This window comes from Pseudomonas taiwanensis DSM 21245, from assembly GCF_000425785.1.
Classification (GTDB): domain Bacteria; phylum Pseudomonadota; class Gammaproteobacteria; order Pseudomonadales; family Pseudomonadaceae; genus Aquipseudomonas; species Aquipseudomonas taiwanensis.
Window position 1 is genome coordinate 115,344 of sequence record NZ_AUEC01000012.1, and the last position, 56,191, is coordinate 171,534.

A 56,191-nucleotide genomic window follows, 5' to 3' on the forward strand; every position below is an offset into this window, starting at 1 on the left:
CTCACCCTCGTAGTTATCGAGGGTATCCCGGGCAATCTCACGCCCCAGTGCGATCAGCTCAGGCGCCTTGTAGAACTCAAAGAACCGGCATACACGTTTGGGCACGTTGATCAGCACATCCGGCGGGTACCCTGCGATCTTGTACTGCGCCAGCGAGGTTTGCATCACTTCGAAGCTCTGGTTGATCAGGTCCAGCAGTGACGCCGGACCGACGTTGTCGATGATGAACGAGCCGGTGGCTGACTTGGGGGCACCTTCGCGCTCCGGAGCTGCCGCAGGCTGCTGAGCTTCGGGGTCGGCGACGTCGGCGAGCCAGGGGTTGGGGGGCGCGAGCCCCTCGGCGACGATCTCCTGTTCGATACGTATCAACTCTTCTGCGGGCTTGCGCCGGAACGGCAAGCGCGACCCCAGCGAGGTCAGCAGCGCGTCGAAGCGCATCTTGAAGGCTGCCGGGCGCTCGATGACAGGCAACTGATACTGTTTCTGGTTGGTGGCGTTGAGATTGACCGCGATGATCAGATCGCAGTGGCTGGATACCACCGGCACGATTGGCAGCGGGTTGAGGATGCCGCCGTCGACCAGCATGCGATTGCCCTGCATCACGGGCGTGAACAGGCTCGGAATGGCCGCCGAAGCACGCATGGCCTGGTGCAGGCAGCCCTCCTGGAACCAGATTTCCTGCTGGTTGGTGAGGTCGGTGGCTACCGCCGTGTAGGGTATGCGCAACTGTTCGATGTTGATTTCGCCGACGATCTTGCGAATCTGGCCAAACACCTTGTCGCCGCGAATGGCGCCAAGGCGGAAGCTGACATCCACCAGGCGCAGCACATCCAGGTAATCGAGGCTTTCGATCCAGTTGCGGTAGTCGTCGAGCTTGCCGGCGGCGTAGATGCCACCAATCACCGCGCCCATGGAGCAACCGGCAATGCAGGCGATATCATAACCGCGCCGTTCGATTTCCTCGATCACGCCAATGTGGGCGTAGCCCCGAGCCCCACCCGATCCCAACACCAGCGCTACACGTTTGTTCATGATCGTTCCCCGGCTTGTGCAACCATTGTCCAACAATGCACGCTTTGATGCCTGTGCTTCAATGTAGACCGCGCTGGACTACTCTAAGCAAGGCATATCGAGCAGGGCACTTTTCAGCGGACCGTGCGTCGAACAGCCACACTTATTTTCTTTTGAGGTAACACTGATGAAAGCCTGGATCTGCCTTCCTCTGATTGCCCTGGCCCTTGCTGGCTGTGCGGGCAAGACGGCCTACCGTGACAGCTGTGCGACCCAGTTGGATGCCGCCTGGAAGGAGCTCGACCTGGCCAAGGCCGAAGGCTTTGCCGGTACCGTCAGTTACTCCAAGGCACTGTCGCTGTTGACCGGGGCCAAGACCCAGCAACAGTTCGAAGGCTTCGAAGGGTGTACCCGCAAAGCCGAGAAGGCACGCTTCTATATCCGTGAGTCCCGCGCCGGGCGCTGACCGGGGAGCGTCATATGTCCACCAGCATGCTCGATCATGTCGTTGCCCAGATCCTGAACCTGCAGGTGCGACTGTTGGCGAGTCGCGAGCGTCTGGCTGCCGATACCGACAGCGAGGCGCTGCATGATCTGCGCACCAGCCTACGGCGCTTGCGTAGCCTGTTGCGGCCGTTGCGCGGGTTGCCTGGGGTGGAGCAACTGGAAGATGCCGCCAGGGCGTTGGGTAGCCTGACCACGCCATTGCGAGACCGTGAGGTGCTGGGTGCAGAGCTGGTTCGCCGTGGCATCGTCCAGGCGGGGAAGCGGCGTCTGGAAGGGCGGGGCAATACCTTCGCCAGCGTGGCGAACAGCGCGCAACTAGGCCGGGTGCTGGCCATTCTCGATGCGTTTCCCTTGTTCCTGCGTGCGGCTGATCGTGAGGGGCTGACCAAGTCGCTCGACAGGCGCATCGACAAGCGTCTGGACAAGCAATGGCGCAAATTGCGCAAGGCGCTGGCCGACCCTGCCCATGACCGGCATCGCTTGCGTTTGCTGATCAAGCGAGCCCGTTATGGTGATGAAGCCTATCCGCAACTGGGGCATACGGGGAAGAAACTGCGGCGTCTGCTCAAGCGTGCGCAGGGTGACCTGGGCGACTGGCATGATCGGCTGCAATGGCTGATACAGGCTCGCGAGCAGGCGGACCTAGCCTCCTGCGGTGCGGACTGGGAGCAGGAGTTGCATGAGGCCGAGCGTCAGTCCGATGTCACCTTGGATGCCCTGCAGGCGGCGCTTGAGCACAGATAGCCCTGCAAATGACCGAAATGCGGGCTGATGGCTCGTGGCAGGGCCTTTAGTATGGCCTCATATGCCTGCCCGAGGAGCCTTGCCCCGTGAACTTCGATCAATTGCTCAATGCTGTAGGAGCGCAATCCGAACCCATCAGCATCCCACCTGAGTGGGCCCAGGGCCGCGCTGTGTTCGGTGGCCTCATGGCGGCCATGGTCTACAAGGCCATGAGCTTGAAACTGCCTGACGATCGGCCGGTGCGTTCGCTGGCCATCAGCTTCGTTGCCCCGGCTGCCCCCGATGTACCGATACGCTTCGAGGCCGAGGTGCTGCGCGAGGGCAAGGCGGTTAGCACGCTGCTGGGCCGAGCCGTGCAAGGTGGTCAGGTCGTCACCCTGATCCAAGGCAATTTTGGTGCGGGGCGGCCTTCGGTGGTCGACGTGCCAGCACAGCCTGCGATCCCCATGAAGGCGCTCGAAGCGTCTGCCCCGGAGCTTCCCTATATCAAAGGAGTCACCCCGGAGTTCATGCGCCATGTGGCCCTGCGCTGGGCGATCGGTGGTCTACCGTTCAGCGGCAATGCATCACGGCAGATGGGGGGCTGGGTGCGACTGCGCGATGTTGCACAGGCGCAGGTCAACGTAGCTCACCTGCTCGCCCTGGTCGATGCCTGGCCGCCCAGCCTGATGCCCTTCCTGAAACAGCCGGCGGCGGGCAGTACCCTGACCTGGACCATCGAGTTCATCCAGCCGACGCCGAAACTGTCGACCTTGGACTGGTGCCGCTATTGCGTCGAAACCGAACATGCCCGCGATGGCTACGGACACGCGGCGGCAGCCCTGTGGACGGCCGACGGTGAGTTGCTGGCGCTGAGCCGGCAAACGGTCACGGTATTCGCCTAGCGGGTGCGAAGCAGGACGCCCACAGGAGGGAGGAGCTTCAATGCCGATGTTTGTGTCGCTCTCGCCAGGCACGCCACCAGGCGCCGCTGAGCACGAACCGCGGAAAGGTGATGAACTGCTCGGTCAGCAGGCGTTTTACGGCATCCTTGCGGTTGGCGAAGGGTTCCGGTTGCTCGGCTTCCAGGCGATGGCCTTGGCGCTGCATGCCAAGGCCTGCGATCAGGGCGATGACACCGACTGCGATCTGGCCCAAGTCCAGCGCGACGATACCCGACAGCACCAGTAGCGCGCCCAGGATGAACAGCGGCACCGCGATCAGGTGGAGCACCAGGTTGGTGGGGTGGCGGTGGTTGTGATGGTAGCCGCGCCATTGCCAGGCGGGCAGATTGGGCAGACGTTTGCTCATGGGCATTTCCTCTCGGTCATGCCCAAAGCTTAGTGCCGCCGAGGATCGGCAGCCAATCGACGCTGGCTATGGTGACTATAGCTTGAGTTGGCCAATAGCCTTGTTCAGTTCCCCGGCCAAGGTCGCCAGTTCGCTGCTGGTGGTGGCCGAGCCGACGGTCTGCTGCACGGTTTCTTCGGTCACGTCGCGAATGCTCACCACCGCGCGATTCATCTCTTCGGCGACTTGGCTTTGCTGCTCCGCGGCCACGGCGATCTGGGTATTGCTCTCGCGCATCTGCGCCACGGCGTCAGTGATCTCTGCCAGGGCGATGCCGGCTTCCTGCGCTTGCTTGACGCAGTCGTCAGCCTTGTACGAGCTCTCTTGCATGAACTCGACGGCATCGCGGGTGCCGGACTGCAGCGCCGCGACCATGGTGGTGATTTCGTCGGTGGAGGTTTGTACGCGCTTGGCCAGGTTGCGCACCTCGTCGGCGACCACGGCGAAACCGCGGCCCAGGTCGCCGGCGCGGGCGGCCTCGATAGCGGCGTTGAGTGCCAGCAGGTTGGTCTGTTCGGCAATGCTGTGAATGACGCTGACCACACCGTTGATCTTCTGGCTGTCATCAGCGAGCTGGCGGATCATTTCGGCGGTTTGTTGCACGCCGCTGGACAGCCCGGAGATCGAATCCTGAACCCGGTTGACGACATCCTTGCCGCTCCCGGCCAAGGTATCAGCGGTCTGCGAAAGGTCGCGGGTGGCGCCGGCGTGCTGGGCGATGTGATGCACGGTGGCCGACATCTCGTTGATGGCCGTGGCGGCCTGGTCGGTTTCGCTCTGTTGGCCAAGCATGCCGTGGCGCACCTCGTTCATGCTCGCTGCCAGGCGCGCAGCGCCGGAGTCCAGTTGCGCGGCGGTACGTGCCACGGTGCTGACCACGCGGTGATAGGTCGACTGCATGGCATTGAAGGCACCGGCCATCTGGCCGACTTCATCGCCACAGGCCAAGGGGACCCGCGCCGACAAGTCGCCGGTTTTCTCCACGTGCAGCATGACGTCCTTGAGGGTGTTGAGTTGGCTCAGCAGGAAGCGAATCAACAGTTGCGACGCGCAGAGCATCGCCAGCATCAGGATCAGCACGCACACTGCATAGTTGGTGAAACGGTCAAGGAACACCTGGCGCAGGCTCGGCGAAGCGGCCAGCACCGCAACCTGCTGGTTGCCATGGCGCAGTACTTGGGCGCCACGTAGCGGGTTGTCGCCGAGGATCCAGGCGGCGGGTAACTCGACCCAGCCCTGGGCATCGCGCAGGCCTTCCACGGGTTCGCCGGCATAGGTTGGAGTTTGCCCGGACTGCCAGGTGATGACATTGGCCTGCACGGGCAGGGCTTGCCCGGTTGGCCAGGCAGCCAGTAGCGCTGCCTGGGCGGATGCCTGGCCCTGCGCGGCTTCCGCCCGGGCGCGTTGCTCCAGGTGCACGGCGTACAGCACCAGTAGCAGGGTCGTGACGAAGGCCACCGCGTTGACGGCCCAGAACTTGTACTTCAGGGAAACATTGCTAATCCAGGCACCCATGGGCAGGTCTTCTCTGAGTTGAGCGGGAACATTGTTGGCAAGGTGCCATCATTGTGCCCGGGCAAGCCAGCGCCTGTGTTGATATGCGTCAACGGAGCCCGAAGAAGGCCCGTGCCGTTGCCGTGGTGTGGGCGGCGGTGTGCTCCAGCGATTCGCCACGATGCAAGGCCACCTCGCGCAATACTTCGGGCAGGAACGCTGGCTCGTTGCGTCCATTCTTCGGTTTTGGCCGTAGGCTGCGCGGCAGCAGATAGGGCGCATCGCTCTCCAGCATCAGCCGGCCTTCGGGGATGTTCCCAACCAGAGGGTGCAGGTGGGTTCCCCGGCGTTCATCGCAGATCCAGCCGGTCATTCCGATATGCAGGTCGAGGTCCAGGTAGCTGAACAGCGCCGCGCGCTCGCCTGTGAAGCAGTGCACCACAGCGGCAGGCAGGTGGTCGCGGAAGTCCTTGAGCACCGCCAGCAGGCGTTCGCTGGCGTCGCGCTCGTGCAGGAACACCGGCAGGCGCAATTCGGCGGCGAGCGCCAGCTGGGCTTCCAGGGCTTTTTCCTGCAGCGGGCGAGGGGAGAAGTCGCGGTTGAAATCCAGCCCGCATTCGCCGACTGCACGCACCCTTGGTTCGTTCAGCAGTTGGCGCAACTGGCGTTCGCTGTCGGCATCCCAGGATGTGGCGTCATGGGGGTGCACACCGGCGGTGGCGAACAGGTGGCGGGCGTCTGCATCGAGCTGCTGACACAGGGCCAGGGCCTGTTCGCTGATTTCCAGGCTGGTGCCCGTCAGGACCATCTGAGCCACACCGGCCTCGATGGCGCGTTCGACAATGGCCGCCTGTTGATCATGAAAGCTGCTGTTGGTCAGGTTGACGCCGATATCGATCAGTTGCATGGTGCTACCTCGTGCCGCGGGGCGGCCAGCATAGCAAAAAGCGCGATATTCGGAAAAAAGCCAAGAACTTCAGGCTGTTGCCGTGGTCTTCTGCCGCCGTTTATTACGAGCTGCCTGTGCCACATGGATGCCGCCTCCCGACCTCGGACACGTTCTAGCATGCTGCGATACCTGCTCATCTTGCTGCTGACGCTTGGGCTGCTCACGACCGGCCAGGCCCAGCCGCGTCTGCCTGGCCCTCAGCAGAGCGTGCCGCCTGCCAATGTCCGTGATCTGGAACACGTCCGCGCCAGTAAAGTGTTGCGGGTCTTGGTCAACCAGAGTCGCAACAGCTCGGGCGAGGTCAAGGGCGAGCCGGTTGGCCTGGAGTATTATCGCCTGCGTGCGCTCGAGCATTACCTCAACGCCCGCGCGGGTGACGGCCAGCAGGTTCAGCTCAAGCTGATCCCCAGGGCCAAGGAGCAATTGCTGGGTGCACTGCAGCGTGGCGAAGGAGACCTGGCCGCGCCGGGCGAGTTGCTCGACCCCTCCATGGTGCGCGGCGTCGACACCAGCGCTCCGGTGCTGGACCTGGTGCCGCTGGTGCTGGTGGGGCGCAAGGGCGAACGCAGCTTCAGCCGGGTCGAGCAACTGTCGGGTCGCACCGTGGCATTGACCAGTGCCAGCGCCGCCGGCCCGGTGATCGAACAGCTCAACCAGCAGTTGGCGTTGCGCAAGCGGCCGCCGATCAAGGTGGAGTGGGTCGATGCGACCCTGGCGATCGAAGACGTGCTGGAGATGGTCCAGGCCGGCATCTACCACCTGACCCTGGTCGAGCGGCCCATTGCGCAGCGCTGGGCCAAGGTGATGCCGCGGCTTCGTCTCGACACCCGGGTGCAAGTGGGCAGGCCGCAGGCCATACGGTGGTATGTCCGGCGCGATGCACCGCAGCTGTTGGCCACCGTCGACCGTTTCCTGCAGGTCTACCGTGCACCGGACAACCAGGATGCGGCATTCGAACGCATCTATCGACGCCAGTACCGTGTGCACGACCCGTTGGCCAAGAAGGACCGCCAGCGGTTGGCCTCGCTGCGCCCGGTGTTGCAGAAGCACGGCCAGGCCCAGCAGATCGACTGGTTGAACCTGGCCGCGCTGGCGTTCAAGGAGTCCACTCTGAACCCAAGTGCCCGTGGCAGTGGAGGGGCCCACGGGCTGATGCAGATCACACCCTCGGCGGCGCAGCGGGTGGGGGTGAGCAATACCGCGACCGTCGATGGCAACGTCCAGGCCAGTGCCCGCTACCTGGCGATGATTCGCCGCAAGTTTTTCGCCAGTGCGCAGATCAACGAGCGTGAACGCATGGCCTTCGTACTGGCAGCCTACAACCTCGGGCCAGAGCGCGTCCAAGCCATGCGTGCCGAGGCTCGGCGCCGAGGCCTCAACGGTAACCAATGGTTCTTCCAAACCGAGCGCATCGCCATGGAGCAGGTGGGGATGGGGCCGGTCAACTTCGTCAACAGCGTCAATAAATACTTCCTGGCGTTCAATCGCGAGCGTGCGGTGTTGGAGCGAGTGGCCAAGCGTTAAAGTATCGAATATATCGATAGTGGTTAGCGTTATTTTGCGATTTTACTATCCGTTAATTTGATTAAGATGGCGCCCATCCCAACACACACCGCTTACTCAAGGAAGTCTCGAAATGAACACCACCACTCTCAACGCCCTGTTCTCCACCCGTGCCGGCGCAGGTCTTAGCGTCATTCGCATTCTGGTCGGCATCATCTTCATGGCCCACGGCGCGCAGAAACTGTTCGGCCTGTTTGGCGGCTACGGCCTGGAAGGCACTGGCCAATGGATGGAAAGCATCGGTCTGGCACCTGGCTACCTGATGGCCCTGCTCTCGGGGAGCGCAGAGTTCTTCGGCGGCCTGGCATTGGTGATCGGCTTGTTGGCCCGTCCTGCTGCACTGGCACTGACCGTGACCCTGATCGTGGCGATCTTCTCGGTGCACATCGGCAACGGCTTGTTCATGTCCAACAACGGCTACGAGTTCGCCCTGGCGCTGCTGGCCGGTACCGTGGCGGTGCTCATCGAGGGCGCGGGTCGCTTCTCGCTGGACCGTTTGATCGCCCGCTGAAATCGGTCTGCGGCAAGCTGCGATGAAGGTCTACTTGCAGCTTGCCGCTTCTCGCTCTAGGATACCGCCTGCGCCGATTTAAACAGCTACTTGCGGGGCGCGGGATAAGCCCCCTCCGGGTCATCCGAAATACCGCTAAAGCGCTGGTTCGGTGACGCCTCCCACCGCTGCCCAGCGGGATTCGCGAGGCGGAGAGATGCTCCATGAGTTGTCCACGTACCAGTGTCTGCTTGACCCCACTGCCTGCCAACCAGGCGTCCCGTACCCCGCGCATCCTGCTCGGCGGCCAGCATCAGCCCACGCTTTTGCGTCATCTCGAAGGCTTGTCGCGCCGTAAAGGCCAGGCCCGTGCGTTTCTCATCCAGTTCGCCGAATCCTGCTTCGACCTCGAACAGTACGGCAACGACCGCTTCGACCTTGCCGTGATCCAGGCACCCACAGCCCAGGATGCCGGCCAGGTCATCGGCCACCTCACCCGCATTGCGCGCCAGGGCCTGATCACCCGCCGCTGACAGCGGTTCAGGCACTGATGGATTGTTGTATGCTTGGCCCCGGACTGTTCGTTGATCAGACGTTGTCGGGGGTCAGAGTTGCCAACAAACATCATCACCCGCCATGGGTTCGAGTCCTTGAAAGGTGAACTCGACCATTTGTGGCGAGTGTATCGGCCGGAAATTACCCAGAAAGTGGCATGGGCAGCGTCGCTGGGTGACAGGAGCGAGAATGCCGATCTCGCTCAATCACCCCAGCGACACTACTATTTCTGCTGCAGCCCTTACCACGCCTGGCCCGCTTAGAGAGTAGGCCTACTATCTATGACCTACTATTTCGAGTAGGTCTAGACGCTGCAATCGCCTACCTTCAGACCGATAAGCCCTCGCAGGCGATAGGTCTTGATCCAATTTTTTTGATTATTACTGAGTGCCATTGGATTCGTAGTACCCTTGGCCAACCTGTCTTCGCCGACGTCCGGCGCACCAAGTTCGATACGATCCCAGAGCAGACCGCAGCCCGCGTACGCATGATGGGAACGTCACAAGACCTCTACAAGCCGTCCCAAATGGCTTGTCAAAATTCTGGCGACTCTACGGTTTATGTTCGCTTAATCGATCATTCCGAGCATTGACTTTCGGCCATCGGTTCGCCAGCACGGTACAATCCAAGCCACGTCAAACAGGTGTGAGAATCTCACCCAGCGCCTCAGCTAGCCCTTCACAGCAGACCCGCCGTCGGTAATTGTGCCCAGTGCGGACTGAACACTCCAGGCATTAAAAGGAAAAGCAGTTATGGATTTCATTACCAGCGCGATCATTTCCAGCGCCGCGTACGACGTCGTCAAGCATGGTTTCCTGTTCACCGCAGGCAAGATCAAGGAGCACCTTGGTCGTTGGATCACCGAGGATGCCGTAGCCGAGCAACTGGCAGAGCAACTGGCCAAGCTCGAAATCACGGACGAACACAGCCCAATCGCCATCGAACGCCGCATCGATAAGTCCCCCGAACTCTGCGCCCTAATCCGCCAGATCAACGCCCACGTGGCGACAGTTGCTCCGTCCACGATCACTACTGTCAACCAAACCCACAGTGGGAGCGGTGATAACGTAGCTGGCCACAAGATCTCGTACTGAAGAGTAGGGTGCGACGTTATGGTTCAGGGCGGCACCGTGAGCACAATCAATCAGCACCACAATGGGACGGGCGACAACGTCCAGCACAAGCTCGACATCGTCATCCAGGCGTTGGCGCCTTCCCATCTGCGCAAGGCCATCGATCTCCTTCTGGCCGATGTTCGAAAGAAGAACATCGTTTCTGCCAAGGTGCGGCTCGAAACAATGAAGGCGACCGAACACGGTAACTCGGAAGTGTCTGCGCTTCTGGATGTCATCGGGCTCTATGGAGACTTGGTCGAGCCGGAAGGTACGCAGGAAGCCCTGAACGCCGTTACACGGGTCACCGCTGCGACCCAGGACGAAATCGTCAAAGACCACTGCATCGCGGCGCTCCTGAAGTTTTCACGGAAGACAGACTCCGAAGAGTCAGCCAAGGCGCTTTATGACGAGACCGCAAACCCTGGCCCGCACGCCCGCGAAGCCTTCTACCGCTACTACGCAACAGTGGATGTCGTACTTGCGGCGAGCAAAAAACTCATCCTGAGCGAAGGCGAGCTCACTGGTATCGTTGATGGTGCCTGCCGTCTGGAAGCCCTGGATATCGCATCACCTGCAGCTATCCGTCTTCATGACCTTTACCCGTCGGACAACTCAAGGGTTCTGCTGCTGATCACGAAGGCGCTGCGCCTGAATCCCGCAGTCAAGGAATGCCCCTACTGGTTGACTGATCCACAGCTCAAACACTCGATCGACGAGTTGGTGGCGGATGTCGCGGAGCTGATCGAGCAGTCGAATGGCAATGATGCCAGGCTCTACGATATGGCTGGCCCGATCCTCGATTACTTTCAGACCTCACTGCCTACCAGGCTTTTGAATGTCTGTGCAAAGTACGTAGACCGGATGGAAGCGTCATACCCAGAGGTGGCTGCGCGCATTCGATCAACCCAGGGAGACCACTCAGGCCTTTTTGAGTCCATGCAGTCGGTGACTGCAGCCCAAGGTGGACAGGATACACGAATTGCTTGGTGCCAAGCGTTTCTGGCCAGCGACGCTGTCCAGCTCCTAGATGCCGTTTTCTTCACCCGATTCGCGAAGCCGGATGAACTCAGGCGCTGGCTTACTACTGAGGCGGCCATTACCGACGCGGGCGATATTGATACTGCGATGGTGATGCTTCTGGCTCATTCTCAGCTTGTCGTTCATACCAAGGACTTGGCTGAGCGTTATGAGTTGGAGGGAAAGGTCGATGAGTTTATCGGTCTGTTTGCTCAGCGAATCCGGAGCGAGCTGTCTGCCTGGATCGTTTTAGAAGTGGCCGAAAACCTGTATGAGGCGGAAATCCCTCAAAAGGCGCTAGCGCTGACGTCTGCGGTGCTACCAGACGGTGAGCTTTGGCCGTCGCCGTTCGTGCTGTTCCACCTGAGATGCCTGCTCGAAACTCAGCAGTATCAATCGTTCGATACCCTCATTGCTCGGATTCCCGAGGGTGAGCGATCGCTTTCATTGATGCATTTCCTTTCGTCGAAGGAAGAGGCGCTGGGAAATGTTGAGCGCGCTCTGACGCTGAGTGATCAGATGATCCAGGCAGCTCCGCACAACCTTAGCTGCTGGTTGCGCGGATGTGAGCTGCGTGAGCGCTATCACAGCTTCGATGAGCAGCGGCAATTCCATGATGGCATTCCTGATGAAATCCTGGAAGATTACTCATACGAATCCATGGTGGCGATGCGTTTCCTGACTTCTGCTGGGAATTTCAAACGTGCGGAGCCTCGCTTGGTGCGATGGTTCTTGGAAAACCCGTCTGGCAGGGCTGTCATGTTGGTGAATTTCCACTTCGGAAGTGCTTGGCGCGGGCAGGCAGGCTTCAACGTGTCGAGTGTCGTTTCGGGTTGCCTTGAGGGTGTCGAGTTCGAACAAGATGGAAAACCACAAATTCGGCTGATCGTCGAGGAGGGTGAGGCGAAGGGGCAGCATGTTCTAATCAGGGATTCTCAGCTCGCCAACCTTTTGGTTTCGCTGGAGGTCAACCAGGCGGCGCTGCTGGGCGTCGTGGAATATAAGCTTCTATCCCGCTTGCCCCCTTACGTGGCATGCATTCGGCTTGCTTCACAGCTGAGGCATTTACAAAACGATGGGAGCGACGTTTTCGCCATTCTCCATCTCCCTAAGGATCCGGCGGAGTTCGTTACGTTTCTGGAGCAAAAGCTGAGGAGTAACCGAGCTCATCGTAAGGTGGGCCTGAATGATGACATTCCGCTCTTCATTCGCTCACATGCAGAGCAGGGCGATAACCCGATAAAGGCTGCGCTGAATGCATGGTCTGACAGCACCATGCCGAAATCTTTGCTGGTAAGCGAGGGCAGTGCTGAGTCCGGCGAGATTGTGCTGGATGCCTATTCAATCGCTTACCTGACGATGACCAATGTGGTCGATAAGCTTCTGAACAAGGGCTACACATTCGTCCTTCCGGCTGAAACCAAGGTGATCTTGCAGCGGTGGGTTGATCATGTCTCGCATGAAAGCTTCATGATGATGGGCGTCAACGGTGCTGGCAGGTTGTTCACGACGACAGCATCGGATGTCCAGGCTCGTGATGGGCATACCCTGCGCGGGATGAGGCTCATCTTAGAAGAAGCAGTGGTCAAACACCCGGTTGTGCACGATACCGCATTGGAGCTTTACTCCATCAAAGACGGGATCGATGCCACCGTGTACTTAGCGATCCAGTTATCGGCAGCTAACGAGATTCCATGGTTCTGCATGGACTTCGCATTTGCTGGCCTGCATTACTCGAAAGGCTGGAAGGTAGCGAATGTGAACAGCATTCTGCTCAGTGTCACTGACACGCCAGATTTTGATTTTGAAGAGCGTCGCCATGGGTTGCTGCTCTTCGCTCTGAAAACGTTGCCGCGACCGTTGATGCTGACGGAGCTGAAGGCCTTGGCGGGAAACCCCAATCCATTGTCCAGCATGATCCTGAGCAAAGTCCTTGAGAATCACGGGCGCCAGATTTTCACGGACAGCGCCCGGTTATGGTTGCTGCTCGAACTGCTAATTTCGCACATCGTGTGTACTTACTACCGGCTCGCCATGCCTGCAACGCGTGCCCCTGCTTACACACCTTTGGGGCGTTATGAAGAGCATGTTTTCAACCATGGCCTGCGCCTGTTTGTATTCGAGCGTGGTGATCAATCTGCAGAGTTCTGGTTGGCAGTAGCACTCAGGGCTAGCCTCGACATCTTGGGGGTTGATCAGAAGCTCTCCAATTACGCGGCGGGCTTGTTTGCGGATTTTGTCAGCGGGCACTTTATGGATGTCGACGCGATCATTCAGTTCTACGGCGATCTTCCAGACGAATATCAGCTACCTCTGGGGAGGTAGCGATCCAGGTTGAGTGAAGAAACGCGAGAGCTTCATCGTCAAAGGGAGCTGTCGAAGGTCGGCCAGTACGAGGGGAGGCTTTGAACACTGGCCTGCCGCCGGGCCTGGGGCCAGTGAATATGTGAGTTCTCCCGCAGATCCGGCAATGGAAAACACTTGAGCTCAAGCGGTAGCCTACTCGCTTGAGAGATATACACTACAGGGCCTGGGATCACATTCTATGGCGGCAGAAATGAGTTTTGAGGATCTGATTCAACACCAGGCTGTGCAAGTCTTTGGCAGCAAAGCCAAGGCCGATGCGTGGTTGGCTCGTCCCCGGGTCGCGTTCGGTGGTCTAGCGGCGCTGGAGTGTGCGCGTGAGGAGACCGGGTATCTGCGAGTGAAGAGTGAGCTTGAGCGAATTGCCCACGGCCTCGCCTGCTGATCGATGCGCCTCCGTTGGCCTGGTCGACCTATGGGCTCTAGACTACAGACCACTCATCCGCGAAGCGGTGCTCGCATGCTGCAGACCTATGGATGAGACCATCTTGGGAGAGTCATGAAAGGTCAAAATTCTATGATTAGTAAATCGAGGTCTCCATCCCTATGCGATCTGCCATTGAAGATAACTTGCTCAGAGAAGCGCCATGAGCGCTAGGCATGCGGAATGGGCCCGATTTTGTCTGCGCCATCGACAAATGGAGGAAGTAGTCTTGGAGTTTGATGGTGCTCAGGTTGAGCTTCCGCAGATTGATGAGCTGACGGAAGTTCGCATCGCGGCTAAGTTCTCACGCGGCAAGCAGATGAGCTGTACGCTTTTCTTTGCGCCGCTGGATGAGATTGAACCCTGCTTTGATACTGCATATTACCGTCGTGCTTATGAGGGTTTCAGGGAAGGGCATTGCCTGTTAATCCCTCTATCGGAAGATGTGGTATGGACACCTAATATGTGGCCAGCGACGATCTCAGAGCTGAATTCTTTTGTTTCTGACTGTGCCCACTCTCCACGATATTTCGAGGCGTGGGTCATGGCGAGGAGCAGCGAATCAAACAAGTTATCGATGGTCATCATAACTCAAGGAAACATATGCCACGGATATTTGCTTGGATCTCCAAAAAATGCGGGGTTCGGTGGGGTTCGTGTTGTTCCAGTATTCTTTGAGCAAGTTGGCGAATTGACGTGCCAATCCCCCGTGCGAGTTGGAATAGAACTCGAAGCTAGATATCTAGATGCTCTACTTAGACATGCTCGCCAGTTTCAGTCGTTATCTAGCGACGCTTACGAGGATCGTCTTTTGCAAGAGGCGCTGCATGAGTTTGCTAATGCCTTGGAGAATTCTGAAACCTTTTGCGTATCCAAAAGCCCCTCCAACTGAAAGGAGAGGAGCAACCCGCACCTAACGTGGCGAGCTGAACGAAGAGAAAACGGCGGCGAGCTTTATGAGTAATTAATGAAATTTTCGGTGGCGGGTATTCCCTCTGGGTTCGGTGAAGTTTGTTCAAATTAGCACAACGTTCTTGCCTGATCCTGTCGCTCGAAAGAGGTTGTGATAGATCGCTCACCGCTTCCCATATATCATCTCTTCTCGTAATCCACTAGGATCATAGCCCTCCCCAGACCGGCCTAGAGGTTTATGTGTTTCCCACCAAGAAAGTCGCTCGATTGGGACGCGTACGCTGGGGGTGGCCAGGTTTCTCTCCCTACAAGGACGCTCGGGTCTACGGATTCGACTTCTTGATGCGTGCTAGCAGCGATCGTATTTATGCATGCCTGGCGGCTGCATCTGCCTATACCCCAGAGACGGTTTGCTGCATCTGGGATGCTGCTCGCGATTTCTATAGCGATTCAAACTTAGAGGCAGCACTTCGATCGATACTGGCTTCCAATAATTTCTGCTTCCTGGAGATGCGCCACGACCTGCGTCATTCGGACGGTGATGATGAAGAAGGTATACGGGAGAACTGTCCTGAAGAAGGGCACGCTGCCATGGAAATTCTCTCCCGGATTCTGCGGGGAATTCTTCGTCGCCGGCTCATGGATCCTGATTATGGATGGCCACTCGCTGAGGGTATGGGGTGGGCTGAACTGACTGAAGCGCTGAAGCTTAGGCTTTTTGAGGACGGGTGCGAGGTAATCCAGGAGCACGTTCTTGGTCTTGAGCTTGGATTATGAACTGTAGATGGCACGCGCCAGAGCTCTTCGTCGGTTCCATGAAATCGAGATCGAAGAGCAGGGTCGGGAGGCGTAAAAGGAATATCGTTGAACGGGAAGGGGAGCTTTACCCAACCCGTTCGACCTAGGGCTGGCAACTCAAGCCGGGAATTTCCGTCGCTCCAGCTTATCCATGAATTTCTGCAGCTTCTCAGGATTCGGCCTGACCTTGGTGTGCTCTTTGATTGCTGCCAAGGACTCTTGAATGATGTAGGAGGTTTCTTCCCACTCCTTGGAAGTCACGCCGGTGATTTTGCGTCGCAGCGTCCACTTGACCGCGAGCCACTCGAAGTTGACCCAGGCACGCGGCAGTTCACGTTGACGGGACTTCATCAAGCCGTAAGTGAGCTCGTAGAAGTCAATGAACTGGCTGCCGTAGACGTTGTAGATGAAATCTTCGTCATAGATACCATAGCGTATGGCGTTGGCACAGCCTTCAAAGGCGTTCAAGATTCTGAAGGCAGCCTTTGATACTTCGATGAAAGTTGGCTCAGCAGTTGGGGCTTTCTCGGTGGCTTTCCCCGAGGCAGCAGAGGATCCAGCACGCATTTCCGGTGCCGTAGCACAGAAGACAAAGCTATGGGAATTTTGTTCGTTTGTGCTTGAGCCGAACATCATGAAGGCGAAGTTTGCCGACGCACTGGACTCCGCTGTTGAATCACTTTCGGCTTCAGCGGCTTTAGCTTCTTCCCGCTCTTTTTTGACGGCTGCTTCCAAGCCTTGCATATAGTCGTAGGCTTTCCTGCGATCGATCGTCGAATCATGCGCGGCTAGTTTCTTACGAACAATGGCGATAATGCTGAAGGCGTCATTAAGATCACTTCTGATCTTGTCGAAGTCGAGCGCATTCTTTTCGCTTGCTGTTTTACGGGTAAAGCCAATTGTCAGGCCAACTAAGCCAATACTTGCATAGGCAAGGAGTGGCATCAAAAAGATGGACGGGTTAATAGTGGCGAGGGAGCATTTATCACAATTGAGCTGAGCGCAGAAAAACGCAATCAATACGCCGCAGAGCATAATGCCGACCACGATATAAATGATCGGGAGCAGATATTTGTATTTGTTGACCAGATTGAAAATCATTAATTCTGTCCATAAAAAAAGCGCCACCCTGTGGGTTGGCGCTTAGTTGCCTCTTGCAAGGTCTAGATCACATGAATCCTAAATCGATCTCTTTGGCAATCAATTCAAGTTTTGGCTTCATAATGTATTCCTCACGTAATAAAGGGGCAGCTAAGCACTTTTCTCGTGGCTTCCTGCACCCCGATTCTCACACCCTTTGGTATTGAAATGCAATCAAAACCTATGTTGGGATCTGAGCCGGAGGCCTAATTTGCCATCGAATCAGTGTCTTAGCGCAGGACGATTGCATGCTGCTTCACTCGTCCATCACAACGCGCTGACACCACAAGGATAGCATTTTGCCACCCTGCTAGCCAGTGCAGTCTCCCTCCACCAGGCCAACCGCCTCACCTTAGCCGTAACAGCGCTCATCCACCCGGCTGCACACCAGCGCCCAAGAGGTCAGCCATGGAGCCCTGCCATCTCAGCCTGCCGGCGCAGGTCTGCAATGTCACGTTTGGGTGGCGTACCGAACTGGCGGGCGTACTCACGGTTGAACTGGGACGGACTTTCGTACCCCACACGATAGGCCGAGACGGCGGCGTCCATGTGTTCGTTGTGCGGCGATCATTTTCGCCTAAATGAGTGTCCGGGGTTAGTAGACCACTACAGACGTTCTGTACGGTGTGTTAAGCCTGAGTCGGCTGCACACTGACATGGCCTGCTTATCTTTCAACCGGCTAGAGCCGGTGTCATGACGTTTTGTGCAGATGCCTGCTCACCGTTGCGCCTGATACGCCAAGTTGCCGGGCGATCTCCGCCTGTGACAGATCTTGGGCCTTCAGTTCCAGGATGCGCTTTCTCAGCGTTGCGGCTTGGGCTGAAATCGGATGAACCTGACTGGCCGGATTCAACGGAATGTCGGCATCGAGCAGGCCCGCTTTCTCCAGGTCGATCTTGATGCTTTTCAGGATTTGGCGGGGTGAAGTGCCGCGTTCGGCGGCATACACCACGGTGAGCAGCGTCATTGGGTCGAGCTCAAGCGCCTTCGCCAAATCTTCACTGACTTTCAAGGTGACGTTTCGCTGGGCCGCTTCGAGTCGGCTGACGTGAGACTGATCTCGCTGGCCGCCAAGGTCAGCTTGGGACAGATCACGGTGAGCCCTGAGAAATCTCAATGCAGCTGCAAAGGCGGTGCGTAGAGCCATGGGGAGCGAGTTCCGCAAACGGAACGATATGTCGAATTTGCGTCGATACACGCAAATGCTTATAGTCATGCATGTGTAACGGATGGGTTCATCGCCCTGTGAGCCGCTGCGAATGGGCTATTTCAATATACCGTTAAATCGCATGGCGCCGCCGCAGGTGGCCTCAGTGGGGGCTGTCTGCGTGCGGTTGGCGCAGTAGCGCTGATTCAATGTGGAGTCTAAGCGATCAATGAGAGTCCTGGTTTATTCTGACTTGCACCTTGAGTTCAAAGCGTTCCAGCCGCCGAGCGTTGATGTGGATCTGGTGGTTTTGGCCGGCGACATCAACCTGCTCGGCAGGGGGGTGACATGGGCCAATGAGCTGTTCACATCCCCGGTGCTCTACGTGTGCGGGAACCATGAATTCTATCGTGGGCACATCGATCGGACGCTTAGCAAGATGAAACAGGAGGCGGCTGCGCATGTGCACGTCCTGGAAAACCAGTCCCTGATCATCGGCGACACGCGCTTTTTGGTGGGCACGGCGTGGACAGACTTCACGTCAACTGGTGATTACCGCGTTGCAATGCAGTTGTGCGGGGAGTGGATGAATGACTTCAGGAGTATCCGAATCGGTGAGGACTACAGAAAGCTACGTCCTGCCGACCTCATCGCTCGAAACATCGCCACTCGCGAATTCCTGATCTCTGAACTCTCGAAGGATTTTGAAGGCCGCACGGTGGTGGTTACTCATCATTGTCCGATTCCCGAAGTGGCAGGAGAGAGTCATGAAGGTCACCTTACGGCTGCTTACGTAAACCAATGGCATGACCTGGTTGCGCAGGCAGATGTATGGATCTTTGGCCATACCCACCATCAGGTTGATGTGGAGGTGAGTGGCTGCCGGATCATCTCTAATCCCAGAGGTTACCCAGGCGAGCCGACCGGCTTTGTGCCTGACTTTGTCCTGGATATTGGAAGCGAGGGTGGTGCCAGGATGAACAGCGATGTTGGTTGATGGATGGCGGCGCTTGTACAGCTGGACGCGTAGCCGATTATCGAGGTGGCTCGGCGGTGAACCACTGAGCCTTGAGGAGCAGCAAGTTTCTGAGTCGCTCAAAGCTCTTCGGACATTGCGCTACGAAAGCGGACGTGTGTCTGTCGATCCCGAGGAAGTACTCGATCGACCTGGTTGCCTCTCGGCAAGTGCAGTAGCTGCTGACCTCGTGAACGGTGTTCGCGCAGACCAGCGTGTGATCGACAAAGCGGCACTGGATGAACTGGTTGACTTGATGGTTAGGCACTTGCTCAGGTCTTTGCAGCGGGCAAGACATTTGAGGAAGCAGAGGCTGTGTTGGATGAGGTGATGCGGCAAAGCATTCGAAAGGTCAATGGCGCCCAGGATGCTGAGCGCGGAAGCTGAGGTAGTGAGTAGTGAATGGGTTGTTGGAAGATGTGTTCTACGGGCCTGCGCGCGTATTGATGGGATCTCGCCTTGCTGATGAGCAATTGTTATCAGCGGCTGGGGAGGAGTTCGAAGGTCGGGAGTATTGTGTGGTGCGGGATTGGATGATCCTGGATGTCATGGTGAGCGAGCGAGACGAGAAGCTTATCCACGCGAGAGATTTACAGCCGGTCACACTGTTCGCTGGGCGAGTACTTTTTGACAGTCGGGGCATACGACAGAGTGCAGCCATGCTCTCCGGCTTCATGAGGCATACTGAGTATTGCTTCTTTGAGGCGGAAGAGATGGTGTACGTGTTGGGTGGGCGCGGTGCCCGCAAGCATGTATCAATGCCGGCTCTGAGGGCGTTGTCTAAGATGTGTGGTGAGCTTCGTCGGAGCCCGGATCGGCACGGCTGCTGGCCCACGATAGAAGTAGGCGCTCTGAGTGATAGAGCAGGGCGATGGTCAGAGGGCTGATCCGAGGGCCGATCTGAGGGCTTGTGCCGATCAGTCACAAGCTGAAGCTTAGGGGGTACAGATGTACTCCTTGAGTGCTCATTCATCTGGCCTATGCAATTGCGCCCTACTGTGGATTTCGGCAGGCCCAGAACAGCGCACCCGGGTCACCGCCGATTGCATAGGCTCAGAGGCCTTGGCGGGGCTTATCACGGCCTTGAAGATCACGCCCGGCGACAGGTCAGTTACTAGGGGTACGGTTGGCGTATCGAACTTCGCGCATGGCTGTTCGAGTATTTGAGCTAAGGTTTTGAAGTGCGTAAGGGGCGGGCTAACAGATCCTCAGTGAGGGGTTGCTTGCTCACGATATCGGCGGGTCAAAACCATCTCCGACAATCCCTCATTAGCTCGGTAGAGACCGCTAGATGTTGTACGACACTGACCGGAGATTTTTGATCTGCCGGACTAGACTCCTGCTGTTGCGCTTCGCGCCTTGTATTTGATCCCAAAGTGAAAAGCAGCCGGCCTAAAGGCCGAACCAGACGACCTGCCCAAGCCCCCGGTGGGGGCTAGACCGTGTGGGCAGTCCGACTCGGGATACTTTCTGAATCACCAAGTGCTGAAAAGCTGGAAAAGCGAGCGGCGAATAGCTAGGTAAAAATCGAGATATGGATGCCACGCAGATCCCCGCCTTTTTTTGGCTCTCAAATATAAGAACTCCGTCTCGAAAAAAAATTTTATAGGGCAAAATTTGAAATTTTGTTCGAATGTGTGATGGACGTCACAAATATTGAGCTTTTTCTGAGGGGAGGAGAGCCAAAAATGACTTTCAGCAGGGCGCTACGTCGCTTCAAGCGATTAGAAGATTACCTATGCACGGTGGCAAGGTTTAGCCATCCTTAGGCTGATGATATTGCGCGAGTGCAATGATGCCTTGCTTGGGTCATGACGTAAGCAAGGTTGTGCCTTGAGGTAAGCGGGGGCTACTAATCAAGATTTGTGGGCGGGCCATTGAGGTTCATAGCTTAATTCTGATGGTTTTTGGGAGCAGGTGGTCGGTGCAGCCTAAAAGACCTGAAGTGATTCGATGATCGCGTCACTTCGCGGCCTGAGTAGGAGAGACGCTAGAGGGGGGAGGCTTCAAACTAAGCTGAGTGCAAAGGGACTGCGGCAGTAGCAGAAGCGGTCTCCTGTCCTAAGGGAATCATGACTGTAGAATTAGAGCATAGTGGGTTGAACAAATTTTATGCAGTGACGTCAATTTTTAAGACATGCAAGTCACGATGGTTTAGGATATTTACCTGACTTTAACCTTTGAGGATCTACCATGTCGCGTTTAGCAGAATTTCGTCAGTTAGAGCAAAAATTGGCCGCGCAATTGGCTGAGCTTGAGGCGTTGAAAGGCAGTTCAGAGCTGCAGAAAGAAATTGAATTCGAATCAAAGCTTCGTGATTTGCTGGCGAAGTATGGGTACAGCCTGCGGGATATTATCAACATCCTGGATCCGCAAGCTAGCCGTCGCACAGCACCTTTGGTTGCTGAAAAGGCTCCTCGCCGTGAGCGGCAGGTCAAGCAATACAAGAACCCGCATAATGGCGAAATTATCGAAACGAAGGGCGGCAACCATAAGCTGCTGAAGGAATGGAAAGCTGAATACGGCGCGGATGAAGTAGAGAGCTGGCTGAGCAAGTAATCTGGCTGCGCGGGGCAAGGCCTCCTGCTAGGAGGCCTCATCCTAGGCTCTTTAGTTGAGCAGCAGAGTGCGGGCCTATCAGGCTCAGGTGTAACGGTTAACTGCTCGAAGATCTCTCAGCACTTCGTCAGCCCAAGCAAGTACTACACATACCATGAGTGTGATGCCGGCGTAGCGGAGCACTGCAACAACACCTTCTGAACTCATTTCCTCTAGGTCGTGATAACACCATGCCAACAGGAATCCCATCATCGCCCCCAACGCTGCGCGAAATGCCATCAGCAGGCTCCCGCCGATGCTGATAAGAAACCTGTGTAGCTCACGTGTTTTGCCCATGAGCAAAAACGAGCGAAATTTTGTTCTCCACGAGAAGAAGCTCACAACAGCAAATGCGATGAGCAGACAGAGGTAATACTCCATAAGCTGGGGGGCAGTCAGCAACGCTTTTACCAAGCTACTCACCTGGTCTTTGGATGTACAGGTGATCACCGGCAGTGAACCTACTACGAACGCATACACGACCTCTCTCCCAGCTCGTCGCCATAGCCCAAATTTTTCCTGGCTTCGCATGAGCAATTGTATAGATCCCTGTTGAATATAACGAGATTCAGGACGCCGGGCCTGGGAGGCATGAGCGTCTTACCCAGTTTCTAACGTTTCCTGAAGGTGAGCTGAGATCTTACCGGGAAACGGTAAAAGCTCAGGTTTGATTCCTTGTTTTTCGAAGAGGCCAGCGCCATTCCTTCTCAATATCGGCGCCGGACGAATTGCTTTCAGTTGATTGATTGTATCCTGTGAGGCGCCTCGTGATTGCTCGGGCCTTTGGAGGGGTCAGCACCATCGAGAAATCAGTAGGTTTGTTGCAATGGCTGGCCTCCAGCTTCACTATGGTGTGCCTAACGCCCAGTTGAGATTGATTACTTCGCATCCTATCAGTGAAGGTTGGTAGACCTCAGTGGTGCCGACCTTTTAACGGTTCGAGCAAATTGCTCGCAAAAGAGAGCATTTTGCTCGCAATAAAAAGCCAGTTGGCAGGTTCCCAGCTCTAAGTGTTGGCGTAGCATCGTTTTTGAGAATTTGGAATTCTCGATTCGAACGGTGCGCGAGGTAGCTTATCTGCTTCGCGGGGACGGAGCCCGAACGCGCCATTGGCCTGAGCCTCAGGCAAAAAATCATCAAAAGCCCTGAATAAATTACAAAAGCTAGGGAGCAAATATGATTTCACTTCGTACGTTGTCAGTCCTTGCAATTCTTCCTTTGTTCACTGGTGTTGTCTCTGCTAAAGAATATACAGAGATCCGATTTGGTGTGGATGCTAACTACGCCCCTTTTGAATCCAAGTCTCCTGACGGTAGTTTAGTGGGCTTTGATATCGATTTAGGGAACGCAATCTGTGCTGAGCTCAAAGCTGAATGTAAATGGGTCGAAAGCGATTTTGATGGGCTGATTCCAGGGCTTCGAGCCAATAAATTTGACGGTGTTCTGTCTTCCATGACTGTTACACCAGCGCGTGAAAAAGCAGTGGACTTCACCAATGAGCTTTTCTCAGGCCCGACATCCTATGTTTACAAGAAAGGCTCTGGCCTCAATGCTGACGTGAGCTCTTTGAAGGGCAAGCGGGTTGGCTATTTCCAAGGAAGCATTCAGGAAGGCTACGCTAAAGCAGTTCTGAAAAAGGCAGGAGTTAAGGTTCAGTCATATCAGAATCAGAATCAGGTTTACTACGATCTGGTGTCTGGCCGTCTTGACGCATCCATCCAAGATACCCTTCAAGCCAAGGCAGGCTTCTTGAGTTCGCCTCAGGGTGCTGATTATGAGATGAGCGAGCAGGTCGAGAGCGAATTGTTACCATCCAAAACAGCTATTGCTGTTGTAAAAGGCAACGAAGATCTCAAAGAACAATTGAACAAGGCCATTAAGGCAATCCATGAGAATGGGACGTATGCCAAGCTTCAATCGAAATACTTTGGTGATTTGAATCTTTATAGTGGTAAGTGATTGTATGCGCCTATCTGGCATAGGCGCTTCATCTCATCAAGAGTCATTCGATCATGATTGATAATTTTTTTGAAGCTGTTGGTCTGCCAGGGCTCAGCATGCAGGGTTTTGGGCCGCTGCTGCTGAAGGGGACTTGGATGACCATCAAGCTGTCCTTGCTGTCCCTTGTAGTAAGCGTGATTTTGGGACTGATTGGTGCAAGTGCCAAGCTTTCCTCGCTCTCTATAATCCGGCTCCCTGCTCAGCTGTACACCACCCTGATTCGTGGGGTGCCGGATCTCGTTCTAATGCTCTTGATCTTCTATAGCCTCCAGACTTGGTTAACTGACCTCACTCAATATCTCGGTTGGGGTTATGTTGAAATTGACCCGTTTGCGGCGGGTGTGATAACTCTTGGGTTTATTTATGGTGCCTACTTCACTGAGACATTCCGTGGGGCAATGCTATCTGTTCCCAAAGGCCAGCGAGAGGCAGCAGTAGCTTATGGACTGAACCGCCCTCAGCGTTTTTTTCTAATTACCTTTCCACAAATGATGCGCTTTGCACTTCCTGGTATTGGTAATAACTGGTTGGTTTTGCTTAAGGCTACCGCTTTGGTGTCGATCATTGGATTGGCAGACCTTGTGAAAGCCGCCCAGGATGCGGGGAAAAGTACTTTCCAGTTGTTTTACTTTCTTGTGCTTGCGGCTCTTGTTTACTTGTTTATTACAACGCTATCGAACTACGTATTGCGCAGGCTTGCACGTAAATATTCCGCTGGCTCTCGCGAGGCTTTGCAATGATTGACTTACTGCAGGAATATTGGAAGGCTTTCCTGTACACGGATGGAACAGAGATTACTGGTCTGGCTATGACGCTATGGTTGCTGACGGCATCCATTGTTCTTGGCTTTATAGGGGCCATTCCTCTGGCAATTGCCAGGGTTTCAGAGCGAGCCTATATCCGCTGGCCCGTGCAGTTTTATACTTATTTATTTAGAGGGACGCCGCTTTATATCCAGCTACTGATCTGCTATACCGGTATTTACAGCATTGCTGCTGTGCGATCCCAGCCCGTGTTAGATGCGTTTTTTAGGGACGCGATGAACTGCACAATCTTGGCCTTCGCACTCAATACGTGTGCCTACACGACTGAAATTTTTGCAGGCGCAATAAGAAACATTCCCTACGGCGAGCTCGAAGCGGCTAAAGCTTATGGACTGAATGGTTGGAGGCTGAATGCGTTCGTGGTAGTGCCGTCCGCATTGAGGCGAGCGCTTCCGTACTACAGCAATGAAGTGATACTGATGCTGCACTCTACTTCGGTAGCCTTCACCGCCACAATCCCTGACATTTTGAAAATTGCCCGTGATGCCAACTCAGAAACGTTCCTGACGTTTCAGTCCTTTGGGATCGGAGCGCTGATTTACCTAGCTCTTTCATTTGCGTTAGTAGGGTTGTTCCGTTTGGCTGAGCGACGCTGGCTGTCGTTTTTAGGCCCTGTACATTGACTTTAGGATTGCCGCCGATGACCAGTTTAATAACACCAAATAGCATTGAGCAGAGCCAACCCATGGGCAACAGTTTTGAGTCAGGGTACAAGCTGACGGTTGAAAACCTGCACAAGAGCTACGGCGATCACCAGGTTCTCAAGGGTGTGTCGCTGAAGGCCAATAAAGGCGATGTCATTAGCCTCATTGGAGCCAGTGGATCTGGGAAAAGTACATTTCTGCGCTGTATCAATTTCCTGGAAACTCCTACAGACGGTGCCATGACGCTCGACGGAAAGGAAATTCCGATGGTCAAGGATAAGCATGGACTCCGTGTAGCCCACGCTGCAGACCTCCAACGTCTACGCACCCGTTTGGCGATGGTTTTCCAGCATTTCAATTTGTGGAGCCACTTGAGTGTTCTGGACAACATCACTCTGGCGCCTCAGCGCGTCTTAGGTGTTAAGAAAGCTGATGCCGAGCAGGCCGCCCGCCAGTACCTGGATAAGGTGGGCCTACCCTCTAGGGTTGCAACACAGTACCCGGGCTTTTTGTCTGGAGGTCAGCAGCAGCGCGTGGCTATTGCTCGGGCTCTAGCCATGGAGCCTGAGATCTTGCTTTTTGATGAACCAACATCGGCATTGGATCCTGAGCTGGTTGGTGAGGTGTTGAAAGTTCTCCAGGCACTGGCAGAGGAGGGGCGAACCATGTTGATGGTTACCCACGAAATGGCGTTTGCAAAGCAAGTCTCCAGCCAGATTCTGTTTTTGCATCAAGGTCTGGTGGAAGAACAGGGTGGTTCAGACATCCTGACCAATCCTCGTAGTGAGCGGTTACAGCAATTCTTGTCGAACGGTCTCAAATAAGAGGCAATATTTGTCACGCGGGCCAATCGGAAGTTCGATTGGCCTTTTTTTTCGGCGATAGGGTGGTCGTCAATGAAGTTAATGTTTTCACATAAAGTCATAATTTCTGCTGCGCTGGTGGTGGCTGTGGCCTTCACCAGTTTCGCAGCTTACAATGACACGCTGCAGCGGCATGCTCTGTATCGTGGTGTTGAAGCTAAACTTTCAGGTCTAAGTATTTCTACAGCAAGCGGTATTTCGCAATGGATGTCCGGTAGGTTGCTGTTGCTTGATAGCTTGAAGGAGTTACTCGCGACATCTGCAGGCCCAGAAAGTCTAGTGGCCGTTCTTGATCAGTCTATTTTAAAATCTGTATTCGCGTTTACCTACTTCGGCAACGTCGACGGAGCGTTTTTCATTCGTCCCCAGGATGAGATGCCTGCTGATTACGATCCGCGTATGCGTCCCTGGTACAGGATAGCAGTGTCGGAAAACAGGACTGTGTTAACAGAGCCCTACCGCGATGACACCAACGGAAAACTGATGCTTACCGTTGCGGCTCCAGTCAAGAATGGCGACCGCCTGCGAGGGGTGGTGGCGGGTGACCTGCCACTTGACACTGTTGAAAGGATTATAAATTCGGTTGAGCTCAAAGGCATGGGGTACGCGTTCTTGGTCGACTCGGACGGAAAAATCCTTGTTCATCCTGATCGCGACCTTCTGATGAAAGACTTTACTTCAGTCTACGCAGGGGGTAAGGGTGGGTTCAGCAACGAGCTCATTGAGGTGCAACGGGCAGGCAAGGATGAGCTGGTGATGTTTGCCGCCATTGAGGGACTACCCGCAGTCAAGTGGTACGTCGGCCTGGCACTCGACAAAGACAAGGCTTTTCAGGAACTAAATGGCTTTCGTTTTGCAGCGGTCATGGCGACATCAATCACTGTAGCAGCGACGATATTGCTTCTGGGCATCATGATTTACTTACTCATGCACCCTCTGCGACGTATGCGTGATGCGATGAAGGATGTCGCTAAAGGAGAGGGGGACTTAACAAAGCGTCTTGAGGTTAGAACCCAAGATGAATTTGGTGTGTTGGCTCAAGACTTCAACGTGTTTGTAGAACGGATTCATAATTCAATCCGCGATGTTTCATCAGCTACTGAGTCGGTATTTGCAGAAGTAAAGCGGGTAACGACGTCATCTGCAGGCTCCCTGTCTATGTCAGGCGAGCAAGCTCAGCGAACGGATAGCGTGGCAGCAGCGATTCATGAGTTAGGGGCAGCTGCTCAAGAGATTGCTCGCAATGCCGGAGATGCCTCAGTACAAGCCGCTAAAGCCCGTGGGCAGTCCCATGAAGGAGGGCAAGTGGTTGCTGGCACGATCTCCAAGATGAACGACCTTTCCGAGAATCTTCGGCTTGCTTCGGGCAGCATTGAGTCACTGAACGATAAGACGGTCAGTATCGGGCGCATCCTGGAGGTCATCCGGGGGATTTCTGAGCAAACTAACTTGCTTGCACTCAATGCAGCAATCGAGGCTGCCCGTGCGGGAGAGGCTGGGCGAGGGTTTGCGGTAGTTGCAGATGAGGTTCGCAGCCTGGCCTATCGGACGCAGGCTTCGACCCAAGAAATCCATGGGATGATCGATGAGCTTCAAGCCGGTGCCTTGGAGGCGGTCAACCGGATGGAGGTGAGTGAGCATCTCAGTGCACAGGGGATGGCGGTGGCTAATGAAGCAGGTGCTTGCCTGCATGTCATCAATCACCACGTTGGCGATATTGATGGCATGAACCAAGCAGTGGCTACCGCCACGGAGGAGCAGTCTTGCGTCATTGAATCTCTCAATGTCGACATAGCTCAGATCAATAGCCTGCATGCTGAAAGCGTCAAAAATCTTCAATCAACCCTAAGCGCCTGTGAGAACTTGCAGTCTCAGGTTGAGCGTCTCAGAGGCTTGGTTGGGTCATTCCGGACATGATTCCAGCATTCTGCTTCCTCGCTAAAAGCTGAGTTGTCGTAGTTCATCGCTCACGAACGAAATGAACTCGCGGACTCTTGCCGTATACCGAAGATCACGATGCGTCAGGATCCACAGGCCAGTCGTGAATTGCTCCAGAGCGTCTGACTCAAGCCTCGCAAGCCCTGGCGTGTTGTCCCCAAGATAGCGGGGTAGAGGAACAATTCCCATCCCTGCTATTGCTGCCTGGCGCAGTGAGATCAATGAGTCTGCCTTGAAGATAATAGAGCTGGCAGGGATGGTTGATTGAATCCATTTTGTTACGGCCATTTGGCTGAAGGTTAGGTCGGGTGCAATCCACTTGCTAAAGGACAACGGGTTGCTCTCCCCAATCAGATTGGCAATTTCGTTGGATGCATACAGCGCGAAGCGGACGTCCGCAAGGTGTCTACCAATCAGGGACTCTGTAGGGTTATCTCCCGTCCTGATGGCGACATCAGCCAGGCGCTGAGCAAGGTCAGTGACAAAAGGCCCGGTTGATAACTCAACGACAATTTTCTCGTGCCGCTTGCTGAATTTCTCAAGAATCTGTGGAAGGATCGACCCCATGATCGTATCGCAGGTGGTGATTCGAAGAACTCCCTCCAGCTTAAGGTCTTTTCCTTCGAGTCTTAGTGATAAATCGTGTACTGCTCCTCTCATGGTTTCAGCAGTGCGCAGCAGTTCCTCTCCAGCATCAGTCAGCGTATAGCCAGTCGCGAGTCGATTGAAAATTCGTAACCCGTGAGCTTGTTCAAAGGTATTCACACGCCGCAGCACGGTGGTGTGATTGACGTTGAGGTGCCTGGCTGCTGCTGCAAACGACGCATGCTCAGCTACAGCAAGGATTAGCCGCAGATCATCCCAGTCCCAGTTGTGCATTCTTGCAGTCCCGTTTAGTGAAAAAGCAGATTGTTTCAAAATCAAGTAGTCACCAAAATTAGTCACAAGCAGTGCAACCGGCACTGCATGAATAAAGGAACAGATATGACCAATTTTAGTCCTGCGTATTTAGGTGGAATTCTTCTTAGGCTCACAGCAGGTGCTGCCCTGCTGATACACTCGCTTTATCTCAAGGTCTTTGTGTTCACCATGAGTGGCACAGTGGCATTTTTCGAGTCGATCGGACTACCTGGCTTTTTAGCCTGGATGACCCTTGTGGTTGAAGTTACCACTGGAGTGATGCTTATTTTTAAGATCAAACCGCATATTGCTGCAGCTTCCGCAATTCCTGTTCTGCTTGGCGCAACCTGGGCACACTCGGGTAATGGTTGGCTGTTCAGCAATACTGGTGGAGGCTGGGAGTACCCACTGTTTTGGACAATGACGTTGGTATCTATTGCCCTGACTGAGTGGCAGGCCAGTAAGGCTCTGGCGGCTTGTGAAGTAGAAGCCTGTGCTTTACCCAAGAACTGAATTTCTCCTCCTTGCCGGGGTGAGAAACTGAGACACAGCTACTGTATGTAATGGTGGCTGAAAAAGTCAATATACCTACTCAGATGTAGTCTCTGCCAATCGGCTTGACAGCATTCTAAGTGTGGCTATGAAAATCCCAGAGCCTCTGCATGTGGCAGGGGCGCTGGGATTGCTTTTAATCTGCTAGGTAGCTTACTTGTCTACTAAGACCTTTGGATTGGAGTTTCCCCAAACGGTGTACAAGTCGGCGAGTAGTGCACCATTGATGTCCTCCATCTCTGCTTGCGTAACCTCTGCCTGTCCCTGCTTTCCGAATAGCACCACCTCATCACCTTCTTTGATGTCCGGGAAGTCGGTGACGTCAATCATCAGCGTGTTCATCGAGACTTTGCCCACTACGGGAACTCGATGCCCATCTATGAGTACAAATCCTTTGTTGGTGAACGCACGGCGATAGCCATCAGAATATCCCACCGGAATATTGGCCAGTATTGAGTCGCGTTTTAATGTCAGCGAACGGTCGTAGCCAACTGTATTTCCAGCAGGATAGGGATTAACGGAGGCTACTCGCGACTTGAACTCCATCACTCTCTTGTATTCAGTGTGAGATGGAACAGTGTCGCCGAAAAGAGCGCCGCCCGGCCTTACCATGTCTAGCCGAGCTTCAGGCACTTCGAGCGTGGCGAATGAATTAGCCGTGTGCAGGGTGATTTTACTGCGATCGAGCTTACCGTTCTCGATAAGCCAACTGGACTGCTTTTTAAAATCATCCAAGCCTTTCAACACATCGACGCGATCCTCGACAGCGTAATGAGTCATAATTGCAACGATTTCAAGGTTTTTATCGTGTGTCACGCTCAAAGCATCCTGGCGTCCTTGCTCGCTATGAAGTTCAAACCCGTTTCGACTCATGCCGCCAGCATTGAGTGCGATGTGGATTTTTAGCTTTTCCCCCCGCTGCGCAGCGATGGCGCCTGCTTCTTTCGCCAGTTGAGCGTTGCCAATCAGCTCTTCGATGTTGTATTTCAGAGCGTCTTGAATTTCACCGATTGATGCGGTTCGGACGCGTACAAGCTCGCCAGTGAAACCACTCTCACGTACTACCCTGGCCTCTTCATTGCTTGCAACAGCAACGCAAGGCACCTGCATCGTAATAATCGAAGGCATAACTAGCCCGATTCCGTGGCCATAGGCGTCAGCCTTGAGCACTGCACAGATCTTGGATTTACCTTCAAGCGTAGCCTGCAGTGTCTTTATGTTGTGTTCGAAAGCAGCTTTGTTAATTTCCACCCAGGCATTGCTTGCTTGGATGGTTAGATCCGCGTTGCCATTGTGAAGGCTCAAGGGTGGGGCTGCCCACACATGGCTTTGGCAGAAGGTGAGGCTTAGGGAGATAGCGAGAATTGAACGACGGAAGGGCATATACATCTCTCCATGGACGAACTGCTTAGTATTTATTTTTGTAGCACTGCCTGGTGTCGCCTATGCTCGTAGACTAACTGCCCGTGCATTACCTACCACTTATACGGTAGCAAGAGCCTGACAGGGAGCACAGCTTACGAAGCTGTAAGGAGTTTTCTTGTTCTATCACAGGTGTTGCGACAAAGTCACAAAGTCCTGGGTTAAATTTTCTTATGGCACTCTAGTTTTTCTTCATTGCTCGCTGAGCACGGAGGATTTGTTTGCTCAAGGGTCGATTGTTAATGTTGCCTTTGTCTTAAGAGCTTCGTGTTCTTGAGCAATTGTTCAAGAGTTATTCTGTGGTAATAATTAGCCGCTGGTTTGTGAGTTTCGTTTTTTCGCTTCTGCAATCATGGAAGCTCCAATTGCTTGCTCGCCACGCTCTATGAGAATGGTGCCAGCTCCGATCATGTCCCTTGCGCCATCGTCTTGATTGAGTTTGAATTTCCCCACTAAATCGGTGATCTCTATTTCAATTAAAAATATTTGGCTCAGTAGCTCGCTGACATATTCTTTGGGGGCATCTGAAATTTTCCAAGGGGTGTCCATTGATGCCTCATGCCGCTTGGTGAGTTTTGCAACAAGTTTACGAGCGCGGGTCTCATCATCATGGAATCTTATGCGTCCTTTTGCATGCACAACAACGTAGTTCCAGGTGGGTACTTGTCGCTCTGTTTCTTTTTTGCTCGGTAGCCATGTGGGCGAGATATAAGCATTGCCTGCTTTGAAAATGACTAGCACTTCGTCTAGATTTTTTATTTCATTGAGGATAGGGTTGTTTTTTGAAGCATGCGCACTCAGCAAGCCTAGTGAACCGGCGTCTGGGTCGAGCTCGAATGGAAGATGGTTTGCATCGAGTCCTGATTGGCCATAGGTTACTAATGTTCCGAATGGGTTTTCCATCATTATTTTATGTAATACTTCTTTTCGGGGTTCGCTGAAATGTTTCGGTAAATACATGTGTGGGGCCTGCTTTTGTATGGTGTCAAGTTTGTGATTTATTTCAGTTTAAGGAGTATCTTAATTAGGTGTTAAGCTTTTTTGCGAGTATTTGCGAACTGCTTCGGTCAGTAAGTCTAGGTTTTTCGAATTGAAACTCCACCGATGCCAATGCAGTGGCACGTCCAGGTAATATTCCGGAGCAATATTAGTAAGCCCTCTAGCCTCAAAGAGGCTAGCGGCAAGTACTTCAGGGGCCATGCCCCAGCCAAGGCCTCGCGCCATCGCATCAAAATAACTACTTGAAGTTGGTATGTGATTTGCTGGTGGAGTGAGCGCTTCGCCTGTTAATGACTTTAGAAAAGTATGTTGTATTCCGTCTTTCTGATTGAACGCTAGTAGAGGCGCGGTGGAGAGGCTCTCTGTATTTAATCCACTGGCAAAGTGTTGGTGTTGGAAGGATTTCGATGCCAGCGCTATATAGCGCATTCTCCCTAAGCATTCGACTTGGCAGCCTGGTGCAGCAATCGGACTTACGCTAATAGCGGCAACTACATTGCCGTCTCTAAGCAACGCTTGTGAGTGGTTCTGATCTTCAATGCGTATGTCAAAAATTACGTGCGATTGTTTTTGGACAAACTCCATGACGTCTACAAACCAGACGTCAAGTGAGTCTGCGTTAACGGCGATGGGAAGTCGGGTCAGGGTATGATGCTCATTGTCAAATATTCCCAGGTCGTGATTCAATTCGCTTTCGAGAAAGTCGATTTGCTCTGTGAATTTCAAAAGTGTCAACCCTGCCCTAGTGGCTTTGCAGGGCGAGCCGCGCATGATGAGCACCTGCCCGAGCCTGTCTTCCAGTTGCTTGATTCTTAGGCTGATTGCGGATGCAGTTATGTGTAGTTTTCGAGCTGCACCCTCAAAGCTTCCCTCCCGAATCACTGATGAGAAGGCGGTGAGTTGCAAGTTGTCGATCTTCATATTCAGTGATCCGGCTGACTGGACGGTTGTGTGCTCTGGACTGCGATCATTACAGCTTATATTCAGATGTTAATGCTCTTATGCGGAGCTCAGCAGTACAGGATCGTAGCGTAATTAATGTTTTAGGAATGTAGTGAAGTGATCTTGCCAGCCTTCTGTCGCTGCAAAAGGTAGTAAGCCGCTGACCATTCCGCGGTGCAGCAGGCCATGGGATAAGACATGGCTAAGGATTTCTGATTTATTCATATTTCCTGACTTTCCATCGGCGAATACAAAACTCACCCGTTCTTCAAGTTCAGTTTCAGTGACGAATTTTGTGTAGTTAACGAACCAATTGTTTGTTTCTGTAAATCTTAGCGACAAGTCAGAAAGATGCTGGGGCTCCTCTGAAGTGGTTGAGTTGCATGACATTGCGTTGCCGAGCAACCTTCCCATGAACAGATTATCCACGATGTTGATGTGAGCTAGATGCCAGAGTGCTTCTGCAAGGTTTGGAGCAGTGAATGTACTAGGCGACTCGGCCAAGATTTTGAACAGCTCAGATTCAGACCAGGCTTTGTACTGAAACAGTGAGTGGAAAGCGCCTGCTGCAGTCATTTTTTCTCCTCCGTTCTCACGGGACTGGGGGGGCTTTGCCGTCCTGGCAAAGGCTGGTTGGTAACGCGACGGTCAGTATATTGACTTTTTCGGTCGATGGCACGAAGCTGTGATGGCGATGGGTGCCAAAGCTGTGGGCTGATTGCCCAGTGGCCCAGTGGCCCAGTGGCCCGTTGGCTCTCAGGCTCCCAAGGACGCCGTTGTCGTGATTGTTGGCTTGCTTCAGTCGAGCTCTAGGGATGTAGCTTTGAGGCGTTTGAATAACAAATTATGTGTGAGTGATTGCTTTACGCGATCCGGAGGTGGCGATGAAACGCACTTTGGACAAAATCGATGAAAAAATCATCGAAGAACTTACTAGGAATTCGCGTTTAGCTCACAATGATATTGCGATGAAAGTTAATCTTTCTCGCAATGCTGTTAGGCTCAGAATTGAGCGCCTGGAGCGAGATGGTTATATCAAGGGATACACTATTGTAAAAGGATCGGCTTCTTCGGAGCATCCCCCAATAAGGGCTATGGTATTTGTGTACAGACAAGATCGAATGAAGGGGGCTGAGGTAGTGCGTTCTGTTGCAGCCATTCCTGAAGTGGTCGCTTGCAATGTTATGAGTGGTGATCTTGATATTGTCCTGACTGTCGAGGCGTCTTCTCCGGATAGGATAAATAAAGTCTGGACTGACATTTCAAGTTTGCCTGGTGTTGTCAATACAGTTACGTCTTTTGTCCTGTCGCATACAAAATAACTAGCAGGCAAATCGGCATGCAGAGCGAGCATTTTGCTAGCAAAATCGGTCTGTTTGGCATATTCGGTAAAGCAGGGTTGCGGCTTACGATTTCCTCCAGTGGTAAACAACAAAATGAGGCCGTTGCTGTGACTGAATACAAAATTGCTTTGCTGGGTTTCGGTGGTGTCAACCGTGCTCTGGCTCAACTGGTTGCTGAAAAGAATGAGCTGTGGGCGGAGGAGCTGGGCTTCACGTTGAAAATCGTTGGCGTCAGCGACATCTTCTTGGGCTCTGTGATTGGCAAGGACGGCCTGGATCCTAAGAAACTGGTAGCTGTGCCTGCAGCCAAAGGCGCCTTTTCCGGTCTGGAGAATGGCAGCGCAGAGCCCGCCAACGAGACCGTCATCCGCTTCTCCGGTGCAGATATCGTTGCTGAGGCCACCTTCACCAATCCGGTTGATGGTGAGCCAGCAACCACCTTCTGCCGCTGGGCTCTGGAGAAGGGTGTTAGCGTAGTCACTACCAACAAGGGCCCAGTAGCTCTGCACTCTGCTGCACTGAAGAAGTTGGCAGCTACTACTGGAGCTGCATTTGAGTTCGAAGGGGCCGTGATGAGCGGTACTCCGGTTATCCGCTTGGCTCAAGAAACCTTGGCTGGTTCAGAAATCACCGGCTTCAAGGGCATCCTGAACGGCACCTCCAACTTTATTCTGAGCAGCATGCAAGCTGGTCTGGACTTCGGTGATGCATTGGCAAAAGCTCAGGAGCTTGGCTATGCCGAAGCAGATCCAACTGCTGACGTAGAAGGTCATGATGTACGTCTGAAGGTGGTTATCCTGGCAAATGAACTGCTGGGTGCAAAGCTGACTCCGAACGATGTGTGCTGTGAAGGCATCTCGAATATCACTGTTCAAGACATTCAGAGTGCCGCTCAAAATAACTCGCGCTGGAAGCTGATCGGCAGTGCCCAGCGCACCCCAGCAGGTACTGTGACTGCTTCGGTCAGCCCGCAACTGCTACCGAACACTGATGCGTTGGCCGGGGTAAGCGGTGCAACAAATGCTGTGAGTTTTGAAACCAACCTTCTGGGCCCTGTCACTGTGGTAGGTGCTGGTGCTGGCCGCATTGAAACTGCGTACGCACTGCTGTCCGACATCATCAGCATCCACAAGAACAAGATCAAACAGGCGATCTGAATATGAATAGCTTGAGTATTGCTCTGTCCACAGATTACGAAGAGATCACAGTATTCAACCCGTTTGATGGTTCTGTGATTGGTGAAGTGGCTAAAGTGCCGGCGACCTCTGCTCACCTGGTAATCGATGCTGCAAAGCATGGTGCTGTGATCGCCCGCAACCTTTCTCGCGCTGAGCGCTCTCGTATTCTGGAGCACGCAGCTGCGCTGGTTGAGACGGACAAACAGGCTTTCGCAGAGCTGATTTCGGCGGAGTCGGGCAAAACTATCCGCCAAGCGCGTAAAGAAGTTCTTCGCTGCGTAAACACGCTCAAGCTGTCGGCTGAAGAGGCCAAGCGCAACGCGGGTGAAGTCATTCCGTTTGACTCCTATGTCGGCTCAGAATCGCGTCAGGGTTGGTTCACTCGTGAACCTCTGGGTGTCATCTTGGCCATCACACCTTACAACGACCCGTTGAATCTGGTTGCCCATAAGCTTGGCCCAGCCATTGCCGGTGGCAACTCGGTAGTGCTGAAACCTTCCGAGCTTGCCCCTCTGTCTGCGGTGAAGCTGGTGAGCTACCTGAACAAGGCAGGCTTGCCTGCTGAGGTCGTCTCGGTGGCTACCGGTGATGCTGAACTGGGTAAGGCGCTGGTTGCTCACCGAGCTGTCAGAATGATTTCGTTCACCGGTGGCTTTGCTACAGGCGAACAGATCACCAAGACTGCCGGTTTGAAGAAGATGGCTATGGATCTGGGGGGTAATGCGCCAGTAATCGTTATGGGCGATTGCGATCTTGAGTCTACAGTCGAGTCTTGTGTATCTGGTGCCTACTGGGCCGCAGGGCAGAACTGTATCGGGACTCAACGAATCCTGATTGATAGCAAAATCTATCAGGCCTTCAAGGAAAAATTCGTAGAGCAGTCACGTGACCTGGTAGTGGGTAACCAGGCCAACGAGGCCACTGACGTCGGCCCGATGATCTCTGAGGCCGCAGCAAAACGTGCAGAAGATTCTGTGCAGGAAGCCGTCAGCAAGGGTGCCAAGGTTCTGCTTGGTAACAAGCGGGAGGGCACACTGTTCTATCCAACCGTCCTGGAAGACGTGAGCTTTGAGTGCAAGGTTTGGCAGGAAGAGGTGTTCAGTCCGATCGTTATCCTGCAGGAGATCAGCACGCTCGAAGATGCTCTGGCGCTTGCCAACGAGCCAGAGTACAGCCTGCACGCTGGTATCTTCACCAGCAATTTGAACACCGCTATGAAGGCCGCGAAGCTGCTTGAGGCGGGTGGCGTGATGATCAACGACTCGTCTGACTACCGTTTCGATGCGATGCCATTTGGTGGCTTCAAGTACGGCAGCATGGGGCGTGAAGGTGTGCGTTTTGCCTTCGAAGACATGACGCAGCCTAAGGTCATTTGCCTTAACGGCCCTAGCGAGTAAGGCCTTAAGGTCTTTCAGGCTCTGATAATCGTTAGGTTGGTAAAAAGGGGGGCGTCAGCTCCCCTTTATTCAAGATCAGGGGGTGAAAATGAGCAATCTTATTCAACGATACCCTAGTCAGGCACCTCTGCCTCTCTCCAGGGCTGTGAGGGCTGGCGGTTTTTTGTTTCTTTCAGGTCAAATTCCGGTTAGTCCGTCTGGTGACGTAGTAAGAGGTGACATCCGAGTTCAAACCAGAGCTGTATGTCAGCGCATAGGTGAAAGCCTGGCTGCTTGCGGTGCCAGTTTTGATCAGGTTGTAAAGGCAACTGTATGGCTTTCGGACTTGAGCCATTTTGATGGTTTAAATGAAGTCTACAGGGAGTTTTTTGGCTCTGACCTTCCTGCACGCTCTACCGTTACCTCTGAACTGGTGTTGGGTGTTGATGTGGAAATTGAAGTTCAAGCCTTTGTTGGTCAGTCTTGATTATCTTCTTGGTTTCTGAAGGCTCTTTGCTCTTGCGTGTAAGGCCCATCATAGCCTTTGTTGAGCGTGGAGCTGCTTAGTTTATATGTGAGTATGCTGCTTATGTAAGGCGTGCATTGGTTACGCCTTGCCGTAATACAATAACAAGGTGTTGGCGTATGAGCTTTAAAGATAGTGTTCCTGCTGACTCGGCGGCTGAGAGTGCAAGCAGGGTTAAGTATGTTGGTGCAGAAGATGTTGGCTACAAAAAGACACTTCGTGCACGCCAGATTCAGATGATCGCAATTGGTGGTGCTGTTGGTAGTGGTCTATTCCTAGGGGCAGGTGCTCGCCTTTCTGAAGCAGGCCCTTCACTCGTTTTTGCATTTGCTGTTTGCGGTGTGTTCGCGTGGTTTATCATTCGCGCTCTTGGTGAGCTAGTTCTCCACAGGCCCTCAACCGGGTCTTTTGTGTCCTATGCCCGAGAGTTCTATGGTGAAAAACTGGCATATGCAGCAGGCTGGATGTACTGGACAAACTGGGTAACTGTTGCAATTGCAGAGCTCACGGCTACAGCTCTTTATCTGAACTTTTTCAAGGCCTATGTTCCGTTCCTTGGAGATGTTCCTCAATGGGCTTCTGCGCTTGGTGTGCTAGCCATCATTACAGGCATCAACCTGGTGTCTGTAAAAATATTTGGTGAATTAGAGTTCTGGTTTGCCTTCTTCAAGGTTGCGGCCCTGGTTACCTTCCTTTGCGTGGGTGTGTACATGGTTGTCTTTGGTACACCAATCGATGGCCATGTACCAGGCTTCCAGTTGATCTCAGATCATGGGGGGTGGTTCCCTTATGGTGTGATGCCTGCGGTAATTTTAATACAGGGCGTAGTTTTTGCTTACGGTAGTATTGAGCTTGTTGGTACGGCAGCAGGGGAGGCCAAAGATGTTGAAAAGGTCATGCCGAAAGCAATTCGCGCAGTTGTCTTCCGTATTGTTGTTTTCTATGTTGGCACTATATTGCTGCTTTCGTTGCTTATGCCGAGCTCCTCATACATTCCAGGAGTAAGTCCGTTAGTAACCTTCTTCGGTGCCATTGGTGTCCAAGGCGCTGACGCTATCATGAACATGGTTCTGTTCACCGCAGCCATTTCATCCCTAAATGCTGGGATTTACACTACTGGACGTATTCTTCGTTCGCTTGCAGTGACGGGTTCTGCGCCACCTTTCCTTGTGAAAATGAACAGCAATGGTGTGCCATTTGCTGGGATTATGTTCACAACCATTGCATCTCTTGTCGGCGTAGCTATGAATGCATTTCTACCAGACCAGGCTTTTGAGATTGCTATGTCGTTGACAGCAATTTTGATGCTGGGTGCTTGGGGCGTGATTATCCTCTGCCAGCTCAAGCTTTATAGGCTTTCTCAGCAGGGGCTCATTGAACGTCCAAAGTTTAGAATGATGTTCGCGCCTTATAGTGGTTATGCAACTCTGGTGTTTTTCGTCCTAGTCTTTATTTTGATTGCTTGTGACTATCCAGTCGGTACGTACTCTGCCGCATCTATTCCGTTCTATGGTGCAGTTCTTGTGGTCGGCTGGTATGTGGTTCGTGGCCGGGTTTATGGGATCGCAAGTGGCAAGTTGAAGTTTGACGATAATCAAGAGTTGGTTCCAACGGATGCTAGTGTATCAAACGATGGGTTGACTGTTAAGCCATCCTTAAAAGAAGCTCAATAAGCAAGAGGGTACTAAGATGCGTCCTGATAAAGAAAACCTGGCCACATTGGGTGTTAGCAGCCAGGCAGTTCATGGCGGTAACGTTATGGACGTCACCACTGGCGCAGTGCGCACACCACTGGTGATGGCAAACTCTTATCGCCTTCCTGACGACCCGGAAGACATGGACTGGTCGAGCCCTGATGGCTTGGTTTACACCCGTAATGCAGGTCACAACCAGGTGTGCCTGGAAAAGAAACTTGCAGCTATCGAAGGCGGTGAGGCTGCAGCTGCGTTTGCAACCGGGGTTGCTGCGCTGCACTCGGTATTCTTCACTTTTCTGAAAAGTGGGGATCATATCGTTGTCGGTGACGTTACCTACGAAGCAGTATGGCGTTTGTTTGCAGAGTTGCTGCCTGAGCGTTATGGCATTCAAGCGACCTTCGTCAACATGGGTGATTTGGAAGCAGTGCGCAAGGCAGTGAAGCCTAACACCAAGCTGATTCACACCGAGTCCATCGGGAACCCGACCACCAAGGTAGCTGATATCGAAGGCTTGGCAGAAATTGCCAAAGCGAATGGTGCTCTGCTGTCGGTTGATGCAACCTTCACCCCACCGCCATTCTTCCACGCCTTGACCAAAGGGGCTGATTTGGTTGTTCACTCCCTGACCAAGTACATCAATGGCCATGGTGACGCCATGGGTGGTGTTGTGATCGGCAGCAAAGAACTGATCGGCAAGATCAAGCATGATGCCTTGGTCGACCTAGGGGCTGTAATTTCGCCGTTCAATGCCTGGCTGATCATGCGCGGCTCGGTAACCTTGCCCCTGCGGATCCGCCAGCATCTTGCTACGGCTGAGAAAGTAGCTGCGTTCCTGGATTCCGATGACCGCATTGCCTACGTTTACTACCCGGGTCTGCCGTCCCATCCTCAGCATGAACTGGCCCGTCGTCAGTTTGAAGGCAAAGGGTTCGGCGGTGTGATGGCATTTGCTGTCAAGGGTAGTTCTGACAAGCAGAACCGCTTCGTTGCGAAGCTGAAGGTTATTACTTCAGCGGTTTCCATTGGCCATGACGAATCGCTCATCGTTCATGTCGGCCCAGAAGCGCGTGGCGGTTCCGAGCATTACCCCAAAGAGTTCCTTGAGTACGGTCACCTGCGCCTTTCGATTGGTCTCGAAGACGCTGATGATCTGATTAAAGACATTTCAGCGGCTCTGGACGAAACGTTCAGCAACTGAAGTAAATTCGGGAGATTTCATGCAGTCTCCCGAATTGCCGATCTTCGTAGGTAACCCTCTTTGCCTCCCTACCAGGGGAGGCTTTTTTTAGCTTTAAAAATTTGTCACTGATGAAGTTCTGCAACAGTCATTGTAAAAATCAGGGTTTCTTTCCCATCATTTATATACTGATGAGGAACATCAGTTTTTGCAATTGCTGAGCATCCGTGTTTGATGATGAGTTCAGCTTCACTAATGACAAGTTTCAAGGTGCCTTGCTCAACATGAAAGAGTTCGAAGGTACCAGCGGGATGTCCACTGGACTCGAAAAGCTCGCCTGGCTTGAGCTCCCATTTCCATAGCTCAATCATGTTGGGCCCGCTGGTGCCTGCCAGCAAGCGTGCAGATCCGCCTGCCGGCCCGTTCCACAGTGTCGGAATCTCTTGCGCCTCAATCAAGCGGGCAGTGGGAGTGCTTGCCACATTCACGACATCAGCGACGGACAATCCAAGTGCTGCTGAGATCTTGCACAGGATGCCGATGCTAGGGTTTGCTTTGCAGTTTTCAATCTCGACTACCATTCCCTTGCTGACGCCTGAGCGACGGGCAAGCTCATCAAGAGAGATTTTTTGCTGCTTGCGTACCTCCCTAAGCCGCTTGGCGACTGCCTCGCTTACCTGCTGAACATGGGCTTCCGGGTCGGTCGATATATTGACTTTTTTGGTCATCGGTCAGTAAAATGCTCTAAATTGGTCAGTTTTAGGAGATTCTCTGATGCTTTCTGTACATCCGTCAATTGACCCCAGGGTTGCCGAGCTAGCTCCTGGTTTTCGAGCGGTCAGCGTTGTCGTTGAGGCTGCTCCTATAGTCAATCCTGATGTCGCAGCGCAAGCCATGGAGCGTGCTTACCAGGTGGTTGAAGCTGGCACTTCAACTTGGGCCGAGGCTCATCTGGCGGCATGGGGTGATGCTTTCCGGAAATTTGGCGTTAAGCCACAGCGTACGCCATGTTCCGCAGAAGCCCTCCTCAAGCGAGTCAAAAAGGACGGTAAGCTGCCAGCTATCGACCCTGTTGTAGACCTGTACAACGCAATCAGCATTCAATATGCGATTCCTGTAGGCGGTGAAAATTTTGCGGCTTATGTTGGCATGCCACGATTGACCATAGCTGATGGTAGTGAAGAGTTTGACACGATGAAAAGTGGCGAGCCTGCAAATGAGCCGCCAGATGCTGGTGAGGTTATTTGGCGGGATGACCGAGGTGTGACTTGCCGTCGTTGGAACTGGCGTCAGGGTGTTCGAACTCGTCTGGATGCCGAGGCCAAGCAGATGTGGTTCATCCTTGAGAGTCTTCCTGAGATGCCAATTGAAGCACTGAATGCGGCTGCAGATGATCTCGTGACAGGGCTGTCAAAAATGATGCCTGGCGCTGTTATCACCACTGAACTCGTCGAAGCTTAATATTACAGCCAGTACATTAATGCCCCGGGGACGACCTCGTGTATTTGGGCTAATCTCGCCGGGACGACCCGGCTTCTATACGGAGCCGTTCATGGCTTGGTTTAGTTTGATTGTTGCAGGTATTCTGGAGGTCGTATGGGCCTTCTCTATGAAGCAGTCTGAAGGCTTTACAAAAATTGGGGCTTCAGTTGTAACAATTGTTACAGTTGTTGCTAGCTTCATCCTGCTCTCCTATTCGATGAAGAGCTTGCCACTGGGTACTGCCTACACCATTTGGACAGGCATTGGGGCTGTTGGAGCATTTGTTGTAGGGATAGCATTTCTTGGTGAGCCGGTTGGCACACTCAGGATTTTAGCTGCGGTTATGATTATTGGCGGCCTGCTGCTTATGAAATTCTCTTCTGCAGTATGAGCCTGATAAAGGGATTAAAGGCCGCTATCAAGCGGCCTTTTTTTATTTCAAATTAATTAACATTGTTGGCTACAGGGCTTTAACGAGCAAAATGCTCGCTCATGAGCATTTTGGCCAAAAAATAATGCCATTTAACCTATTTAAATGCTGGTGTGGCGTGCATAAAGTGCTTTCAGGACTCCTTGAAGCATTTTTTTGCAGGACAGGATGGTCGCTTAATTCTTATTTGGAGTAAAAATGGACTACGTAAGCACTCGTGGTTCTGCGGAGCCTGCCAATTTTCGCAGTGTCGTCCTCTCAGGTATGGCATCAGATGGCGGGCTCTACGTGCCGGAGAGTCTCCCGCGCTTCGACAGCCAAGAAATTGCGAGTTGGTCATGGCTTCCCTTTGATGAGCTTGCGTTTCGTGTAATTTCTCCCTTTGTGGATGGGGAGATTGAAAGCTTTGTCTTGAGGAGAATGCTGAAGGACTGCTATCAATGCTTTGACCATCGGGCGGTAGCTCCTCTTCAGCAGATTGGCCCAAATGAGTGGGTTTTGCAGTTGCATCACGGGCCTACTCAGGCATCCAAGGATTTCGCAGCCCAACTCCAAGCTCGGCTTGTGACACATCTTCTGATCCCGCCCAGCCAAGCAGTCGTTATTGGGGCGACCAATGGTGACACGGGGCTTGCAGCCATCGAAGCCTTCAAGGATTTGCACAATGTGAAGGTATTGGCTCTCTACCCCCGAGACGGTGTACCCGCTGATCGCTTGGCTGGTTTGATGGGGGCAAGCTCAGATCATGAACATTTGATCGAGGTTGACGGTAGCTTTGATGATTGCCAGACCCTGGTCTCTAAGGTGCTGAGAGCTTGGCCGGCGGGAGATGTCCTTCCCATCAGTTTCAACTCTACAAATTGGGTTGGTGTCTTGGCTCAGATCGTCTTCTTTTTCCACAGTGCTTTGCAGCTTGGGGGAGGTGTGCGGCCTGTTGGGTTCAGCATACCGGGGGCAAGCTTTGCCGAGATCTATGCATGCTTCATTGCCCAAAAAATGGGGCTGGCAATCAATCAGGTCATTGTGTCGACGAATACCAATGACTCTCTGCATCGCTTCATTAACCAGAACAGCTACTCTACCCGAGAGGTCAGCCATTCGCTGTCTCCCTCAATGGACTTTTCTCTCTTTTCAAACCTCGAACGGTTCATCTGGGAGCTCTATGATCATGATGGCGGTACCGTACAGCGCCTAATGGCTGCTTTCGAGGAGTCGGGTAAGCTGAGCATTGGGAATAAGCAGTGGCTGCAGGCACGTATGCTGTTTGACTCTTATGCCGTTGCTGATGAGCAGGTTAAGGCGGAGATGCTCACTTTGTATAAGGAGGCGGGCACAGCTGTTGATCCGCAGACTGCAACGGGCGCCCTTGCCGCACGCCTGCATCGTCGTAGCATTGCGAGCCCAATGGTGACCCTGGCGCAGCTTGCTCCTAGCAAGTCCTCGCAGCTTTTGGCTGAACTGGACATGTGGAAAGGTGAAGTCACTGAGGCGGCCAGTTTGTCTGTGGATCACGTAGTGCTGAGCAAGGGAGATATCGATGGCCTTTCCAGCTTCATTCGGGGCATATAGGGACACTGTATGAAACGTTCGCTCGATCCCCAGGATGAGCGGATCCTGGCTGAGCTCACTGCCAACGCCAAAATGGCCCATGCTGAGCTAGGTACCAAGGTCAACCTTTCGCGCAACGCAGTCCGTCAGCGTATTGAGCGTATGGAGCGCGATGGTGTTATTCAGGGATACACAGTGCGGGTGGGGGAGGGGCTAAAACCTTCAGCACCAATAAGCGCAATCATCTTTGTCTATCGGCATGACCGGATGCGTGGAGATGATGTGGTAAGGGGGATGAAGGGTATTCCTGAGGTCACCATGTGCGAAGTCATGAGTGGTGAGTTCGATCTCATGGTAAGGATTGAAGCAGCCCACCCTGAGCGGATTCATACAGTGTGGAAGCTGATTGCAGCCATGCCCGGCGTTGAAAACACAATGACCACATTTGTGCTGAATAAGCTCATCTAAGCTCGACTATATTCGAATTTTGGAAAAGTATGGGATTTCCAGATATGTAGATGGGTGCTTTGCTAATGAAGCATGCTCTGCATTTTTGATGCAGAGCATGCTTTTAAGGATGCTGGATAGACTGCTAGATTTCCATTGCTATTGATGCCCTATTTATTCTCGGCCTGACGATTTGTAAAGCAGACCAGAGCTTGAGGGATTAGGGCTTCCAGCACAGGTTGTTGGCTCTCGCGGTTTGCACTGTAGAGGCTAGTCTCTGTTGCGGTTTTGGATTTAATTGCATCAAGCAGCAATTTTCACGGCTTCCATGAACTTCTGGAGGCGAGCTGAGTTGGTACCTTTCAGCAAGTCCTTGGGTGGTGCATCATAAATGATCTCACCATTTTCCATGTAAACTACACGGTCAGAAACGTTGAATGCAAAGTTCATTTCATGGGTGACGATTACCATCGTCATACCTTCCTCAGCCAATTGGGTGATGACTTTCAATACCTCAGTCACAAGCTCGGGATCCAGCGCCGAAGTTGGTTCATCAAAAAGCATTACCGCAGGCTCCATTGCCAAGGCCCGTGCAATAGCGACCCGCTGCTGCTGTCCGCCAGACAACTGGTGAGGGTATTTGTTTGCGTGTTCGGCCAAGCCAACTTTGGCTAGCATTGCGAGGCTTAGCTGCCGGGTGACTTCGCGGGTGTCATGATGATGGTACAGGGGCGCCATCATCACATTATCCAAGACTGTGCGGTGGGCAATCAGGTTAAAGCTCTGAAATACCATCCCGACATGAACGATGCGATGCGGATTCTGTTTAGCCTTTTTTTCACAGGCATTTTCAGTCCCTGCCAGGAACGGTTCGCCTTGGAGAAGCACAGCCCCTCTGTTGAGTGCCTCCAAACCGTTCAGGCAACGAATCAAGGTGGTTTTTCCCGATCCGGATGGGCCGATGATTGAAATGACTTCGCCCCATTTTACTTTGAGTGAAACGCCTTTTATGACTTCATGAGAGCCATAGGACTTTCGACCCTCTACCAGCTCAAGAGCGTATTCACCTTTCTGCTCAAGCTTAAGTGCTTTAGAGGTAGAAGCGGGTTTTACGGCTGCTTCCAACAGCTTCACTACGCCAGGCTGGCGGCGAGTGATATCCAGCTTCCGCTCAAGGGTCTTGAGCAGGAAGCCAAAGACCGTAACAATGAGGACGTAGAAGCAGGCCACCGCTGTCAGCGTTTCAAGAATCAGGAAATTTTGGGTGTACAGGCGTTGGCCGACAAGCAAGATTTCGCCGAGGGAGATGACTGATACCAACGAAGTCAGCTTAACGATCGTGATGTACTCGTTTATCAGTGTGGGTAAGGCGATTCGGAACGCTTGAGGGACGACAATCAGACGTTGGATGCCTACGTAGCGAATACCGAGGGCCTTTCCGGCTTCAACCTGTCCCCGAGCCACTGATAGTAAACCCCCACGATGGATCTCAGCGATGTACGCTGTTTCACTGAGGACTAGAGCGACGAGACCTGCAACGAATGGGTCTCCGAGCCAGCCACTTGTGCCGGGAAATACCTGGGGAATATTGAAAGTAAAAACTAAGAGTACCAGTAGGGGCAAGCTTCGGAAGAACCAGATATATAGCCCTGAAGCTCCGCTTACGAATTTGTTAGATGACTGTTTGCCGAGGGCTAAAATGAATCCAGCCATAATTCCGAGTACCCATGTGGTGACGCTCAGTTCAACGACCGTCCATGTTGCCTCCCAAAACGCAGGCTCGGCGAAAAGGCTCAGTATATAGCTCCAATCAAAAGACATAATAAACTCCTGCAGGCGGTCAGGGACGACCGCCCTGTATTGTTATAGTCGAGTTGTTTACTTGCCTACATACGCGGCAGCGATGTCATCCTTGGTCGGCTCTTGCAAGTTGTAACTTGAAAGCAGCGCCTGGTATTCGCCGCTTTCCTTCAGTTTTTTTAGCTGCTCTTCAAGTGCCGTCGCTAACGCAGTATTTCCTTTCGCGACCCCCAAGCCGATTACAACAGGCTCGATAATTGCTTTGGAAGTGATCTCCAATCGCCCTTTGGTCTGCTTGATCAGCATCTGCGAGACGGCAGCATCTTCAAACTGCACGTCAGCTGCGCGGGAAAGAAGTGCTTGAGCAGCTACCGGTGAGGATTCGTACTCTTGGACAGCAATAGCCCCTTTGCCGGCTGGGAGGCAATAGTCACTTGATAGATTTGCCAGTGTGGGCACCCAGGCAGCGCCTTTAAGCGAAGCTACCTTTTTTCCACACAAATCGTTCACGGTTTCTGGGCGGAAATCGCTGCCCTTGAGTATCATCAGTGACCCCCCTGTTTTAAGGTAGGGCACGTAGTCAATCTGCTTTGCGCGCGCAGGGGTGATGTAAAGCGCGGATGCGATAACATCGTATTTTTTGCCCGATAGGCCGATTACCAGGTTGGCGAAGCGTGTGTCATCGATGCGCGGTGTGAGGCCAAGCCCTTTGGAAATTTTGGACATCAGTTCGGCATCGAATCCGGCTGGAACGTTCTTGTCGTAGTAATCGAAAGGTGCCCAGGTAAGATCCGAGCCAATGGCGAGCACTCCAGGTTGAAGGGTTGGAACCTCTTGTGCTTTTGCATTGATAGCTACTGCGCCGAGTGTGCCTACCAGCAAAAAACTGAAGACTTTTGAGATGTGCATGATGTAATCCTAAGTGAAAGGGGCTGCTAGGCTGCGCGGTTGCACGCAACAATAATTATTTCTTTTAGGCAGACTTTGATAAGCACGAAGTGCTTCAGTGCGCCAAGCTCGTAACAGTGAAATCCATGGTTAACTCCAGGTGTAGTAAGCGGCAGTCATTCAAATAGCTCTAGCAGCCCGTCATTTAAGCTGGTTGCGCCGATGGGCGAGGCTGGTGGAGCTGGAGTCGAACGTCATCTTATATTTTTATAGTTGCCCCTGTTATGGGAGTAAAAATGGACATCTTTACGTGCGCTGGCCGAAATCAGGCTCCTTAGCTGCTGCTGATTTCGCTGCTTTGTCTCTCCCTGATTCACTCAAGATGGTCATTGGCTCTCGGATGAGTATCTGCCTTGGCTCAGTAAAGCTAGGCTAAATCTACCCTTCAAAGATAATATACCCCTACGTAACCTATAAAAGGTCTCTTATATAAGGCGTTGAAAGAGAAAATTTCTCGTGTTAGTTTTGCGATCTGTTGTGCGTTTGCTAGAGAGTCGCATGGCAGAGAAGGGGTTGCGTCACTGGTACGGAGGGTTAACTCCGTTACATCAATGGTCACGGTAAAAACGTAATGAAAGAGGGCGCTTAAAGCGCCCCCCAGGGTTGTATCAACGAAAAATCACAGCTTATGCCAGCGCGCTAGCCTGCTGCAGATTCAACGATCTAGTCTCAGGTGCAAGGAGTATTGCAACGAGCAACCCGATGAAGGTAATTCCTGCTGCCACCATCATAGTGGTCGCCACGCCTAAGGAACTGAGGGATACAGGGACTAAGTATGTTCCTACAGCTGCTCCAATCCTAGAGAAGGAAGTGCCAATGCCCACGGCAAACGACCGAATCTCTGTGGGAAATATTTCGTTGGGATACACGAAGGTCAACACCTGAGCCCCGCCAATGAAAAGAGCGTAGCAAGAGAAGAACAGAATGACCAAGTAACTTGAGCTAGACTGGAACCCTGCTAGGCCGACCAGAGAAATGCCTGCAAGCAGGAAACTGTAGATCATGGTATTTCGTCGTCCAAGGGTATTGATGCACTTAGTTGCAAAAATGCAGCCTATGACGAAGAAGGCAGTAATCACAATCGATCCAATGGAGCCTGCATCATCATCTAGCTTGAGAGCAGACAGAACCTTGGGCGCAAAAGCATAGACAGCGAACACAGGTAGCATCGCACAAGTCCAGAAGGCCACGACGAAGAACATACGCTTGCCATATCCAGCGGACAGGATACTTTTCAGTGGTAGACGAACGTTGCTGCTGTCTTCGCCAACATTGTCGATGGTGAAATCGCGGCCATAGATTTCTTTGACCAAAATGCTCGCTTCTTCCTTTCTTCCTTTGCTCAGTAGCCAGCGCAAGGACTCGGGCGTTCCCAAACGTATGAAGAAAAGTAATCCACCAAGAACGGCTCCGCTTGCTAACACCATCCGCCATACATCATCTCCACCGACGCGAAGGATGATTTCGCCAAACAGGTAAGCTGCAGCAGCACCCGCAAACCAGCATGTGGAAAGTGCGGCAAGTCGAGGGCCACGGTTCTTTCGGGGAAGGAACTCAGCCAGCATAGCTGTTGCAGCTGGATACTCAATGCCAACGCCGATGCCGATCACGATTCGCCAGAAAAACAACATCTCTGCGCTGTCCGCGTAGAATTGGCCAATAGATGCGATTAGGAAAATAATAGGGCTTGCATAGAACAGACGTTTACGACCCAAGCTGCTGGTAAGCCACCCGCCGATCAAACCTCCAGCGAAGATACCGATAAGACTTGAAGCGGCGATCATTCCCTGCCAAAAATCACTCAATTGTAAATCGGCAGTGGCATGTAGAATAATAACTCCAATGATACTGAGAACATAGCCATCTACAAAGATTCCGCCGGCAGCACTAACTGTGAGGCGCTGATGGAATTTTTGAATAGGTACATCTTCAATTGAAACATTAGGCATTGTCATTGTTGTTCCTTTGTTTCTAACGCTTATGGACTGTTAGCGCTGGCTTGCATTTTGTATGTATAAGTGGCGCAGTATTTCAACTCACGGTGTGCCGCAACCTACATGGCGTGGATGTGGGCGGGCACATACTGCTCACCAGCCAGACTCCAGCCTATCCATAGGCTGGAATTAGCAAGGGTGTAGGCCTTTGATGGAGCCTAAGAGGGGAACGGTCGGTTCAGTTGTTAATGATCAACATCTCACGCGGAGCGCGGCGGGTCAGAATGACTGGGCCAGAGCTGGTGATATGGATGTTTTCTTCATGAACCAGCATCTTGCCAGGCGCGTATTCCATGCCCGGTTCGATGGTGATGACCATGCCTTCGCGCAGCACGGTGTCATCAGTTGGCATGTGGGAAGGCGGTTCGGTCAATTGCAGTCCCAAGCCATGGCCCAGGCGACCGACGTTGTTTCCGAGCATGCCAGCTGGTTCTAGAACACCCATCATTGCTTTCCAGAGCTCAGATACTTTTGTGCCAGGACGAGAGATCGCGAAGGCCGCCTCGGTGGCATCCCAGATTGCTTCGTTCGCACGCAGGGCTGCGTCATCGACTCTCCCAAAACCAAAGTTACGGTCGAAGTCGCAGAAATAGCCGTTGACTGTGGCGCCGACGTCAATGATCAGCACATCACCGTCTTCGATAACGCGGTCGCTTGGGCGAGAAATAATTTGCTCATAGCCACCAGGCCCAGATGCTGCAGCCATGAATGGTAGGGCATGCGCACCGCCTTGGATAATGTCTACTGACAGGGCTTTGCTGATGGCAAGTTCGGTTTGTCCGCATCGGGCGTGGCTAGGCAACTTGTCGAAGGCGTCGCTCACGATGGTGCAGGACTGACGGATGTACTCTACTTCGGCTGCTGATTTGATCGCTCGCACGTTCCAGATGCACGGGGAGCCGTCAACCAAGTCAACGCTGCCCAGCTTGTCCTTGAGTAGGAACAGGTCGTTCACCGGCATGCGAATCACTGATTCACGACCCATTTCCATGCCGATACGCCCGAAGCGTCGCGACAGTGATAGCAGGGTGTCGCTGAGCAAAGTGACTCCGTCATCGGTCGGACGGGGGGCAGGCCAACTCAGCGTTTTGCCGATCCAGGAACCCTGCAACAGAGGAGCACCGATTTCAGGTACCACAGCGATGCACTCGCCCTCGGCTGGGATGATAAAAAACCAAGGGCGCGTCGGGCTTTCCCAGAACTGGCTGTCGAAGCCACTGAAGTAGCGGAAGTTCGGTGGTGAGGTGACGAGCAGTGCATCGAGGCGATGGTGGCTCATCTCTGCTTGCGCACGGGCTACACGGCTTGCAAATTCTTCACTGGAAAATGCGATGTTCATGACCAATACCTCCAACAGTTTTCATTGTGCTTGGATCACTATTTGGATGTTGCTAGCGTCCACATTGCGTTAGTCAGAATCTGAGCGCCTAGGACGAGCTCTTCGTCTGGAGTGCTTTCTTTCGGGTTGTGGCTAATTCCTTTACAGCTTTGTACAAACACCATGGCTGATGGACAAACCTTCGCGATCATCTGAGCGTCATGGCTTGCCCCGGACACCATGCGCATATGGGAAGCGCCAATGAGCTGGGTGGTCTCTTCCAGCAAATCGCAAAGCTTGGCGTCAAATTGAATCGACAGGGCCTTTGAGAGTCTCTGCAGTTTCACTTCGTACCCCAGGTCTTGCAGCTTTGCAGTCTCATTCCAAAGCCAGGCATCGGCTTTTTGAAGCTGATTATCGTCAGCGTCTCGAAAGTCGATCGTGAACTTCGCTCTACCAGGCACAACGTTGATTGCATTAGGTTCGAGGGTGAAGGTGCCGATGGTTGCAACATTCGGCAGCCTTTCGTGGGCTGATAGTTCCTCGATCCTACAGGCCAATTGCATTGCTGCGACCCCGGCGTCTTTGCGCAAGTTCATTGGGGTGGTACCGGCATGGTTAGCACAACCCTCGATCTCGACTTGCCACCAAGAGTGGCCTTGGAGTGCTTCGACAATTCCCACTCGGGTTTGGGTTGCTTCCAAAATAGGGCCTTGCTCGATATGAAGTTCGAGGAAGGCTTCTGGAAGAAATTTCCAAGGATCGATTTCGCCGGCATAGCCTATACGGGTGAGCTCTCCCTGAAAGGTCTTGCCATCGCGGGTAGATACGGCCAAGGCTTCGTCCAGTGCAATGTCCTTGGCGATAACGCGAGATCCCAGAAGGTCGGGCGAGAACCTAACGCCTTCCTCGTTGCTGAAGACGACGACGGCCAGCGGTTTAGTTGGTTGCAGGCCGGCTTCGTTGATTGCCTGAAGGAGCTCAACGCCTGCAACCACTCCATAGCAGCCATCCAACAAACCAGCTCGGACGACTGTGTCGATGTGTGAGCCCGTCATGATTGGTGCGGAGGCTACTGAACCACCGACAACACCGTAAATGTTGCCGATCTTGTCGACATGAACAGTGGCCCCGGCTTCGGAAAGCCAAGTTGCGATCAGGTCGCGCCCCAACTTGTCTTCGTCCGACAAGGCGAGGCGAGTACCGCCTCCGCTGGGCAGGCCGCCGATTTGACCCAGCTCCTGAAGGCGTTGCAACAGGCGCTTGCCATTTATGATTGGGGATCTCATGGCAGCGCCTTGGCCTGAGTCAGGAGCTGGGCGTACAGTTCCGGATCGGTCGCGCCTTCAGTGTTGATTACCAAAGCGACCGAGTCTTCGTTCAGTCCTAGGGAACTCTTGGCTTCTGGGTGAGCCAAGGCTACCAGCAGACCACCGAGAGAGGCAGCACCACTTTCTCCACCCTCGATTACCGGATCCGAAGTGCCTTCGCGTGCCATTGCAGCCATGGCGTACAAAGCATCTTCGTCGCTGATGGTCATGAACGCAGTGACTGTTTCTTTCAGAATGCGCCAGGCGACCATGGATGGCTCGTAGCACTCCAGCATCGCCATTACGGTTGCTTCACCGTGATTGATCTTCGTAGCTTCACCTTTGATGGCGCTCTCGTAAATGCAAGCTGCTTTCTCAGGCTCGACGACCACGATTTTTGGTGCCAGGTCGCCATATACCGACGTCAGGTATGCAGCCAGGGCGGCAGCGAATCCACCTACGCCTGCTTGAAGAAACACGTGGGTCAGGCTGCAACCACTGGTCTCCACCTGCTGGACAATTTCATCGGCCATCACCAGATAGCCCTGCATAACCCAAGTTGGGATTTCTTCGTAGCCGGGCCAGGAAGTGTCGGATACAACAATCCAACCGTTCTTCTGAGCGGCGTCGGTTGCGTAGGCTACGGAGTCGTCATAGCTCCCGACCACTCGCTGCACTTCCGCGCCAAGTGACGCGATTGCATTTGCGCGGCTTTCGCTTACGCCGGCATGTACGAAGATGACCGAGTGGCAGCCAGCGACCTTGCAAGCCGCAGCAACAGAGCGCCCATGGTTACCGTCAGTTGCGCAGGTAATCGTGAGCGACTGAGCAACCAACTGTACTTCTGGGCTCAGAATATCTTGGGGTGCCACCTTACGGCCAAGGCGTTTACCAGCCTCATGCAGGATTACGCGGACAACTGCATGAGCTCCACCGAGGGCTTTGAAACTTTTCAGGCCGGAACGGCGGCTTTCATCTTTTACGAGAATCGCGCCGACGCCTTGGCTTTGGGCGAGTTCCTGGAGGCTCAGTAGAGGGGTGATGTCGTAATCGATGCACTCAAGGTGGCTTCGAACTTCATCAAGGTGGGCAGATGTAAATGGTTTCAAGGCTGCGGGAGCTTCGCCAGTCCTGACAAGCTCGTTCTTGTTGTATCGCATTTCGGAAACACCTTTTTTGCGTAGGGCTTGAAGAGAATATATGCTCCCTCAAGGCATAAAGGGTCTCTGAATACGCCATCAAAACGATAAAAATTCTCGCAACAGGTATTTTCTATGACAGTCGAAGCCCCTCAGATAGACGCGTTTGACCGACACCTTCTTGAGCTTGTTCAACGGGATAATCAGATGCCCATGCGTGAGCTTGCTGAGCGTGTGAACCTCTCGTTACCAGCCGTGGCAAGGAGGCTACAGCGGCTGAGGAAGAACGGAGTGATAATGGGTGATCGAAGCGTCCTTTCTCCGGATCACGTAGGAATCAACACCACCGTGATCGTGAACGTTTCTGTATTAAGTGAGGTGATTGAGGAGTTGGATGCCATTCGCCAGCGGTTCCTCGAATGCCCCCAGGTGCAGCAGTGCTACTACGTCACTGGAGACATCGACTTCATTCTGATCATTGCCGTCAAAGACATGAAAGAATACGAGAAGCTAACCCGGGAGCTCTTCTTCGAAGGAGGTAACGTCAAGCGCTTCATGACCTTCGTTGCTATGGACAGAGTAAAGGTCTCTCTTGATTTAAAGCTTTGACTTGTAGCATCCCACTCCAAGGTGGCCTTGAGGAGCATTACGAAAGTGCTAGCAGCTCCACAAAGAAATCTAGTTTCGGCTTTGGAAAAAAGGCTATCAGGGTATGACTCTGGTAGCCCCTTTTCGTTAAGAGATGGAGGTCTTGCTAGCCAACTGCGGAGCCTTCCCTTTGCGACGGTAGGCCACAGCCAGAATGGTGAACCAGATTGGCATGCAGAGCATTGCGTGCAGTGTGTCTGGCTCCAGGGCCAGAAGCACAATCACAAAGGCGAAGAATGCCAGAACGAGCCAGGGCATCAGCAAGCCACCTGGCATTTTGAAGCGTGATGCTATGTGCAGTTGAGGGTCAATGCTGCGGTAGCGGATATAGGCAACCACGATCATTGCCCAAGCAAAAATAAACAAGATTGCAGAGATGGTCGAAAGCACGGTGAATGCCTTCATCACCTCGGGGATGATGAACAAAATCACCAGGCCGGCACCCATGCATGAGCAGGAGAACACCAGTCCCCGTATAGGGATGGACGCCTTGGAGAGCGCGTGGAACAGCTTTGGCGCTTGTCCTTTGCCTGAGAGGCTGTAGAGCATCCTGCTTGTTGCGAATACCCCTGAGTTCGCTGCTGACATAGCTGATGTCAGTACGACCATGTTGATCATGCCGGCTGCTGCTGGGAGGCCGGCGAGCAGGAATACCTGCACGAACGGGCTCTGATCAATACTGATTTTTGCCCACGACGATACTGAAATGATGCAGCCCAGAGCGAGCACATAGAAAATGATCACACGCACCGGTACCGAATTGATGGCTTTCGGCAAGGTTTTGTGCGGGTCGTGGCTTTCTGCTGCTGTGGTGCCAATCAGCTCAACGCCTGCAAAAGAGAAGATCGCAATCTGGAAGCCGGCGAAGAATCCGCTGATGCCATAGGGGAAGACAACACCGTCCTCTGTCAGGTGGCTCAGGGAGGCAACCACGCCCTGTGGTGAGGTGACCGACAGGCTGATCATCACCACCCCGGTCACGATAAGCGCAATGATCGCTACAACCTTGATCAGAGCAAACCAGAATTCAATTTCTCCAAACATCTTCACGGCGAACATGTTCAAGGCAAACATGATGGCGAGGACGCTAAAAGCAGGGGCCCAAGTAGGGATATCTGGGAACCAGAATTTCATATAGCTGCTGATTACCGTGCAGTCAGCGATTGCTACTACCACCCACGCCAGCCAGTACGACCAGCCGATGAAGTAGCCTGCCCACTGTCCGATGTACTGCGTGCAAAAGTCCGTGAAGGTTTTGTGCTTCAAGTTTGAGAGGAGAATTTCACCCATGGCCCTCATGACAAAGAACATGAAGAAACCGATGATGGCGTAGGTGAGGATGATTGAAGTGCCAGAGACGCTGATGGTTTTGCCTGAGCCCATGAACAGGCCTGTGCCAATTGCTCCACCGATTGCGATCAGCTGGATATGTCGGTTTTTCAGGTTTCGCTGCAGGGAGGATTCATCTGGTACATCGTCTGCTGCTTCATGCGATATGGGAGTGTTGCTGTGCTTCATGCCTCATACCTTTATATTGTCTCTTTTAGAAGGGGGCTGATGCTGCTTGAAATTAATGTTGTCCTTCTGTAAATAGTTAATAAGGCTAGGCAAATACTAGAAAGCTAAAATCGATTTAGAGAGCAGTCTGCTTGACTGGCGCTTGCTCGTCTAGAACTGCTTCTGGATAGGCCTATTTACGCGGTGCGGCTATTGAAAAGCGAGGGAGGAAGGATATGCCAACAGACATGCAGTGCTGAATAGGTCAAAATGCTGTTTTTTTCGAGCAAAATGGCAGTTTACTGCGCATTTGTAATTTTATTCTCACAAAATGAAAAAACGCCGTAAGCAAAATGCCTAGAGCGTTTTTATGTTTTATGGCCCAATCACTAATCACTGACAAAAACTGCCATTAAGAAGAAAATCAACAACTCGGCAGCTGCGGAAGGCAGCGGTTTTGTATACAATCATTTCCTTATCGCAACCCTCAGCATAATAAGGCCCAAGATATGCCAGAGTTCAAATTGCACTGCTTTGCTCTTTCAGGTAACGCGTACAAGGTGGCTTTATTTCTCGCGCTTGCCAAGCAAGACTGGCAGGCGCTTTTTGTTGATTACCTGAACGGGGAGACCAAAACCAAGGAATGGCGCGTAGCAGTCAATGAGCAGGGAGAGGTTCCTGTGCTGGAGCATGGGGACAAGACGCTTAGTCAGTCTGCGCTCATCCTGGACTACCTGGCTACGACGACTGGGCAGTTTGGCTCTGATAACGTAGAAGAAAAGCAAGAAATTTGGCGATGGATGCTTTTCGATAACCACAAATTTACAAGCTACTATGCCACGTTGCGGTTTATGTTCGGGCTGCAAAAGGTAGGTGAAACGCCAGTGGTGCAGTTCCTCCGTGACAGAGCTCGCGCCGCCTATCAGGTCGTGGATGACCACCTTCATGAGAGATGTTTCCTGGTCGGTGAGCGGCTAACCATTGCCGACCTCTCGTTAGCTGGCTATGTCTTCATGCCGGAGGCTACTGGAATTAGCGAAACAGAGTTCCCGAATATCATGGCTTGGAAGGCGCGGATCATGGCGATGCCAGGTTGGAAGCATCCGTATGAGCTTATGCCTGGCCCAACCAGCTTGTAAGCTGGAGAGCCTGAACTGTTTTGACACAGGAACTCGCTGTGAACCGATCTACATTCTGGTCGTTTGCTCTGGTGGTTGTCACCGCTATCTGGGGTTGGAGTTTTGTTGCAAAGCATGACCTCCAAGGCATAGCAGCCTCGTGCCTTAATAGTTGGTTGTTCTTGCTGGGGGGGGGCAGCCTGCTGCCGTTTGCTTTCAGCTCGTTGCTGAGGATAGGGAGAAAGGATTGGCTGGTCGGAGTGGCGGCGGGGGTTGTGCTGTTCGTTGCCTTTGCATTTCAAACGACAGGCATCCAGCTCACGTCTCCTTCGAACGCTGGTTTCATAACCGGGCTTGCAGTGGTTTTCACTCCGCTGATCCTGTATTTCGTGAGCGGTGAAAAGACCAGTAGCCTCCAGCTGGTAGGAGCAGTCATTGCCTTGGTGGGCTTGGCATTATTGAGCGTCAGAGGGTTTGAGTTTCATGTGGGGGATGTGCTGATCCTGGTGTGTGCTGTCTTCTTTGCGGCGCACATAGTGGTTCTTTCTAAAGGGCGCTTTTCGGGCTCGCCACTGGCTTTTGCCGTGATCCAGTTGTTTACGGTTGGTGTGCTTTCATTAGCTTGGAGCGTGGGGGCGGGTGAGTTCACAGTACCTGCTGACGTGGACAGTCAGATGATTGTGGTGCTGCTTGCAGTACTGAGCACGGCTCTTGCTTACGCAGTCCAAACCAAAGCACAAACAGTGATTCCAGCTCAGAAGGTTGCGTTGATACTTTTAGCTGAACCGGTATTTGGTGGTGTATTCGGCTATTTCCTGGCAGGAGACAGGTTAACCAGTGTTAACTTGCTTGGGGCGGCTCTCATCGTCTTTGGGATGCTGATCAGTGAGCTGCGTTCGGCCAATCAGCTTAAATTATTGAAATTTAAGGCAATAAGTGGGAGACGGTGCGTGAAAA

53 protein-coding genes and 3 pseudogenes (2 of these 56 only partly in view) are annotated in these 56,191 nt (G+C 53.2%); 35 read left to right on the forward strand and 21 right to left on the reverse strand.

Going from position 1 to position 56,191, the window contains the following annotated elements:
* On the reverse strand, positions 1-1,032 hold the 5' portion of the coding sequence (locus tag H620_RS0104365) for a patatin-like phospholipase family protein (RefSeq protein WP_023379638.1). 9 nt of this gene lie to the left of the window's left edge; 1,032 of the gene's 1,041 nt are visible here — the first part of the coding sequence; it begins with the start codon at positions 1,030-1,032; its stop codon lies beyond the left edge, outside the window.
* Between the two features lie 166 nt (positions 1,033-1,198).
* Here H620_RS0104365 and H620_RS0104370 point away from each other — a divergent pair, with 166 nt between their 5' ends.
* From H620_RS0104370 to H620_RS0104380, 3 genes are all read left to right on the forward strand, one after another.
* Positions 1,199-1,477 (forward strand): hypothetical protein, encoded by a 279-nt coding sequence (locus tag H620_RS0104370; RefSeq protein WP_023379639.1) that lies wholly within the window; start codon positions 1,199-1,201, stop codon positions 1,475-1,477.
* Positions 1,478-1,491: 14 nt separating this feature from the next.
* Positions 1,492-2,262 (forward strand): CHAD domain-containing protein, encoded by a 771-nt coding sequence (locus H620_RS0104375; RefSeq protein WP_049818698.1) that lies wholly within the window; start codon positions 1,492-1,494, stop codon positions 2,260-2,262.
* An 86-nt stretch (positions 2,263-2,348) separates the two neighbouring features.
* Positions 2,349-3,146, forward strand: a complete 798-nt coding sequence (locus H620_RS0104380) for an acyl-CoA thioesterase (RefSeq protein WP_027906796.1) — start codon at positions 2,349-2,351, stop codon at positions 3,144-3,146.
* Between the two features lie 37 nt (positions 3,147-3,183).
* Here H620_RS0104380 and H620_RS0104385 read toward each other — a convergent pair whose 3' ends face one another.
* From H620_RS0104385 to H620_RS0104395, 3 genes are all read right to left on the reverse strand, one after another.
* Positions 3,184-3,552, reverse strand: coding sequence for an Mpo1-like protein (locus H620_RS0104385; RefSeq protein WP_027906797.1), 369 nt, complete (start codon positions 3,550-3,552; stop codon positions 3,184-3,186).
* Positions 3,553-3,627: 75 nt separating this feature from the next.
* Entirely contained in the window at positions 3,628-5,106 is a 1,479-nt protein-coding gene (locus H620_RS0104390) for a methyl-accepting chemotaxis protein (RefSeq protein ID WP_023379644.1), read from the reverse strand.
* Between the two features lie 88 nt (positions 5,107-5,194).
* On the reverse strand, positions 5,195-5,992 hold the full coding sequence (locus H620_RS0104395) for a TatD family hydrolase (protein ID WP_023379645.1): 798 nt from the start codon (positions 5,990-5,992) through the stop codon (positions 5,195-5,197).
* Positions 5,993-6,151: 159 nt separating this feature from the next.
* Here H620_RS0104395 and H620_RS0104400 point away from each other — a divergent pair, with 159 nt between their 5' ends.
* The 9 genes and pseudogenes from H620_RS0104400 (at position 6,152) to H620_RS26840 (ending at position 15,251) form a co-directional block, all read left to right on the forward strand.
* Positions 6,152-7,558 carry an MltF family protein gene (locus H620_RS0104400; RefSeq protein ID WP_023379646.1) on the forward strand — a complete coding sequence of 469 codons (1,407 nt, stop codon included), beginning with the start codon at positions 6,152-6,154 and terminating at the stop codon, positions 7,556-7,558.
* Between the two features lie 112 nt (positions 7,559-7,670).
* Positions 7,671-8,108, forward strand: coding sequence for a DoxX family protein (locus H620_RS0104405; RefSeq protein WP_023379647.1), 438 nt, complete (start codon positions 7,671-7,673; stop codon positions 8,106-8,108).
* A gap of 203 nt (positions 8,109-8,311) precedes the next feature.
* Positions 8,312-8,620, forward strand: a complete 309-nt coding sequence (locus tag H620_RS0104410; protein WP_023379649.1) for a hypothetical protein — start codon at positions 8,312-8,314, stop codon at positions 8,618-8,620.
* A gap of 78 nt (positions 8,621-8,698) precedes the next feature.
* Positions 8,699-8,839: pseudogene (greB, locus tag H620_RS26230) on the forward strand (transcription elongation factor GreB); the annotation flags it as partial.
* Between the two features lie 555 nt (positions 8,840-9,394).
* Positions 9,395-9,736, forward strand: coding sequence for a GapS6a family protein (gene gapS6a / locus H620_RS0104415; RefSeq protein ID WP_027906798.1), 342 nt, complete (start codon positions 9,395-9,397; stop codon positions 9,734-9,736).
* 36 nt (positions 9,737-9,772) lie between these two features.
* A complete protein-coding gene (gapS6b, locus tag H620_RS0104420; RefSeq protein ID WP_155950759.1) occupies positions 9,773-13,099 on the forward strand; it encodes a GapS6b family protein in 3,327 nt (1,108 codons plus the stop codon).
* 232 nt (positions 13,100-13,331) lie between these two features.
* Positions 13,332-13,523: an MbcA/ParS/Xre antitoxin family protein gene (locus H620_RS0104425; protein WP_024086625.1), complete on the forward strand. Its 192-nt coding sequence runs from the start codon at positions 13,332-13,334 to the stop codon at positions 13,521-13,523.
* A 268-nt stretch (positions 13,524-13,791) separates the two neighbouring features.
* Entirely contained in the window at positions 13,792-14,454 is a 663-nt protein-coding gene (locus tag H620_RS25495) for a hypothetical protein (protein WP_155950760.1), read from the forward strand.
* Positions 14,455-14,816: 362 nt separating this feature from the next.
* The gene (locus tag H620_RS26840; protein WP_155950761.1) at positions 14,817-15,251 is read left to right on the forward strand and encodes a hypothetical protein; all 435 of its coding nucleotides are present in this window, start codon (positions 14,817-14,819) and stop codon (positions 15,249-15,251) included.
* A gap of 138 nt (positions 15,252-15,389) precedes the next feature.
* Here H620_RS26840 and H620_RS0104435 read toward each other — a convergent pair whose 3' ends face one another.
* The 3 genes and pseudogenes from H620_RS0104435 to H620_RS0104445 all read right to left on the reverse strand — a co-directional run bounded on the left by H620_RS0104435 (position 15,390) and on the right by H620_RS0104445 (position 17,560).
* Positions 15,390-16,373 carry a DUF4760 domain-containing protein gene (locus H620_RS0104435; RefSeq protein ID WP_027906801.1) on the reverse strand — a complete coding sequence of 328 codons (984 nt, stop codon included), beginning with the start codon at positions 16,371-16,373 and terminating at the stop codon, positions 15,390-15,392.
* A 441-nt stretch (positions 16,374-16,814) separates the two neighbouring features.
* Positions 16,815-16,970, reverse strand: a pseudogene (locus tag H620_RS26845) (AraC family transcriptional regulator); the annotation flags it as partial.
* Positions 16,971-17,104: 134 nt separating this feature from the next.
* The gene (locus tag H620_RS0104445; RefSeq protein ID WP_027906802.1) at positions 17,105-17,560 is read right to left on the reverse strand and encodes a helix-turn-helix domain-containing protein; all 456 of its coding nucleotides are present in this window, start codon (positions 17,558-17,560) and stop codon (positions 17,105-17,107) included.
* A 229-nt stretch (positions 17,561-17,789) separates the two neighbouring features.
* Between H620_RS0104445 and H620_RS25500 the strand changes: the two genes are divergently transcribed.
* From H620_RS25500 to H620_RS0104465, 3 genes are all read left to right on the forward strand, one after another.
* A complete protein-coding gene (locus tag H620_RS25500; RefSeq protein ID WP_049818700.1) occupies positions 17,790-18,557 on the forward strand; it encodes a metallophosphoesterase in 768 nt (255 codons plus the stop codon).
* Between the two features lie 464 nt (positions 18,558-19,021).
* Positions 19,022-19,462: a DUF6957 family protein gene (locus H620_RS27710; RefSeq protein ID WP_425311456.1), complete on the forward strand. Its 441-nt coding sequence runs from the start codon at positions 19,022-19,024 to the stop codon at positions 19,460-19,462.
* Positions 19,463-20,768: 1,306 nt separating this feature from the next.
* Positions 20,769-21,134 carry a histone-like nucleoid-structuring protein, MvaT/MvaU family gene (locus H620_RS0104465; RefSeq protein ID WP_027906804.1) on the forward strand — a complete coding sequence of 122 codons (366 nt, stop codon included), beginning with the start codon at positions 20,769-20,771 and terminating at the stop codon, positions 21,132-21,134.
* An 84-nt stretch (positions 21,135-21,218) separates the two neighbouring features.
* On the opposite strand, the gene H620_RS0104470 is transcribed toward H620_RS0104465, so the two are convergent.
* On the reverse strand, positions 21,219-21,653 hold the full coding sequence (locus H620_RS0104470) for a hypothetical protein (protein WP_155950762.1): 435 nt from the start codon (positions 21,651-21,653) through the stop codon (positions 21,219-21,221).
* A 696-nt stretch (positions 21,654-22,349) separates the two neighbouring features.
* Between H620_RS0104470 and H620_RS0104475 the strand changes: the two genes are divergently transcribed.
* From H620_RS0104475 to H620_RS27720, 6 genes and pseudogenes are all read left to right on the forward strand, one after another.
* Positions 22,350-23,132 (forward strand): transporter substrate-binding domain-containing protein, encoded by a 783-nt coding sequence (locus tag H620_RS0104475; RefSeq protein WP_027906806.1) that lies wholly within the window; start codon positions 22,350-22,352, stop codon positions 23,130-23,132.
* Positions 23,133-23,185: 53 nt separating this feature from the next.
* Complete coding sequence (locus H620_RS0104480; RefSeq protein WP_027906807.1) at positions 23,186-23,914, forward strand: ABC transporter permease; 729 nt, start codon at positions 23,186-23,188, stop codon at positions 23,912-23,914.
* Positions 23,911-24,621 (forward strand): ABC transporter permease, encoded by a 711-nt coding sequence (locus tag H620_RS0104485; RefSeq protein ID WP_027906808.1) that lies wholly within the window; start codon positions 23,911-23,913, stop codon positions 24,619-24,621. Before H620_RS0104480 ends, H620_RS0104485 begins: the two co-directional genes overlap by 4 nt.
* Before the next feature lie 62 nt (positions 24,622-24,683).
* Positions 24,684-25,466 carry an ABC transporter ATP-binding protein gene (locus H620_RS0104490; protein WP_049818710.1) on the forward strand — a complete coding sequence of 261 codons (783 nt, stop codon included), beginning with the start codon at positions 24,684-24,686 and terminating at the stop codon, positions 25,464-25,466.
* Between the two features lie 81 nt (positions 25,467-25,547).
* Positions 25,548-26,564, forward strand: a pseudogene (locus H620_RS27715) (HAMP domain-containing protein); the annotation flags it as partial.
* Between the two features lie 99 nt (positions 26,565-26,663).
* On the forward strand, positions 26,664-27,422 hold the full coding sequence (locus H620_RS27720) for a methyl-accepting chemotaxis protein (protein ID WP_425311457.1): 759 nt from the start codon (positions 26,664-26,666) through the stop codon (positions 27,420-27,422).
* A gap of 21 nt (positions 27,423-27,443) precedes the next feature.
* Here H620_RS27720 and H620_RS0104500 read toward each other — a convergent pair whose 3' ends face one another.
* The gene (locus tag H620_RS0104500; protein ID WP_027906811.1) at positions 27,444-28,322 is read right to left on the reverse strand and encodes a LysR family transcriptional regulator; all 879 of its coding nucleotides are present in this window, start codon (positions 28,320-28,322) and stop codon (positions 27,444-27,446) included.
* A 105-nt stretch (positions 28,323-28,427) separates the two neighbouring features.
* Here H620_RS0104500 and H620_RS25510 point away from each other — a divergent pair, with 105 nt between their 5' ends.
* Positions 28,428-28,856: a DoxX family protein gene (locus H620_RS25510; RefSeq protein WP_081669624.1), complete on the forward strand. Its 429-nt coding sequence runs from the start codon at positions 28,428-28,430 to the stop codon at positions 28,854-28,856.
* Between the two features lie 192 nt (positions 28,857-29,048).
* Here the strand turns inward: H620_RS25510 and alr are convergent, their stop codons facing one another.
* The 4 genes from alr to H620_RS0104525 form a co-directional block, all read right to left on the reverse strand.
* Positions 29,049-30,278, reverse strand: a complete 1,230-nt coding sequence (gene alr / locus H620_RS0104510) for an alanine racemase (protein WP_027906812.1) — start codon at positions 30,276-30,278, stop codon at positions 29,049-29,051.
* Positions 30,279-30,626: 348 nt separating this feature from the next.
* Positions 30,627-31,277, reverse strand: coding sequence for an FMN-binding negative transcriptional regulator (locus H620_RS25515; protein ID WP_049818703.1), 651 nt, complete (start codon positions 31,275-31,277; stop codon positions 30,627-30,629).
* Between the two features lie 60 nt (positions 31,278-31,337).
* Positions 31,338-32,237, reverse strand: a complete 900-nt coding sequence (locus H620_RS0104520) for a LysR family transcriptional regulator ArgP (RefSeq protein WP_027906814.1) — start codon at positions 32,235-32,237, stop codon at positions 31,338-31,340.
* Positions 32,238-32,351: 114 nt separating this feature from the next.
* Entirely contained in the window at positions 32,352-32,834 is a 483-nt protein-coding gene (locus tag H620_RS0104525) for a DinB family protein (protein ID WP_027906815.1), read from the reverse strand.
* Between the two features lie 308 nt (positions 32,835-33,142).
* On the opposite strand from H620_RS0104525, the gene H620_RS26235 reads away from it, so the two are divergent.
* The 6 genes from H620_RS26235 (at position 33,143) to H620_RS0104545 (ending at position 39,576) form a co-directional block, all read left to right on the forward strand.
* Entirely contained in the window at positions 33,143-33,580 is a 438-nt protein-coding gene (locus H620_RS26235) for an Lrp/AsnC family transcriptional regulator (protein ID WP_081669625.1), read from the forward strand.
* A gap of 128 nt (positions 33,581-33,708) precedes the next feature.
* Complete coding sequence (locus H620_RS0104530; RefSeq protein WP_027906816.1) at positions 33,709-34,758, forward strand: homoserine dehydrogenase; 1,050 nt, start codon at positions 33,709-33,711, stop codon at positions 34,756-34,758.
* A gap of 2 nt (positions 34,759-34,760) precedes the next feature.
* Entirely contained in the window at positions 34,761-36,176 is a 1,416-nt protein-coding gene (locus tag H620_RS0104535; protein WP_027906817.1) for an aldehyde dehydrogenase family protein, read from the forward strand.
* Positions 36,177-36,264: 88 nt separating this feature from the next.
* Complete coding sequence (locus tag H620_RS26240; protein WP_081669636.1) at positions 36,265-36,642, forward strand: RidA family protein; 378 nt, start codon at positions 36,265-36,267, stop codon at positions 36,640-36,642.
* A 158-nt stretch (positions 36,643-36,800) separates the two neighbouring features.
* Entirely contained in the window at positions 36,801-38,354 is a 1,554-nt protein-coding gene (locus H620_RS25520; protein ID WP_081669626.1) for an amino acid permease, read from the forward strand.
* A gap of 16 nt (positions 38,355-38,370) precedes the next feature.
* Positions 38,371-39,576 (forward strand): trans-sulfuration enzyme family protein, encoded by a 1,206-nt coding sequence (locus tag H620_RS0104545; RefSeq protein WP_027906818.1) that lies wholly within the window; start codon positions 38,371-38,373, stop codon positions 39,574-39,576.
* Positions 39,577-39,680: 104 nt separating this feature from the next.
* On the opposite strand, the gene H620_RS0104550 is transcribed toward H620_RS0104545, so the two are convergent.
* Positions 39,681-40,283: a helix-turn-helix domain-containing protein gene (locus H620_RS0104550; protein WP_027906819.1), complete on the reverse strand. Its 603-nt coding sequence runs from the start codon at positions 40,281-40,283 to the stop codon at positions 39,681-39,683.
* Positions 40,284-40,329: 46 nt separating this feature from the next.
* Between H620_RS0104550 and H620_RS0104555 the strand changes: the two genes are divergently transcribed.
* The 4 genes from H620_RS0104555 (at position 40,330) to H620_RS0104570 (ending at position 43,483) form a co-directional block, all read left to right on the forward strand.
* Positions 40,330-41,016: a B3/B4 domain-containing protein gene (locus tag H620_RS0104555; RefSeq protein WP_027906820.1), complete on the forward strand. Its 687-nt coding sequence runs from the start codon at positions 40,330-40,332 to the stop codon at positions 41,014-41,016.
* Between the two features lie 91 nt (positions 41,017-41,107).
* The gene (locus H620_RS0104560) at positions 41,108-41,428 is read left to right on the forward strand and encodes a DMT family transporter (RefSeq protein WP_027906821.1); all 321 of its coding nucleotides are present in this window, start codon (positions 41,108-41,110) and stop codon (positions 41,426-41,428) included.
* Positions 41,429-41,665: 237 nt separating this feature from the next.
* Positions 41,666-43,036 carry a pyridoxal-phosphate dependent enzyme gene (locus H620_RS0104565; protein WP_027906822.1) on the forward strand — a complete coding sequence of 457 codons (1,371 nt, stop codon included), beginning with the start codon at positions 41,666-41,668 and terminating at the stop codon, positions 43,034-43,036.
* Between the two features lie 9 nt (positions 43,037-43,045).
* The gene (locus H620_RS0104570) at positions 43,046-43,483 is read left to right on the forward strand and encodes an Lrp/AsnC family transcriptional regulator (protein WP_027906823.1); all 438 of its coding nucleotides are present in this window, start codon (positions 43,046-43,048) and stop codon (positions 43,481-43,483) included.
* A 282-nt stretch (positions 43,484-43,765) separates the two neighbouring features.
* Here the strand turns inward: H620_RS0104570 and H620_RS0104575 are convergent, their stop codons facing one another.
* The 6 genes from H620_RS0104575 to H620_RS25525 form a co-directional block, all read right to left on the reverse strand.
* On the reverse strand, positions 43,766-45,283 hold the full coding sequence (locus H620_RS0104575) for an amino acid ABC transporter permease/ATP-binding protein (RefSeq protein WP_027906824.1): 1,518 nt from the start codon (positions 45,281-45,283) through the stop codon (positions 43,766-43,768).
* Positions 45,284-45,340: 57 nt separating this feature from the next.
* Positions 45,341-46,171 carry a transporter substrate-binding domain-containing protein gene (locus tag H620_RS0104580; protein ID WP_049818704.1) on the reverse strand — a complete coding sequence of 277 codons (831 nt, stop codon included), beginning with the start codon at positions 46,169-46,171 and terminating at the stop codon, positions 45,341-45,343.
* Positions 46,172-46,836: 665 nt separating this feature from the next.
* Positions 46,837-48,165: an MFS transporter gene (locus tag H620_RS0104585; protein WP_027906826.1), complete on the reverse strand. Its 1,329-nt coding sequence runs from the start codon at positions 48,163-48,165 to the stop codon at positions 46,837-46,839.
* Between the two features lie 217 nt (positions 48,166-48,382).
* Complete coding sequence (locus tag H620_RS0104590; RefSeq protein WP_049818705.1) at positions 48,383-49,543, reverse strand: M24 family metallopeptidase; 1,161 nt, start codon at positions 49,541-49,543, stop codon at positions 48,383-48,385.
* 38 nt (positions 49,544-49,581) lie between these two features.
* The gene (locus H620_RS0104595; RefSeq protein ID WP_027906828.1) at positions 49,582-50,811 is read right to left on the reverse strand and encodes a Zn-dependent hydrolase; all 1,230 of its coding nucleotides are present in this window, start codon (positions 50,809-50,811) and stop codon (positions 49,582-49,584) included.
* The gene (locus H620_RS25525; protein ID WP_081669627.1) at positions 50,808-51,992 is read right to left on the reverse strand and encodes a diaminopropionate ammonia-lyase; all 1,185 of its coding nucleotides are present in this window, start codon (positions 51,990-51,992) and stop codon (positions 50,808-50,810) included. Before H620_RS25525 ends, H620_RS0104595 begins: the two co-directional genes overlap by 4 nt.
* Before the next feature lie 114 nt (positions 51,993-52,106).
* On the opposite strand from H620_RS25525, the gene H620_RS0104605 reads away from it, so the two are divergent.
* The gene (locus H620_RS0104605; protein WP_027906829.1) at positions 52,107-52,580 is read left to right on the forward strand and encodes an Lrp/AsnC family transcriptional regulator; all 474 of its coding nucleotides are present in this window, start codon (positions 52,107-52,109) and stop codon (positions 52,578-52,580) included.
* A 126-nt stretch (positions 52,581-52,706) separates the two neighbouring features.
* On the opposite strand, the gene H620_RS0104610 is transcribed toward H620_RS0104605, so the two are convergent.
* Positions 52,707-54,137, reverse strand: a complete 1,431-nt coding sequence (locus H620_RS0104610; RefSeq protein WP_049818706.1) for an amino acid permease — start codon at positions 54,135-54,137, stop codon at positions 52,707-52,709.
* A gap of 488 nt (positions 54,138-54,625) precedes the next feature.
* Here H620_RS0104610 and H620_RS0104615 point away from each other — a divergent pair, with 488 nt between their 5' ends.
* Both H620_RS0104615 and H620_RS25530 read left to right on the forward strand, forming a co-directional pair.
* Complete coding sequence (locus H620_RS0104615; RefSeq protein ID WP_027906831.1) at positions 54,626-55,255, forward strand: glutathione S-transferase family protein; 630 nt, start codon at positions 54,626-54,628, stop codon at positions 55,253-55,255.
* Positions 55,256-55,293: 38 nt separating this feature from the next.
* Positions 55,294-56,191, forward strand: the 5' portion of a protein-coding gene (locus H620_RS25530; RefSeq protein WP_081669628.1) for a DMT family transporter. 20 nt of this gene lie beyond the right edge of the window; 898 of the gene's 918 nt are visible here — the first part of the coding sequence; its start codon is at positions 55,294-55,296; the stop codon falls past the right edge of the window.

What these genes read in the sequence shown, in the direction of transcription:
- H620_RS25525 (WP_081669627.1), bottom strand. Translation starts at nt 51,992, where the DNA reads ATGCGATACAACAAGAACGAGCTTGTCAGGACTGGCGAAGCTCCCGCA.
- H620_RS25515 (WP_049818703.1), bottom strand. Translation starts at nt 31,277, where the DNA reads ATGTATTTACCGAAACATTTCAGCGAACCCCGAAAAGAAGTATTACAT.
- H620_RS0104520 (WP_027906814.1), bottom strand. Translation starts at nt 32,237, where the DNA reads ATGAAGATCGACAACTTGCAACTCACCGCCTTCTCATCAGTGATTCGG.
- H620_RS0104485 (WP_027906808.1), top strand. Translation starts at nt 23,911, where the DNA reads ATGATTGACTTACTGCAGGAATATTGGAAGGCTTTCCTGTACACGGAT.
- H620_RS0104490 (WP_049818710.1), top strand. Translation starts at nt 24,684, where the DNA reads ATGGGCAACAGTTTTGAGTCAGGGTACAAGCTGACGGTTGAAAACCTG.
- H620_RS0104610 (WP_049818706.1), bottom strand. Translation starts at nt 54,137, where the DNA reads ATGAAGCACAGCAACACTCCCATATCGCATGAAGCAGCAGACGATGTA.
- H620_RS0104615 (WP_027906831.1), top strand. Translation starts at nt 54,626, where the DNA reads ATGCCAGAGTTCAAATTGCACTGCTTTGCTCTTTCAGGTAACGCGTAC.
- H620_RS0104545 (WP_027906818.1), top strand. Translation starts at nt 38,371, where the DNA reads ATGCGTCCTGATAAAGAAAACCTGGCCACATTGGGTGTTAGCAGCCAG.
- H620_RS25520 (WP_081669626.1), top strand. Translation starts at nt 36,801, where the DNA reads ATGAGCTTTAAAGATAGTGTTCCTGCTGACTCGGCGGCTGAGAGTGCA.
- H620_RS0104585 (WP_027906826.1), bottom strand. Translation starts at nt 48,165, where the DNA reads ATGACAATGCCTAATGTTTCAATTGAAGATGTACCTATTCAAAAATTC.
- H620_RS26235 (WP_081669625.1), top strand. Translation starts at nt 33,143, where the DNA reads ATGAAACGCACTTTGGACAAAATCGATGAAAAAATCATCGAAGAACTT.
- alr (WP_027906812.1), bottom strand. Translation starts at nt 30,278, where the DNA reads ATGCCCTTCCGTCGTTCAATTCTCGCTATCTCCCTAAGCCTCACCTTC.
- H620_RS0104535 (WP_027906817.1), top strand. Translation starts at nt 34,761, where the DNA reads ATGAATAGCTTGAGTATTGCTCTGTCCACAGATTACGAAGAGATCACA.
- H620_RS0104590 (WP_049818705.1), bottom strand. Translation starts at nt 49,543, where the DNA reads ATGAACATCGCATTTTCCAGTGAAGAATTTGCAAGCCGTGTAGCCCGT.
- H620_RS0104400 (WP_023379646.1), top strand. Translation starts at nt 6,152, where the DNA reads ATGCTGCGATACCTGCTCATCTTGCTGCTGACGCTTGGGCTGCTCACG.
- H620_RS0104395 (WP_023379645.1), bottom strand. Translation starts at nt 5,992, where the DNA reads ATGCAACTGATCGATATCGGCGTCAACCTGACCAACAGCAGCTTTCAT.
- H620_RS0104435 (WP_027906801.1), bottom strand. Translation starts at nt 16,373, where the DNA reads ATGATTTTCAATCTGGTCAACAAATACAAATATCTGCTCCCGATCATT.
- H620_RS27720 (WP_425311457.1), top strand. Translation starts at nt 26,664, where the DNA reads ATGTCAGGCGAGCAAGCTCAGCGAACGGATAGCGTGGCAGCAGCGATT.
- H620_RS0104550 (WP_027906819.1), bottom strand. Translation starts at nt 40,283, where the DNA reads ATGACCAAAAAAGTCAATATATCGACCGACCCGGAAGCCCATGTTCAG.
- H620_RS27710 (WP_425311456.1), top strand. Translation starts at nt 19,022, where the DNA reads ATGGGATCTCGCCTTGCTGATGAGCAATTGTTATCAGCGGCTGGGGAG.
- H620_RS0104375 (WP_049818698.1), top strand. Translation starts at nt 1,492, where the DNA reads ATGTCCACCAGCATGCTCGATCATGTCGTTGCCCAGATCCTGAACCTG.
- H620_RS0104425 (WP_024086625.1), top strand. Translation starts at nt 13,332, where the DNA reads ATGAGTTTTGAGGATCTGATTCAACACCAGGCTGTGCAAGTCTTTGGC.
- H620_RS0104525 (WP_027906815.1), bottom strand. Translation starts at nt 32,834, where the DNA reads ATGACTGCAGCAGGCGCTTTCCACTCACTGTTTCAGTACAAAGCCTGG.
- H620_RS0104570 (WP_027906823.1), top strand. Translation starts at nt 43,046, where the DNA reads ATGAAACGTTCGCTCGATCCCCAGGATGAGCGGATCCTGGCTGAGCTC.
- H620_RS0104465 (WP_027906804.1), top strand. Translation starts at nt 20,769, where the DNA reads ATGTCGCGTTTAGCAGAATTTCGTCAGTTAGAGCAAAAATTGGCCGCG.
- H620_RS0104385 (WP_027906797.1), bottom strand. Translation starts at nt 3,552, where the DNA reads ATGAGCAAACGTCTGCCCAATCTGCCCGCCTGGCAATGGCGCGGCTAC.
- H620_RS0104480 (WP_027906807.1), top strand. Translation starts at nt 23,186, where the DNA reads ATGATTGATAATTTTTTTGAAGCTGTTGGTCTGCCAGGGCTCAGCATG.
- H620_RS0104565 (WP_027906822.1), top strand. Translation starts at nt 41,666, where the DNA reads ATGGACTACGTAAGCACTCGTGGTTCTGCGGAGCCTGCCAATTTTCGC.
- H620_RS0104405 (WP_023379647.1), top strand. Translation starts at nt 7,671, where the DNA reads ATGAACACCACCACTCTCAACGCCCTGTTCTCCACCCGTGCCGGCGCA.
- H620_RS0104500 (WP_027906811.1), bottom strand. Translation starts at nt 28,322, where the DNA reads ATGCACAACTGGGACTGGGATGATCTGCGGCTAATCCTTGCTGTAGCT.
- H620_RS0104560 (WP_027906821.1), top strand. Translation starts at nt 41,108, where the DNA reads ATGGCTTGGTTTAGTTTGATTGTTGCAGGTATTCTGGAGGTCGTATGG.
- H620_RS0104575 (WP_027906824.1), bottom strand. Translation starts at nt 45,283, where the DNA reads ATGTCTTTTGATTGGAGCTATATACTGAGCCTTTTCGCCGAGCCTGCG.
- H620_RS0104445 (WP_027906802.1), bottom strand. Translation starts at nt 17,560, where the DNA reads ATGGCTCTACGCACCGCCTTTGCAGCTGCATTGAGATTTCTCAGGGCT.
- H620_RS0104410 (WP_023379649.1), top strand. Translation starts at nt 8,312, where the DNA reads ATGAGTTGTCCACGTACCAGTGTCTGCTTGACCCCACTGCCTGCCAAC.
- H620_RS0104370 (WP_023379639.1), top strand. Translation starts at nt 1,199, where the DNA reads ATGAAAGCCTGGATCTGCCTTCCTCTGATTGCCCTGGCCCTTGCTGGC.
- H620_RS0104475 (WP_027906806.1), top strand. Translation starts at nt 22,350, where the DNA reads ATGATTTCACTTCGTACGTTGTCAGTCCTTGCAATTCTTCCTTTGTTC.
- H620_RS26240 (WP_081669636.1), top strand. Translation starts at nt 36,265, where the DNA reads ATGAGCAATCTTATTCAACGATACCCTAGTCAGGCACCTCTGCCTCTC.
- H620_RS25500 (WP_049818700.1), top strand. Translation starts at nt 17,790, where the DNA reads ATGAGAGTCCTGGTTTATTCTGACTTGCACCTTGAGTTCAAAGCGTTC.
- H620_RS0104605 (WP_027906829.1), top strand. Translation starts at nt 52,107, where the DNA reads ATGACAGTCGAAGCCCCTCAGATAGACGCGTTTGACCGACACCTTCTT.
- gapS6a (WP_027906798.1), top strand. Translation starts at nt 9,395, where the DNA reads ATGGATTTCATTACCAGCGCGATCATTTCCAGCGCCGCGTACGACGTC.
- H620_RS0104390 (WP_023379644.1), bottom strand. Translation starts at nt 5,106, where the DNA reads ATGGGTGCCTGGATTAGCAATGTTTCCCTGAAGTACAAGTTCTGGGCC.
- H620_RS26840 (WP_155950761.1), top strand. Translation starts at nt 14,817, where the DNA reads ATGCGTGCTAGCAGCGATCGTATTTATGCATGCCTGGCGGCTGCATCT.
- H620_RS0104555 (WP_027906820.1), top strand. Translation starts at nt 40,330, where the DNA reads ATGCTTTCTGTACATCCGTCAATTGACCCCAGGGTTGCCGAGCTAGCT.
- H620_RS0104595 (WP_027906828.1), bottom strand. Translation starts at nt 50,811, where the DNA reads ATGAGATCCCCAATCATAAATGGCAAGCGCCTGTTGCAACGCCTTCAG.
- H620_RS0104580 (WP_049818704.1), bottom strand. Translation starts at nt 46,171, where the DNA reads ATGCACATCTCAAAAGTCTTCAGTTTTTTGCTGGTAGGCACACTCGGC.
- H620_RS25510 (WP_081669624.1), top strand. Translation starts at nt 28,428, where the DNA reads ATGACCAATTTTAGTCCTGCGTATTTAGGTGGAATTCTTCTTAGGCTC.